The sequence below is a fragment of the Paenibacillus sp. NPDC058174 genome (assembly GCF_042883865.1).
Classification (GTDB): Bacteria; Bacillota; Bacilli; order Paenibacillales; family Paenibacillaceae; genus Pristimantibacillus.
This window is the reverse complement of the sequence record NZ_JBHVUY010000001.1, coordinates 341,744-398,154: the sequence shown is the minus strand read 5'-3', so window position 1 is coordinate 398,154 and position 56,411 is coordinate 341,744. Positions and strand designations below refer to the sequence as shown.

Sequence of the window (56,411 nt, the reverse complement as noted above, 5' to 3'; positions counted from 1 at the left end):
AGTTGTTGTGAAGCACATGCTGTGGGGACCGAACACTGTCGACGATAGCCAAAGCTACTTGAATATGGTGATCGGCATGCAGGAACAGACACCTCGCCAAGGCTTTGAATTAGCTGTTATTCTAAAAGAAAGCGAACAATTGATCGGCGGCAGCGGCATTCATATCTGCAGCCCGGCAATCGGTGAACTAGGTTACTGCTTCCATGAGCTTCACTGGGGACACGGCTATGCCTCTGAAGCCGCCCGCGCCCTGCTCTCTTTCGGCTTCGGTGAGCTTAATCTTCACCGGATCTTCGCAACCTGCCGTCCGGACAATATCGGATCCGCCAAAGTGATGCAAAAAATAGGCATGCGCTATGAAGGCCATCTTAGGGAGCATATGTGGCACAATAAAGACAATAGATGGGTGGATTCGCATCAGTATTCAATTTTGGAACAAGACTATAAACAGCCTTTTTGAGGCGTTGATTCATTCATAACCTCGCCTTGCTGCGCTTTCATATTAAGCAATACGCATAACAATACCACATTTAGTACAGTTGTCCCTCAAGCTGTCGAGAAAATCTCGGCAGCTTTATTGCGCTGTAATCCCCCTCTGGCTGCACCCAAAACGAATCAAAATGTAAAAGTGCATGTTGTAAGCCATGAAATCGGCGATTTTTCGCCTCAAAATGCAAATGTGCAGTTTGATTAGCCTAAATCAGAGCTATGGAGCGAAAACGGGCGATTTCAAATGTACTTTTACATTTTGAGCAGGATTTTGGGGCATTTGACGCCCATCAGCCTGCACTTTTGCATTTTGTTTTATAAATGAAGCACTACGGGAATAACCCAAAGAGCCGCTACAACATCTCAATCGCAATGCGCAATCGCAGCTGCCCCATTTGAAGTATACAGAAACACGCACATGAAGTCCGGCAGCTTCTCGCCCCTCAAGACACTCCAAGGATGGTACCCCATTTAATCACTGTCATCATTTTTATGAAATCCTCAATTCCTCTGTCACAAAAACATCCGCTGAATTGTCTTAGATAACGTTAAGACATTACAACACTTGGAGGAATCGATATGAACTTACGAATGCATGCACACAAAGCGAATCCGGCTGCCTATCAGACGATGATGAAGCTAGAAGAGACGATCAAGCAAATGAACGGCGATCCGATTCTGTTTGAGCTAGTGAAAATTAGAGCCTCCCAAATAAACGGCTGTGCGTTCTGCGTAGATATGCACACGAAGGACTTGCGCAAACTAGGAGAAAGCGAAGAGCGGATGAACCTGATTGTCGTATGGCGCGAAACACCATTGTTTACAGAGAAAGAACGCGCAGCATTGGCCTTGACCGAAGCCGTTACGCAAATTTCCAAAGACGGCGTGCCGCAGGAGCTTTATGACGAAGTGCGCAAGCACTTCAACGAAACTGAATTTATTTCGCTTATTATGGCGATTAATGTTATCAACAGCTGGAATCGCATCGCAATCTCTACGGGTATGTTCCCCGGCTGCTACGACAAATAATACGTTTGCGGCCAAATAAAGCCACTCCTGCGGTCCATGTCAATAAGTGTACTTTCACTTAAAGACATGGGCCTACGGGTGGCTTTCTTGTCTATATATTGATAGGATGAATGTATCTTACAACGGAGGTTGATATGCCCGTGACGTCGAATGAAATGACGCTGGAAGTTGAACAGCTGTACCGGGATTACAAACCGCTGCTTACTTCCATTGCTTACAAAATGCTCGGTTCGATGGCGGAAGCTGAGGATGCGGTTCAAGACGTGTTCGTTACGATCAGCAAGCATGGCGCCGATACGATCTCGCATCCGAAAGCCTATCTCGTGAAGCTGGTTACGAATCGCGTCCTCAACGTCATGAAGGCTGCTCCGCGCAAAAGGGAAAGCTACCCCGGAGAGTGGCTTCCAGAGCCCGTTATTGAGCTTGGCTGGGAGGATGCCCCGCTTGAGCGGGTCATCCAGCATGAGCAGCTAGGCTATGCCCTGCTCGTCCTGCTGCAAACCTGTACGCCACCGGAGCGCGCCGTATTCGTTCTGCGCGAATCATTCGGCTATGATTATTCCGATATTGCCGCCATGCTGGATAAGTCCGAAGCCGCCTGCCGGAAAATATTTAGCCGGGCATCTGCGAAAATCGGCCAGTCTCAGTATAGAGACAAGCTCGCATTGAACGATTCCATGGAAAAATTCGTTCAATCCTTTTCCCAAGCGATCGATAGCGGACGATTCGAGCCGTTTATCCATTTGCTCACCGACGATGCTGTCCTGCTGAGCGATGGCGGAGGTGTCGTTCGTGCGGCAATCAATCCGATCGAAGGACGCCAGCGGATTGCTGCCTTCCTTACTGGTATCGCGGGAAAAGGCTCGCTCTCCGGAGAGTGGCTTCCTGCTTCGGTTAGCGGCCAACGCGGGCTCCTTCTTAGCCGGGAAGGATTGCCGCCGCTCGTTCTCGTACTGGAGCCGGATGCTGAGCTCACTTCCATTCGCAGCATCTATTTGATCTCCAATCCGAATAAGCTTACCCGTATTACTCCATGAATGAACGCAAAAAAGGAGCAGTCTGCACATGCAGCTGCTCCTTTCGTCTATCCATTATAAAGCTGTATTAGGCTTGATCCATCCATTGAAAATGGAAGCTGCCTTCACGATCGAGACGCTGGAACGTATGGGCCCCGAAGTAATCGCGCTGTGCTTGCAGCAGGTTAGCAGGCAATCTCTCCGTGCGATAGCTGTCGTAGTACGCCAGCGCGGAAGCAAATGCAGGGACTGGAATGCCGCGGGTAACGGCAACGGAAATGACGTTTCTCCATGCATCCTGATATTGCTGCACAATACCGCCGAAGTAATCGTCCAGGAACAGGTTTTTCAGTTGTGGATCGCGATCATAGGCGTCTTTAATATTTTGCAGGAAACCGGCACGGATAATACATCCGCCGCGGAAAATCATCGCGATGCTGCCGTAGTTCAAATTCCAGTTGTACGCGTCCGAAGCAGCACGCATTTGTGCAAAGCCTTGCGCGTAGGAAGCGATTTTGCTGGCGAAGAGTGCTTTGCGAACCGACTCGATGAAGGCTTGCTTGTCACCATCATAGCCGGCTGCTGCAGGTCCGCTCAGCTTCTTGCTGGCTGCTGCCCGCTCTTCTTTCATTGCCGAGATAAACCGCGCGAATACGGACTCCGTAATAATCGACAGCGGCACGCCCAGATCGAGGGCGCTTTGGCTCGTCCATTTGCCCGTTCCTTTTTGTCCAGCGGAATCAAGAATGACATCAACCATTGGTTTGCCGGTCTCCGGATCGGTTTTCGAGAAAATATCGGCTGTAATCTCGATCAGATAGCTGTCCAGCTCGCCGTTATTCCATTCAGTGAAAATCGAATGCAGCTCTTCCGTGCTTACATTCAGCACATCCTTCAGCAAATGATAAGCCTCGCCAATCAGCTGCATATCACCGTACTCGATGCCGTTGTGCACCATTTTCACATAGTGTCCGGCTCCGCCTTCACCGATATAAGTGGAACAAGCATCGCCGTTCACTTTTGCCGAAATCGCAGTTAGAATCGGCTCGACCAGTTCATAAGCACTTCTTTGACCGCCTGGCATAATCGCCGGCCCCTTCAAAGCGCCCTCTTCGCCGCCCGATACGCCTGCGCCGATGAAGCGGAAGCCTTTGGCCGACAGCTCTTCATTTCTGCGCTGCGTATCCGGGAAGTAAGCATTGCCGCCGTCGATCAGAATATCGCCTTCGCTGAGGTGAGGAACAAGCTGGTTGATCGTGTCATCCGTCGCTTGACCGGCTTTAACCATAATGAGAATTTTACGCGGCGTTTCGAGGGATTGAACGAACTCTTCCACGCTGTATGCGCCGATAAAGTTTTTACCCTTCGCTTCCTCCAGCAGCTCATTCGTTTTCTCAGGTGAACGATTGTAAAGCGCGACAGAGAAGCCTTTGCTCTCGATATTCAATGCGAGGTTTTTGCCCATGACGGCCAAGCCTACCACACCAATTTGTTGTTTTGCCATTGTGAAATCCTCCCTTTCTATTGGACCTTTATGATTAGTTCTGAGCTGTTTTTTTCCAATCGGCAGCGAATTTCTCCAGACCTTGATCAGTCAGCGGATGCTTGGAGATTTGCTCAATGACAGCGAAAGGAATCGTCGCAATATGAGCGCCTGCCAGCGCCACGCGGGTTACGTGATCCGGGTGACGGACAGAAGCGGCAATAATCTGTGCATCCAGCTTATGAGTACGGAACAATTCCGCAACCTTCACGATCAATTGAACGCCATCCTCCGAAATGTCGTCCAGACGGCCAAGAAACGGTGAAACGTAAGTGGCGCCAGCGCGGGCAGCCAACAATGCCTGATTGACTGTGAAAATTAGCGTAACGTTCGTCTTCACGCCTTTTTTCGTCAAGTAACGGCAAGCTTCAAGACCAGCGAGCGTCATTGGCAGTTTGATCGTAATATTTTTATCGTAATTATTAATCTTAATGAGTTCATTCGCTTGAGCGATCATCTCTTCAGCCGTAATCGCATCAGGCGTTACTTCAGCGGAAACCGACTCGACTTCAGGTACTTCTTTCAAAATCTCCTCAATGCGGTCCTCGAACTTCACGCCTTCCTTGGCTACCAGAGAAGGGTTGGTCGTCACGCCGGACAATACGCCAATTTTATAAGCCTTTTTAATATCTTCCACATTTGCGGTATCGATAAAAAATTTCATGATTCATTACCTCCGTTTATTGGTTGATATAAATAATTGCTTTGTTTAATTACACCAGTTCTTTAGCCAGACGCACTACATTTTCAGTGGAGAATCCGAAGTAATCCAACACTTGGTTGCCCGGACCGGAAGCGCCAAACGTATCGATTGACAGCACTTTGCCGGATGGCCCCGTATAACGGTCCCAGCCAAGCGAGATGCCGGCTTCAATCGCAATCCGCTTCGTTACGGAATTAGGAAGTACACTTTGCTTGTAGGCATCGTCTTGACGATCAAACCGTTCACGGCTTGGCATCGCCACGACACGCACCGAGAGATTTTCTTGCTCCAGTACGGCTTTGGCACTCACCGCAAGCGATACTTCCGAGCCCGTGCCAATCAGAATGAGATCAGGCTTATCATTCGTTTCGGTCAAAATATAAGCGCCTTTGGCAACCGCATCGACATTGCCTTTCGTTTCTTCATAGATAGGCAGGTTCTGTCTGCTGAGCACCAGTGCGACCGGACCTTCCTTCTGCTGCAGTGCATACGCCCATGCGCTTGCTGTTTCATTGGCATCGGTTGGACGAATAACTGTCAGTCCCGGAATCGTGCGAAGCGCAGCCAGATGCTCGACCGGCTCATGCGTAGGCCCATCTTCACCTACCGCGATGGAATCATGCGTAAAGACGTAAGTGACAGGCAGTTTTTGCAGCGCAGCCAGACGGATCGACGGGCGTAAATAGTCGCTGAATACGAAAAATGTACTAACGAATGGTTTGACGCCGCCATGCAGCGCCATGCCGTTGCCGGCTGCACCCATCGCATGCTCGCGAACGCCGAAGTAAACATTTCGTCCAGAATAGGATTCCACTGCAAAGGTTGACTCGCCTTTAATATCCGTCATTGTGGAATGAGACAGATCGGCGCTGCCTCCAAAAATCGAAGGAACGGTTTTCACATAATGGTTAATCGCATCACCGCTGGCAACACGAGTAGAAATGGATTTGGAGCTATCGAAGGTAAGAATGTCCGCAGCATCGATCGATACAGTACCGTCAATGACCTGCTTGAACTCCTCGCCCTGCGCCGGATATTGCGCCGCATAAGCAGCCAGCAAACCATTCCACTCTTCCTCTTTCGCTGCGCCATTTTGCTTTAGCTGCTCGAAATGCGCTTTTACCTCATCCGGTACGTAAAACTCTTCTTCATAGTTCCAGCCGTATACTTCCTTCGTTGCTTTCGCTTCTTCCTTGCCCAGCGGATTGCCATGCACCTTGTTCGTGCCTGCCGCTTTGCTTCCGTAACCAATTATCGTACGAACCTCGATGAGTGTCGGCTGCGAATCATGCTGCTTGGCTGCTGCAATGGCTTTGGCGATTTGCGCCACATCATTGCCGTCTTCAACCCGCAAGTAGTGCCAATTCGCTGATTCCGCCCGCTTCTGAATATTTTCGCCAAAGGAAAGGTTCAGATCGCCATCCAGCGAAATATCGTTGGAATCATAAAGCACGACCAGTTTGCCCAGCTTCATATGTCCCGCCATCGACATCGCCTCGTACGAAATACCTTCCATCAAGCAGCCGTCTCCGACTAAAGCGTACGTATAGTGATCGACAACCGGGAATCCATCCTGATTGTATTTAGAAGCCAAATGAGCTTCCGCCATTGCCATACCGACTGCCATTGCAAGTCCTTGGCCCAGCGGCCCTGTGGTTGCATCCACGCCATCGGTATGACCGTATTCAGGATGTCCAGGCGTCTTGCTGTTCAGCTTGCGGAATTGCTTCAGATCATCAAGCGATACCTGATAGCCTGACAAGTGCAGCAGGCTGTACAACAGCGCTGATCCGTGTCCTGCGGATAAAACGAAACGATCGCGGTTAAACCAAGTGGAGTGGCCCGGATTATGGTTCAAAATTTGGGACCAAAGCGCATACGCCATCGGCGCAGCTCCCATCGGCAAGCCCGGATGACCGGAGTTGGCCGCGTTGATGGAGTCGATTGACAACGTACGAATCGTATCGATCGCTAATTGATCAATGGTTTGTGTTGTAGGCATATTGTTCTCCTTCTTTCTGTTGAATTTGAGCTTCAGATTTATCATCGAACCACCAATGGTAGCCGTCCGCTGCAAGCAGCGCATCGGCTTCGGCAGGTCCGTAAGAACCAGCTTCGTAAGGACGAAGAGGAACTAAGTTCTCCTCGAAGGCTTCCAGAACCGGCTGTACCCATTGCCAAGCGAGCTCAACCTCATCCCAATGCGCGAAGAACGTTGGATCCCCGTGCAACGCATCGAAAATAAGATTTTCATATGCTTCCGGAGCATCCTCCTGCCCTGCAAGCAGATTGATTTGAACCGGCTTGAACTGTCCTTTATGCTTCGCGTCCTTCGTATTGATTTGCAGCGTAATGCCCTCGTTAGGACCAATTTCGAAGATGAGAAGGTTCGGAACTGTTCCTTTTTTGTTCTCGGAAGAAGGATGCTGCAGCGGCTCTTTGAATTCAATGACGATTCGTGTCGTCTTATCCTTCATTCGTTTGCCGGTCCGGATATAGAAAGGAACGCCGCGCCAGAAGAAATCATCAATTTGCAGTCTCGCTGCAATAAACGTATCATTCATCGAGCCCGCTTCAATTCCAGGTTCCGATGTATAGCCGGCAACCGGTTTGCCATTAATGCTGCCTGCCGTATACTGGCCGCGAACGACACTGGCTGCGACATCTTGCTTTTGCAGCGTCTCCACTGCTTCCATCACCATTTTCTTCTTAAAGCGAACTTTCTCGGAGGTGCTGATATGCGGCAGTTGAACGGCAAGCACCATCAGCAATTGCAGCATATGATTCTGGAACATATCCCGGACAGCTCCGGATTGATCGTAATAACCCGCACGTTCCTCGACACCAACCGTCTCACTCGCCGTAATCTGTACATTAGCAATGTAACGGTTGCTCCATAGCGCTTGAATAACCGGATTTTCCTGCTGCAAAGCCTCAAGGCGCTGCACCATTGGCTTGCCGAGATAATGGTCGATACGGAACACTTCTTCTTCGGCAAAGGATTTGCTTAGCTTCTCATTCAACTCGCGGGCAGATTGCAGATCATGACCGAATGGCTTCTCGATCACGAGACGCTTCCAGCCGTCTGCGGAACCAAGACCGCTTTGCTGAATCCGTTCGGCGATCGTCTCGAAAAACTCGGGGCCAACTGACAAATAGAACAAGCGGTTTGGCGCTGCCTGAAGCTCTGCTTCCCTTTGCTCGATTCGGTGAAGCAGCTTCTGATAATCGTCCACATGCCCGATATCCAGCACGTTGTAGCGGAATGCGCTCAAGAACCGTTTTACTAACAGCTCATCGCCCGGTTCGCGTCTGGAGAAGTCTCGAAGCGATTGCTCGATGTTCGCTTGAAACGACTCATCAGTCAGCGCTCTCCTGCCTAGACCAAACAAGGTAAAGGATTGCGGGAGTTTTCCATCGAGAAATAAGTTATATAGAGCAGGGTAAATTTTTCGTTTCGCTAAATCCCCTGTTGCACCAAACAGTACAAAAGTAGTTGCTTCCATGTTCAATCTCCTTCCAGCAGAGCGGTTCTAAATTTATTACAGGACTGCGACGGTTGATCATGCGACCATCTGCCTGTCATTCTGCAAGCTCTGGTTTCTTTTTCGTAATTCCACTATAATACGTTTATAAGCTATACAAGTAATTAATATATTTCACAGGAGCTATAGACCACGTCTATGAACAACAATTACGAGCTATACAAAGTTTTTTATTGGGCAGCGAAAACGGGCAGCTTAACACAAGCGGCCAAAGCGCTGTATCTCACTCAGCCAAGCGTCAGCCATGCGATCAAGCAGCTTGAAGAAAGCTTCGGCATCACGTTGTTCTACCGCAATTCCAAAGGTGTTGCGCTCACGCAGGAAGGTGTCGTCCTCTACTCTTATATTGAGAAATCGCAAATTCTTATCTCACTGGCTGAAGAGAAAATGGCCGCGCTAAAAAATCTGGACAGCGGCGAGCTGCGCATCGGCGGCAGTGATTCCTTGTTCAAGCATTATTTGCTGCCATATTTAGAAGAATTCCATCAAAAGTATCCCGGCATCAAGCTGCATCTCAACCACGGAACAACGCCGGAAATTATCGCTTTTCTAAAAGAAGGCCGAATCGACTTGGGTGTCGTCCGGATGCCAATCGTCGACTCCCAGCTTGAAGTGCGCGAAAGCATTCAACTGCAGGACTGCTTTGTAGCAGGCGCCCGTTATGCCGAGCTTAAAGATACAGTGTTGTCGTTGGATTCGCTGCTGGAGCATCCGGTTATTCTGTTCTCCCGGAACAGCCGGGCTAGAATGGCGATTACAGAGCTGTTTCAAAGCTATGGCTACACATTGAAGCCTGAGATTGAGGTAGGAAGCGTGGATCTGCTTATTGAATTTGCCCGCAGAGGACTTGGCATTTCCTATGTAACGAGGGAATTTGTCTCGAAGGAGCTGGAGGAAGGCTCGCTCTTTGAGATCCATCTAGACGTGCCTTTGCCTCCCTCCCATGTCGGGATCATGATTATGCGCAATATGCCGCTTACGAATGCAGCAAGCAAGTTCATTGAGCTAGTTCGCTAATTGCCGATGATCGGAACAGCAGAGCGGTATGGTCGGCTGACTTGCAATCAAAGGAGCACCTCACACGGTAAGGTGCTCCTTTGATTGCAAGTCAGCCAAATTTCCTGTTTGATTTACGTTTATTATATAATTAAATACTAATATAATTATTTACTTATATACAGAGCGGGTGTATGATAGTCTCATAAATCAAAATTATTTGATGGAGGTGATAGATTGAACCCATCTGTTGAGCTATTGGCCGAGACGATGAAGCTGCTTGCCGACCAGACTAGACTGACGATCATTGCGCTGCTGAAAGAAAAGGAAATGTGTGTACGCGATATCGTAGATCTATTGGAAACGACGCAGCCGAACGTAAGCCAGCATTTAAGAAAGCTGAAAACAGGCGGCCTAGTGAAGGAAACGAGAAAAAGCCAGTGGATTTATTATGCTTTGAATGTTGCAGATAAGCCTTACTTAAACAGCCTATTGGAAGAGCTTCCTTCCATGAAAGATAAGCTTGGCAAGCTTAACCCGGATTGCTGCAAATAAACAACAGGAGGAAATCATGCTCGCCGCTTCGCTTATCTTTATTCCTACACTTATTCTTGTCATCTGGCAGCCCAAACGGTTAAACATCGGCTACTCAGCGATGGGCGGTGCGATTATTGCCCTGCTGCTTGGCGTCGTCAGCCTCCAGGACGTCTTGGATGTTACCGGTATCGTCTGGAATGCGACGCTAGCTTTTGTCGCAATCATCCTTATCTCTTTAATATTGGATGAAATCGGATTTTTCGAGTGGGCCGCCCTGCATACTGCCCGTTTCGCAAAGGGCAACGGTTATCGGATGTTTGGCTGCGTTGTACTGCTGGGTGCTGTAGTATCCGCCTTTTTCGCCAATGATGGCGCCGCTTTAATCCTAACGCCAATCGTTCTTGCGATGGTCCGGGCATTGAAATTTGATGCACGAATGATTTTACCGTTTATTATGGCAAGCGGATTTATATCCGATACGGCTTCCCTGCCGTTTGTCATCAGCAATCTGGTCAACATCGTCTCCGCCGACTTCTTCGGAATTGGATTTGCCGAATATGCAGGCAGGATGATCATCCCCAACTTATTTTCCGTCGGAGCCAGCTTGCTTGTGCTGTTTGTTGTTTTTCGCAAAAAAATTCCTAGACATTATGATGTCCACTCGCTTAAGCAGCCAATCGAAGCCATTAAGGACGTTCGTTTGTTCAAGCTGTCATGGATCATTCTAGGAGCCTTGCTTGTTGCTTATCTCTGCAGCGAGTTCCTCCGTGTACCCGTATCGATCGTTGCAGGAATCGCTGCCCTCATTTTCATCCTTGCCGCCAGGAAAAGCTCTGTTATTCATACGCGGACAATTATTAAAGACGCGCCTTGGTCTGTCGTTATTTTTTCCATCGGCATGTATGTTGTCGTCTACGGATTAAGAAATGCCGGACTTACCGACCAGTTAAGCGGGGTATTTCAGTGGACTGCAGATCAAGGCTTGTTCGTAGCAGCTATGGGTACCGGCTTCATTGCCGCTATTCTCTCCTCTGTCATGAATAACTTGCCTACTGTCATGATTGACGCATTAGCGATTCACAGCACTAATACGAGCGGTGTCATTAGAGAGGCTCTCATTTATGCCAACGTTATCGGTTCTGATCTAGGCCCAAAAATTACGCCAATCGGATCACTCGCTACACTGCTATGGCTGCATGTTTTAGCTAAAAAGGATGTAAAGATCGGCTGGGGCTATTATTTCAAAGTGGGAGTCGTTCTAACGGTTCCCGTACTGTTCATCACGTTATTCGGACTCTATATATGGTTATCCATCATTCATTGAGATCGTTAAAGGAGACAAGCTGAAATGGAAAAGAAACTCATATATTTCTTATGTACAGGCAACTCATGCCGCAGTCAAATGGCAGATGGTTTCTTGAAGAAGCTTGGCGGGGAGCGCTTTGCGGTGGAAAGCGCAGGTCTGGAAGCGCATGGCTTAAACCCGAGAGCAGTACAAGTCATGCAAGAAGCAGGTGTCGATATTAGCAGTCATGCTTCCAATGTAATTGACCCTGCTATTTTGAACCGTGCGGATTATGTCATTACATTATGCGGGCATGCTGATGAGCATTGTCCTGTCATCCAGAGCCCCAACGTGATCAAGCAGCATTGGGGCTTCGAGGATCCGGCTCAAGCTACCGGTACAGAAGAAGAAATTATGGCAAAGTTCCGCAACGTTCGGGATGCGATTAAAGCCCGTATTCAGCAATTTATTAAGCTGGAGCATGAAACTCAAGAATGATCGTACCAGGCTCTCGTCTCCGCTTTATATAACCGCCACAATACAAGAATCGGCAAAATAACGCCCAGCAGAAACCCGATATTATGCCAGACGAAATATTCGATCAAGCGCAACACGACCATAATCCAGGCAAGTGCAACGGCATAATTTCGCCGGCTTGCCTCGGGCTGGCTTAACCGGTAAGCTACCCAAGCGGCTGCGATGCCAAAAATTATCATAACCGCTGCCAGCACTGCTTTCATCGTTTCAACATTGCCTATAGCGTATATTCCATTGACTATATTTACAATGGCGCCAAGGTACAGCAGTAGTTGCGTGATCAAGACTGCCGCCGGTTTCTGGGCCTGTGCTAGGTCATTTGACATGATTGGCGCTCCTCTTTCTTTTCCCCTGATTAATTGTTGTTTAGATTCCCCCATCCTGATCGAAATTAAAATAACATTTGACTTAAAGTTCACTTTAAGTCGTATCATCTCCTTGAGCAATGCTCCATCCACTATCGGGAGGTAATATACATGAAAAAAACAGTTCTAATTACAGGGACATCCACTGGCTTTGGTAAAGAATTAGCGTTACAGTTCGCCGAGCGCGGCTGGAATGTAATTGCTACTATGCGTAATATTTCGAAGGTCATCCCCGAATTCGACAAATACAACAATATTAAAGTGATGGCTCTAGACGTTACAAATGAGGCGATGATTGCACAGGTTGTTGAAGACGTCACTCAGCAATACGGCCGTATCGATGTCCTTCTTAACAATGCAGGATACTGTCAGATGGGAACTGTTGAGGAGGTGTCGATCTCTCAGGTAAAAGACCAATTCGACACGAATGTTTTTGGAGTAATCCGTACGATGCAAGCTGTTCTTCCGCAAATGAGACAGCATCGCTCTGGACACATCATCAACATCTCATCCATGGGAGGCGTTCAAAGCTTGCCAACCATCCCCGTCTATTGCAGCTCCAAAGCTGCGCTGGAGAACTTGAGTGACGGCCTTGCCGGCGAGGTCAAGCAGCTGGGCATAGACGTTACACTTGTCGAGCCTGCAGGCTTCCATACTGGCTTCCAAGGAAATACGCAAGAAATTACAAGTACGATTCCAGACTATCAAGCCAGCTATGATTGGATGAATGAGCTTGCACAGACGGCTCCATTCGGCAATGTCCAGAAAGCCATGTCAGCCGTTGCCGATATTGCCGGCACAGACAATCCGCCAAGACGGCTGGCACTCGGCAGTATGGGACTGGTTATGGCTCGTACGCAGCTGAGCTCCATGCTTGAAGAATACGACAAGTGGGAGCATGTTACAGCAAGCGCTGACTAACTTATATTTGACCATAGAGAAAACCGCCTTTGTGAAAAGGCGGTTTTCCCTGTAACAAATGACGAATTTGTTTAATTATCCGGAAATGCATTAATCTTAAAGTGATGCTTGCCACTGCTTTACTTTTTGTTGAAGTTTATCATGTAAATTAGCGGAATTTTTTATGTCTTTCCAAATTTGATTTTGGTACTTTTTTGAGAACATTGATTTTATTGATTTGCTATTCTCTTCGCCATCTTTTGGTTCTTTATAACTGGTAACGGTGTAAGTGCCTTCAACCTGTTTCAACACGACAACGGCAGGAAGGGAATGTCCGTTTACAATATTTTCACTATTTTTATTGAAGCCCCCGTAAAGAGAGTACATATATACACTTATTTCGTCTCCTGTTTTTGTAGAACCGTACACCTTATGGACTTCAAATGACTTATCAGCACTTGAATATACACCTTTGTAATGATTAATAATATAATTAGAGATGGCTTCATTAGCCGATTCATCTAACTCTACATTTTCAGCTATAGAAGAACAGCTTGTCAGAAGTAAAATAGAGAATATAAGAATTAGAATCTGTTTCATCTTTAAAAGAAACATCCTTTCACATGAAATGTGAGTAGTGTTGTGTCCAACCTTCCCAAAGTTTTAACAAGAATAAGCTGAAAGCAGCATCCTGAATTCATGTCGTATTCCTTACTGTCTATATAACGAATCCAAGAAAAACAATGTTGCAAATATTTGGCGTTAATACCAGTAAACAAATATTCAATATATAACCTTATAAAAAGAGAGGAATGGCACCTTCAGCCATTCCTCCCTTTTTAATAGAAGATAAATTTAGTTTTTCACGCAATCCGGTTCCATATAAATGCCCTTTTCCGTCGTTGTCCGTTCTCTTTCAATGTCATCATACATGTTTATTTTATAGTTAATCGCCGCAAACGCTTGATCCAGCTCGATTTGCTTTTTCTGCAGCTCCTTTTGATGCTCCCTCAGAATCGCTTTCCGTTGGGGAATCGTCTCATCCCCTTCTAACGCTAAATCTACAATCTTTTTCAAGTCGACAACCTTCATTCCAGTTGCCCGGAAACAAGTCAACAGCCTGATCCAGTCCAAGTCGGATTGTACAAAAAAGCGATTACCCTGCTCATCTCTTTGAATAAACGGCAGCAAGCCCTCCTTCTCATAGTAACGAATCGTATGAGCGGGACAGCCTAGACGCTCAGCGGCTTCACCTATCGATATTTTCATGTCATCATCTCCAATGCCAGATCTGATTCTTGTTATAAATATGACCCTCAGAGGGACTCATACCCGATAATCCCCCAGTTTTTCGCACGTTTAAAAAGTACACCTTCTATTATATCACCATACTGTGCAATAAGCCCGTGAGGCACTAAACAACCAATAAGAATCTCTGCATATAAAAAAGAAAAAGCCTGATTTCTCAAGCTTTTTCTATCTTCTTACGTATGCAGCTACAGCTTAGGGGCAGCAGCCATTCCAATATATTGTGTACGGTATAAGTGCATTATAGTTTTGATATAGTAAAAACTCAATTGTTAACGGTTCTATTCTCTTTAGCATAACGATTCTCCGGAACCTTCAACCCAAGATTCCCTCGAAGCGTAGAGCTTTCATATTCCGTTCGGAATAGACCTCGTTCCTGCAGAACCGGAACCACTTCATTCAAGAAATCGTCTAGTCCAAACGGTCCGAATTGCACCAGCATAAAGCCGTCCGCAGCTCCCGCTTCAAACCACTCCTGCATCTTATCGGCCACTTGCTCCGCTGTCCCCATAAACGGACTTCGCGGCGTTGCCGCTTCCAGAGCAAGCTGGCGAAGCGTCTTCCCGCTTAACAGATCAGCTGTAAAGTTTTTGAATGTCCCTTGCTGGTCTGGTATGAAATCTATCAGATTCAGCGCAGGTTCATCCAGCGGATACTGCGTTAGATCATGATGGTTAAAGAAGCGGCTTGTATAGTTGAGAGCATGTTCGATCGTTACCAGACTCGCAATAGACTGATACTTCTGCTCCGCCTCTTCAGCGGTTTTCCCTACTACAGGTGAGATGTTAGGGAATACAAGAATATCATCTGCTGACCGGCTAAAAGTAACAGCTCTTCTCCGCAAATCTTCCCTAAATGCAACACCTTCTTCCAGCGTCTGTGGAATGGCATAGATTGCATCCGCTACTTGCGCTGCAAAATTTCGGCCAGTCTCTGACAGTCCAGCTTGGAAAATAACAGGCTGTCCTTGAGGTGAACGATCAATGTTAAGCGGACCTTTGACGGAGAAATATTTCCCTTTATGATTAAGCGCATGCATCTTCGCTGGATCAAAGAAAACACCAGATTGCTTGTCCCTCACAAAAGCATCATCTTCCCATGAATCCCACAGTCCCTTGGTTACTTCCAAATACTCGGTTGCCAGCTCATATTTCGCATCATGTTCGACGCTTTTCCCATTATAATTATTCGCTGCTTCATCAAGCAGTCCGGATGTAACGACGTTCCATCCGGCTCTGCCGCCGCTAATTTTATCAAGCGTTGCGAACTGGCGTGCAACTGTAAAGGGTTCGCTGTATGTCGAGGATAATGTCCCCACTAGGCCAATATTAGAAGTTACTGCCGCTAGAGCACTCAATAGTGAGACAGGTTCAAACCGGTTTAAAAAATGCGGCATCGACTGCTCTGTAATATACAAACCGTCCGCGATAAAAATAACGTCGAGCAGAGCAGCCTCAGCCTTCTGTGCCCACTGCTTATACAGCTCAAAATTGACGCTAGCATCGGCCTGAGAATCGGGATGCCTCCATTCCGACATGCTTCCTCCAGCTCCGCGCAAATTGACGGCAAGCTTGATTTTTCTACGACTCATCTGATCGTCCTCCTTCAATTGATACTGACAAATCAAGCCGATATCCTTCGATCGAATAAGCACCCTGCCGGATGTCATGATCACTTGAACGTATGAATCCAAGCCGTTCATAAAGCTTTACCGCTGATGGATTGCTTTCCGCAGAAGTGTGAAGATACAGGCTGCTTGCTCCAGCGAGTAATGCTCTATTGGCACTTTCTTGAATAAGCCGTGTCGCAATTCCTTTCCTTTGCCACCCCGGCAATACCGCTAATCTTCGCAAGATTGGCGCCGCAATAGCCTCGTTATAGCCATCGTATGCCCCGGCAGAGCTGTGAAACACCTCTGCTGTCCCAACAATCTGACCGTCCAGTTCTGCAACAATACGCTCCTGTGGACCAGGTTCAGCATATAAAAGCAAGGATTGCTTGAGCAGTTCACTCGTATCCGGGTGCAGTGAATCATACTCAGCCCAAGCACTCAGCAATACTTGAATGACGGATTCATAGTCATCCGCAGCCGCATCCCGAATTCGGATAGCATGTTCCGAACCCGAATCATTAGATAAACTCATCAATTGCCCACCTCATTCGTTCATATAATTTACTTTTCGCATAGAAATACAAGGTTTTATTCCACTAATTGACCGATCGTTCAATCTGTAATTAATTATATGAAGTCTCCCTCGCCGCTGTCAAATTTATTTTTTAACAAGGCACGGATAAGCACATTGCAAAAAGCCCCGTAAGCCTTGTACAATCGAGGTTCCCGCGGGGCTTCATATTTTGCTGGCTTATTGACGAAGAAACAGCTTCAGCGCATTCTCAACAGCAGCCTCGTCGAAAAGCCCTTCATTTCTTACATTTTCCATAAACATGCCATTAACGATAGAGGAATAATGAATCGCAAGCTGGTAGGCCGGCCCTGCAATGAGTTGTCCGCTCGTTTGTCCCTGCTCAATTAATTGAGCTATCGTACGTCTGTTGAAGTCATACGCTTTATTCACATTGCTCTTATACGGCTCAGGCAGCTGGTCAAAGCTTAAAAATTGCATAGAAAAAGCCAAATTAAACTGCATCCCAATCCCTTCATCCCCAGCCAGCTTAGAGACACGCCGAATGACTACATCTTTGGCCACTTTACATAGTCTGTCCCACGGACTTCCTTCCATCACATGCAAGAGATCATGCGCGTCCTTTTCCGAGATGCCTAATATATCAACCGCCAAAATGCTGTATAACTCTTCTTTAGATTCAAAATAGTTATAAATGAGACCTTTGCTCATCCCTGCCGCTTTAGCGATTTCGCTTATTGTCGTAGCTTGATGTCCATTGGCCACAAAAAGCGGCAGCGCGGATTTCAAAATATGTTTTTTCTTATCCTCGCGAAACTGAATATCTTTTTCATGATTTCTTGGCATCACAAATCTCCCTTACTTGCATTCCATTCCTTTCATTATACATTGTTATCTCGTTAATTTTTACTACGAATCAGAAATCGCAATGCTGTCAGGGGAAGATAGACTTCTCGCTCATGGCCTATTATAATTAGTAACTACATGTGCAACTTTACTGATCGAGAAATGGGGAATTGAAATGATACAAAAAGCAACATTTGCTGGCGGATGCTTCTGGTGCATGGTAACTCCTTTCGAAGAACAACCCGGCATTCACGGCATTATTTCCGGTTATATGGGCGGAGAGCTCGAAAATCCGACTTACGAGCAAGTACTGACGGGAGAAACCGGACATTTGGAAGTCGTACAAATTACGTTTGACTCCTCGATCTTCCCTTACGAGAAGCTGCTCGAGCTCTACTGGCCGCAAATCGACCCAACCGATGCCGAAGGTCAAGGCAATGATCGTAAAAGCCAATACCGCACCGCCATCTTTTACCATAATGAGGAACAGCTCCAGCTTGCTATCCAGTCCAAAGAAGCTTTGGGACAAAGCGGCCGTTTCGATAAACCTATCGCAACTTTAATTCGTGAAGCCGAAGTTTTCTACCCTGCGGAAGAGTATCATCAGAACTATCACCGCAAAAATCCGGAGTTCTATAAGGAATCCCGAATTTATTCCGGCCGTGACGTTATTATTGAGAAATACTGGAGCAAATAATCCAATCAGGCTCTACAAATAGACGAATGCCTCCGAGATAAATACCCAGTCATAGACGAATATCGTGACATAACTTAAAGAGTACTCAAAACTCAGGAGGTGCTTTAATCAATGTCCGGATTTGGTGGTACTCATAATGTTGGAATCATTTTGGTTCTGTTTATTTTATTAGTGATTATCGCTTGCAGCTGCGGATTCTTCGGCGGCTACGGCAACAATGTTGGCGGCATCGGTACCGGCGGTTACGGTAACAATGTCGGCGGCATCGGTACCGGCGGTTATGGCAACAATGTCGGCGGTGTAGGCACTGGCGGTTACGGCAACAATGTTGGCGGCGTCGGTACCGGCGGCTACGGTAAAAGCTACTAAGAGATAACCTCCACACCATTTGCCTGTAAAAGATATATCCAAATACGCAAAAGGCCCATCGAGATGGGCCTTTTGTTTGTTATTGCCTGTTATTTTCTATTTGAACAGCAGGATGTTAAGTTAAATCGTCGGAATCGTTCCCCCATCGATGACAAATTCACTTCCGGTAATTGCAGATGCCCGATCGGACACGAGAAAAGCGGCTAATTCAGCAACCTCTTCCGGTAATCCCGGACGGCCAAGCGGTATGCCGCCAAGTGAATTCATCAATTGCTGCAGTGCACTCTCTCTGCTGCCGGTTGAAGTTGCAATACGATCAATCATAGCATCTGCTGCCTCTGTCTGAATAAAGCCTGGAGAAAGCGAGTTTACACGAATGCCTTGAGGTGAAAATTCATTGGACAAGCCTTTGCTGTAATTAGCAAGGGCAGCTTTTGCAGCCGCATAAGCAAGCGTCGTCTCGTATAACGGGAGCTTGCGTTGAATGGAAGTAAAGTGAAGAATAGCCCCTGCTCCTCCCTTTAGCATAAGAGGAATTAGTCCATGATCCAGCCGGACGGCAGACAGCAAATTCCAATTCAGCGCTTGCAGCCAATCCTCATCCGACAAAGCGAGCGCGCCTCCTGGAGGTGTGGATGAACCCCCAACGCAATGAATGACAATATCGATGCTTCCCCACTCATCCTTAACAGCTTGAATGATTGTATCGGCACCCTCTCTTGTTGCCAGATCAGACTGAATGAACAATACCGATTCCAGTATATCCGAAGACAAGGACCTTGCCGCAGTCATGACGGTGGCACCGCCTTTCACAAGCTTGTTGACAACTGCTTGTCCCATACCTTTGGTGCCGCCGGTTACGAGCACCTTTTTACCTTCAAATTCGGAAGTATTTATATATGAATGATGGATTTGATTCATGTGAGCTTGTCTCCTTACGTTTCTGAAATGTTTAATTGTTTGATTAGATTGTTCTCCAATCTAAAGGAAAAATTAAAAAAATAAGGACAATTCGGGTAATCTCCGTTAATTTCAACCCCTAGACTTGGCTCTTCACCTTCAAGAATAGAGTCTAGAATCGTCAAGCTTACCCGTGAACCGATAAACTCGCCATCGCTCCATTTTCTAATCGCCGCTTTCCCTTCAAAAACCCGATTATCGTCGATCAGAACTGCATCATCGGCAAAAGCGGCGAGCATCGCATCCGTTTGATGCGAATTGCTGGCTAGCACAAAACTGGAAATAGCCTGAGGCCATTTATTTGACAACATGACTTGATCTCTCCTTTCTTACGTTGAATTTTACACGCACAGTTCTGATATGTATAATTGATTAAAATTATAAAAACAATGAATAATATTCATATAAAGAAGGTGCACATAATGGAACTCACACAATTGGAATATTTTCTTGCGGTTGCAAGGCTGCAGCATATGACCCGCGCCTCTGAATCCCTTCGCATCACCCAGCCTGCATTAAGCCATGCTATCTCTAAGCTCGAGACCGAAATCGGCGTTCCCTTATTCGACCGTAATGGCCGCAATATCAAACTGAATCGGTATGGCACGATGTTCTCCAAATGGATCGTGCAGGCTTTGCAAAATATTGAGAATGGCTTGCAGGAAATTGAAGAATGGTCCAATCCCGAGACTGGCGTCATTTCGCTAGCCTATCTCAATATTCTCGGCGTCGATTTGATCCCAAATCTCGTAAAATCTTATCAGTCGAGTAATCCCAAAGCACGATTTGAACTAATGCAAGGAAATATCGGCGATATTAATGAACAGCTGGAGCAAGGCTTCGCGGATATTATGATCACCTCGAAGGAATCGGTAAACGACGATCAGACGTGGATTTGCATAAAACGAATGCCGCTGTACATTGTCGTATCTGCTGACCATCCCTACTCTAGCCGCAGTTCTCTTAGGATGATGGAGCTTTCAGGAGAGCCCTTTATCGGATTGAAAAATAACTGCGGATTGAAAGCAACCATCCTATCCCGCTTTCAAGAAACCGGATTTCATTTGGCTTCGACTTATGATGCAGAAGACTTGATCACAGTCGCTGGATTTATTAAAGCCGGACTAGGCGTATCTGTTCTGCCACGAACGTTAGGGTTAATGCTCGATGATCTCGTATGGGTTCCAATCTCCGATGAAGGCTGGAATTGGGAAATCGGGATAAAATGGCGCAGGGACGGATTTGTCTCCCCGGCAGCCAAACGGTTTATGGCGTTTGTATCCTCATGTACACTTTAGTCGGCCGCTGCCACTCTTGATAGATTGCAGACTATATCGGCTGCCTTTATTTATTTCTGCTTCACTAGCAGCACGCCAATGACGATTATAACGATGCCCAGCCACGTTTTCCAATTCGGGAGCTCCTTCATGAAGAGATAGCCCATTGCCAATGAAATCAGAATTTCGAGGCACTTCGCCGCTACCAGTATATAGCTCAACTGACCCGATGCTTTGTAGCCGAATCGAATTCCGTAACCGATGCAAATGTTCGCGATCAGGAAAAGCGGCAGCATCAGCAGTTGGAACTTAACGGTGGTCCAAAAATGCGGGTCGATATGCTTGCTTTGATACGACAGGATAATATTAATGATGGACAATCCGCCGAGCAGCAGCCCCGCACTCGTTACGTATGACATAGCATCCTCCATTTAAGCTGATTAGGCTTAATGTTTACCGCCGCCAACTTTTTTATCCTCGGGCATATTTCAGCAGTGGAAACGCTTGACAGATAAGCTGGGACTGTATACGATCTATATGTAATCATTACGATTAATATAGATTTCGATAGCTCACGGAGGAATTGCCTTTGCGCACCCTTATTTACCGTTACGGCATCCATGCCGTCTTTATTGCCATTATCGGGCTCTTCCTTGTCCTATCCTTTGATCCCGGTCTATTCGCCCGCTTGTCACTGCCGGATTGGCCTTCCATGCAGTCTTTCTCAACATTTAAGACCATCCTTCTCGGCATCTTACTCGAAACGCTGCCTTTCCTTCTTTTAGGCGTATTCGTTTCTTCGTTCATGCAGCTGTTTATTTCAGAGTCCCTCATTCGGAAAATAATCCCCCGCAATCCGCTGCTGGGCATCCTGGTCGCCTGCTTGCTGGGCTTTCTGTTCCCGGTGTGCGAATGCGGACTAATTCCGATCGTTAGACGTTTAATCGCCAAAGGCATGCCGCTATACATTGGCGTCGTATTTATTTTGGCCGGTCCCATAGTCAATCCTGTCGTCATCGCCGCCACCTATACCGCTTTCCGCACCCGGCCCGAACTGGTCTACTCCCGGTTAGGACTTGCTCTGCTTGCTGGAATCACGATTGGCATGATCATTTATAAGTTTGTCCGCTACAATCCATTAAAGAATGATAGCGCGACTCCGATAGATCAAGATGGACATGGACATGGCAGTCATCACCACAATCATCACCACCATGGACACCAGCATCAGCATGGAGGCGGCAAATTTTTAGCGATGATGGATCATGCTGGCAGTGAATTTTTTGATATGGGCAAATATGTCATGGTCGGCTCCATCCTAACCGCAGCGATTCAAACCTTTCTGCCTAGAGCCAGTCTGGCAAGCATTGGACAAGGGGAATGGAGCTCACATCTGTTCATGATGGGCTTTGCTTATTTACTATCGCTCTGTTCAACATCGGATGCGTTCGTCGCTTCTTCCTTCGTCACTACCTTTTCGTCGGCATCACTGCTTACCTTCCTTGTGTTTGGACCGATGCTGGACTTCAAGAGCACGTTAATGCTGCTGTCTGTCTTTAAAAGCCGATTTGTTCTGCTGCTCACCATCCTCATTGCGATCAGTGTGCTTGCCGGCTCTGTCATCATCGGACATTTCTATCTATCGCCTTTATAAAGAAAGGAGGAAAACCAGTGCGGCAACGATCAATGCTGTTCCATTATTTACTGCGTTCCGCTATACTCGGCAGCTTCTCCTGCCTCATCGTTCGCCTTGTGCAGGAGGGCAGGCTTCATTACTACATAGCGCCAAGAACAGAGCTGTACGTGAAGCTCGCGGCTTTAGGCCTCTTTCTGGTTGCGGTTTGCCAAGCTTTTATTGCGCTTCAATCCTATGATGCCAAGAGAAGGGAGACTTGCGGCTGCCACCACCCGATCGCCTCTTCCATATGGAAAAACACTGCCGTGTACAGCTTGTTTTTATTGCCGCTTGGACTTGGACTGTTCACGCCGGATACTTTGCTCGGAAGTGGAATGGCTTCCTTGAAGGGCGTGAATCTAACCAGCAGCGCGCTGGTCCGTGGGGCTGATTCGGCGGCTGCTAGCACGTCTGTCGTCCCGGAAACCAGCATTCAACCAGATGTGACTAAAGAAACGGAGACAGCGGAGGCGGCTGAACTGCCGGATGCAACAGCCCCGCCTACGCCAGCTATCGATCCTCTGCAAGCCTTGTTTCCTTATGACACTTATACGGAACTTCATGCGAAGCTCGGCATGAAGCTGTATCAGAGCGATGACGCTGTCACTATCAATGAATTTGGTTTTATTGAGACGTTAACCACATTCGATTTGTACAGAGATAATTTTATTGGAAAAAGAGTAGCAATTAGCGGTTTTGTCTATCGCGAGGATACGATGAAGGACGGACAATTTGTTATTTCCCGCCTGGCGATGTTATGCTGCTCCGCGGACACCGAGCCGTATGGCATTCTTGCGGTTATACCTGATGGCCAGAAGCTAGCCGATGACACATGGGTCCAGGCAACCGGGACGATCGGTTTGACCCATTACCTCGGCAATGAAATCATGGAGCTGCAAATCGATGAGATCAAAACGATCAAGCAACCGAAATCGCCCTACGTCTATCCCGACGACGCTTATTTTGACGCGATGCTTGGGAAATCGGGGACGGTGCAGGATTAGCTTAGCTGCAATGTTGCAAACTTTTGAGTCGCCCCTCCTGCATCGGCGCAAAAAAACGGTTCCCTCACCGGGAACCGTTAATCGACAAAGCAAGACAACGACATATTTTACCGCCATTATATAACAAGCTACTCATTCGTATATTCAAACCACAATTTCTCGAACTCATCTTTTGTCAAATGACGAGCCTGTACATCTTCTTCTGCATTTATTTCATCAACGTTAGGAATCACTTGATCTGCGAGAAGAGTTATTCCTGTCTCTCTGTCATCAGGAGCGTAACTAACTGTTCCATCAAAATATTTTTCAATTTTCCTCACCTCATAACCAAGATCGTCAATCTCAGAAAAAATGGTCTGAGGAATTCGTTCTTCATAATTTTTATATTCTACATAAATATACCTCAATCTTTTCCCTCATTTCACCACTCAGTGTCTGCAAGACAATCTTCGATTTCATGATGTCAGAAAAACTCAAAATGTAAATCTGCAGTTTGTTAGACCTGTTTTCGCAGATTTACAGCGTCAAAATGCAAATGTGCAGTTTGATTGGCCAAAAACAGCCCTGTAGAGGAAAATTTGGCGATTTCAACTGCACTTTTGCATTTTGAAGGCGATTTTGGAGCTTTTGATGCTCATCAGCATGCACTTTTGCATTTTGTTTCCCCTTCAGCACAGCGACTCGATTTTACTGAATCGTTTCCCCCGCACTAGAGGAGCAAGCAATCACCTATTCAAAAATTCACCGCTTATTCCAGCTGTCCTTTAACGGAACAATCCGATTGAATACGAGCTGGCGATCACGAGTCAGGCGGGGATCGACACTGAAATATCCATGCCGGAAAAATTGAAATTTTTGCTCCGGAGCAGCACTCTCGATATATGGCTCAATGAGAGCCCTCGAGACGACACGGGAATCAGCATTCAACACTTCCGCCCAATTGTCCCCTTCCGGGAGCTTATCCTCGAGCAGCAACCTCTCATATAGATGAATATCAGCCTCTACAGCATGATTGGCGGACACCCAATGAATCGTCCCTTTTACCTTGCGGCCTTCAAAGCCGCTGCCGCTTTTCGTAAGCGGATCATACGTACAGCGCAGCTCGGTCACTTCCCCCGTAACCTCGTCCTTGATGACCTCTTCACAACGGATAAAATAAGCTCCCTTCAGCCTGACTTCGCCTTGAGGTGTCAAACGATGAAAGCCTTTGACCGGATGCTCCATAAAGTCCTCCCGCTCGATATATATCGTTCTGGAGAAAGGCACTTCCCGTTTGCCAAGCTCGTTGTTCTCGCTGTTATTCTCCAAGGAAAGCAATTCGCTCTCTCCTTCCGGATAATTCGTAATTACGACCTTCAGCGGCTGCAAAACAGCCATCACGCTAACCGTCTTTGCCTTCAAATCCTGCCTCAGCAGTTGATCCAACAGCGAAATATCAACGGTACTGCTGGCCCGGATATTGCCGATCTCTTCAATAAAGCTCTGAATGCTCTCCGGCGTATACCCTCTTCTTCGCAACCCGCGCAGCGTCGGAAGCCTCGGATCATCCCAGCCGTCTACATAACCGCCTTCGACCAGCTGCCGCAAAAATCGCTTGCTTGTCACCACGCCTGTCAGACTTAGCCGTCCAAACTCTCTTTGACGGGGAGGCTCCGGTATATCCAGCTCGTTCAGCACCCATTCGTACAGCGGTCTATGTTCCTTGAATTCAATCGAGCATAGCGAATACGTAATGCCTTCAATAGCGTCTTGAATCGGGTGAGCGAAATCATACATTGGAAAAATGCACCATTTCGTTCCTGTTCTGTAATGCTCAGCATGCAAAATGCGATAAAGAGCAGGGTCCCGCAGCGTTATATTCGGTGATTTCATATCGATTTTGGCCCGGAGAATCTTCGAGGAAGCAGGAAATTCACCTTCCTTCATTTGCTGGAACAATGCCAGATTCTCCTCTACCGTCCGGTTGCGGAACGGACTATCCGTACCCGGCTCCGTCAACGTTCCCCGGTGCAGCTTCATTTCCTCTGGTGTTAAGTCGCAGACGTAAGCTTTCCCCTTACGAATCAATTGAACGGCCGCATCGTATATCGTCTGGGAGTAGTCTGAGCCATAATAGATATGCGGACCGGGATCATAGCCCAGCCACTTCATATCTTCAATAATTGCCTCCACATATCGGATATCCTCCTTAAGAGGATTCGTATCGTCGAAACGCAAATGGAACGTTCCATTGAACCGTCTTGCCATCATGTAATTCGTATGAATCGCATAAGCACTGCCAATATGAAGATAGCCGTTAGGCTCTGGCGGGAAACGTGTGCACATCTCCCGTTCGAATGGCAGTGTCTTAAGCTCCGCACTTATTTCTTTAAATAAAAAATGGTCTGATTGCGGATCTTGTTCGGTATGCATAGCTGGCTCCTCCTAATGAACGTTTATTTTGGCACAAAAAAAAATCCCACCTCCAAGACTTCAAGTCTTGGGGACGAAATTTCGTGGTGCCACCCCAGGTTCATTAATATGTCGCCATATTAACCTCTTCAAGTACGGCAAGGCACAGCCATGCTTATACTCTAGCTCTGTAACGGGAGCTCCCGTCGCGCCATCCCTTCACGTTCCGGCGTACTGCTCAGAGGCTTGGTTCAGGCGGGCCTTCCTGGCTCCTTTTCAGCATCCGGAGCTCTCTGTACAGGACATATCCGCCTTACTCTTCTCGTCATCGCGTTTATAATATTTCAACTATATTAACAAATCCTCCCCTCATTTGTAAACCGTAATACGCCTATGGATCGCCATTAGAGAAAAACGAGCTTGTCCCGGACAGGAACAAGCTCATTCTTCATATTGTTATGTCTTATCATTCAATTTGCCGATTAAGGAGTCAGTGTCAACGAAATATCGTCGAAATACAAGGTTGTCAAGCCTTCATAGCCGGAGTCACTGCCGATAATAATAAACAGCTGTCCATTGTTGTCGGTTTTCACTTTGACATTGTACGTGAATGTCTTGCGCTGATAGCCTTCTTTGCCCGAATCCGGCTTAACGGCATTGCCGACGAGCTTCATATCTTTGCCATCTGTCGCTTGATTGCCTTTGTCCAGATTCATCCGGTAATACGATTCGCCTCTATCATTAGTTTGCACCGTTTTCGGCTCAGTTGCCACTACGCCAGCCTTTATATAGAGAGATTCGCCGGGAGCTCCGCCGACGCCGATCATCTCGCCTGCTTCTTTCGTATACATCGCAAACTCCAGCTTGGCGTTGTAAGTCGTATTTTTCGCAAGACCATCTACCTTCTTCGTTAAAAACATAAACAGATCATCGCTGCGATTCATGCCCTTCAGCTTCAAGCCGTAATTCGCTGCGCTGCTTCCGGTGTCAGGGATCGCTTCTCTGGCAAAGGCCAATTCATAGATCGACTGATCATAGTTAACCGGCAAATCGGCAAAATGGCCCGACCAGCCTTCCAGGTCTTTATCGAATGAATAACGGTAGGTTTTAGAGCCGGTTTCAGGCAGCGTGCTGGAAATTGCGATCGTCTTAGCCGTTCCGTTCCACGTTACCTTCGCTCCCATCGCTTGCGCTATATTCCGTACCGGAACGAAAATCGTCCCTTTCGTTTGGACAACCTTCTCTGGAAGCTTCTGTTTATTGCCCTGTTTATCAATAAGCCAGCTGTCATTCACTTTAATAGTCAGCTTGCCGTACGAACCGCCGGACAGCGTTGCGGTCTGGCTCTTCTCATTCCATTGAATCGTTCCGCCTAATGACTCGGTCAATGCCCGTAAAGGCACCATCGTCGTATTATGCAAAATGAAAGGTGCAGCAGCAAGCGCATGAACGCCGGTATTATTCGTATACGATTTCTCGTTCAACTGGAACTTGACCTCTGTCTTTTGTACTGCGGCTTGAACCGGTATAGCATGAAGCAACGGCACCAAACCGAGGGCAGCGGCAAATCCGGCCAACGCTATTTTTTTCTTTTTGTTTATCATAGTTGCATCATCCTTTTCTTCGGGGATGTCTACTAAAACGACAGCACTTCTCTGAATGTTGCAACTGGTGAACATAAATGTTTTATTAAGGGACTCGGCCGGATACGATAGCAAATAAGGATCGCCCGGCTATTGCAGCTGAGCGATCCTTATTTTTCCCCGTCCATGCTAAAGCTGGGAGCGGTATTCCGAAGGGCTATAGCCGACTTCTTTGCGGAATATTTTCGAGAAATAGTTCGCATCATCAAATCCCGTCGACAAAGCAATTTCCTTAATGCTTGAGGAAGTTGTCTGAAGCATCAATTTGGCCTTGTCCATCCGCTTCAAATTCATATACCGGAGAGGCGGAATGCCGAAATGCCGCTTGAAATATTTAATGAAATAGTTGGGATGCAAATGCAGCACAGCAGCCATCCGCTCCACCGTCACCTCTTCATGCAGATGATTCTCGATATACTGCTGAATAATAGACAGCCTCTCCATTTCATCCGTCTTGTTCTGCAGGATGTGAATAGGCTCGTGCTCAATAATATGCGATAAAATGTTGAGCAGCACCGATTTTTCCTTCAACCGCGCTGTAACAGAGCTTTGCATATTCGCCTCCGACAGCTGCTCGAACAGATCCTTCATAATTGCCGGGTCAAGCGAGTCGTAGCAATAAGGGACATCCAGCCACTGGAATACGTCCGAATTGCCCACCGTCGCAGAGAAATGGCACCAATGCTTGAGAAAAGGCTTGTCGCTAATTGTTGAGTATGATTGCTTGACATGGGACGGCATTAGAATAAGCTGTCCTGGGGTCGGGTACAGCTCATGATCGCCGATTTTCAGCCAGCCCTCTCCCTCCAAAATATAATAGAGTTTGTTATAGGAAGGGGTATAGTCGATGTCTCTCCATTCGGGCCAGCACTGCTGCTTTCTGGCTTCCCATATGTGAACCTGCATGCTTGCGACCATTTGCTGAATGGCCATATTCCGGTTATCGGTCATAGCGGCTGAACCTCGATTATAGTTAGTTTTATACCCGTACAGGTTAGGCATCTATCTGTCTATTCTATCATAACCTTGCTAAAATCAAAGTCATTCCAGCTAACGGAGGTTGATACAATGAGCGCACAACAAACCAATCAGATTCAAGAAAGAACGGAAAGAACCAAGTGGTTTTTGAACGAACGCTTTGGCATGTTTATTCACTGGGGGCTATACGCAATTCCGGCACGGGGAGAATGGATCCGCTCCAACGAAAATATAAGCGTCGAGGATTATCAGCAATATTTCGATGAGTTCGATCCGGTTGACTATAACCCGAGAGAATGGGCAAAAGCCGCTAAGCAGGCCGGCATGAAATATGCCGTTCTGACAGCGAAGCATCATGAGGGCTTCTGTCTCTTCGACAGCAAGCTGACTGAATATAAATCGACGAACACGAAAGCAGGCCGGGACCTTGTAAGCGAGTTTCTGGAGGCTTTCCGCGCAGAGGGTCTGAAGGTCGGTCTGTACTACTCTATCATTGACTGGTATCACGAGGATTACCCGGCTTACGGCGACAAGTTCCATCCGATGAAGCATGATGAAAGCTACAAACGCGATCCGCAAAACTTCAGCCGCTACGTCGACTACATGCACGGTCAAGTGCGCGAGCTGCTGACCAACTACGGCAAGCTGGACATTATGTGGTTCGACTTCTCCTACGATACGATGCGCGGCGAGAAGTGGCGGGCTACGGAGCTGATGGAGATGATGCGCGAGCTGCAGCCTCACATTGTCATTGACAACCGATTAGAAGGCAGCAGCGAGGGCGGCGGCACGATGTATACGAATGATCCGACGATTTACGCCGGCGACTTCGCCTCCCCTGAGCAAATTATTCCGCCGGGCGGCATCGTTGCCCATGACGGAACTCCGCTTCCATGGGAAGCCTGCGTTACGCTTAACAACAACTGGGGATACGCAGCAGCCGATCATTATTATAAAAAACCAACGACGATCATCCGCAAATTGGTCGAATGCGTCAGCAAAAACGGCAATATGCTGCTCAACGTTGGCCCTGATGCCAAAGGTAAAATTCCGAAGGAATCGCTCGACATTTTATCCGAAGTAGGCGATTGGATCAGCCGTAATGGCAGCAGCATCTATGGCTGCGGAGCCTCCGAATTGCCGAAGCCGGAGTGGGGACGCTATACGCAGCGCGGGAACAAGCTGTATGCTCATGTGTTTGAAGAGAGCATTGGGCCGATCAATCTTGCCGGACTTGCCGGCAAAGTGCGCAAAGCGCGTCTGCTCGCTGACGGCTCGGAGCTCATTCTAAGCCGGCCTTGGAACACGGCGGAATTTGTGAACGACGCTTACGTTAATTTCTCCAAGCAAGATTCTCTTTCGTTCCCGCTTCCGGATCCGCGGAATACGGTTATTGAACTGGAACTCCTCTAGACAGGTCTCAACCTGTGAAGAACCCCGCAAAATTCAAATTCGCGGGGTTCTTTATATTCTGCTTTTCTTTTATCTGCCGGTTAGTCTTGGATCAAATAGCCCGAAATCGATTTTGGCTCCAAATGCTCTTCCAATCCGTATACGCCAAACTCCCTGCCGATGCCGGATTGCTTGAAGCCGCCAAACGGGGCATTCATATCGACCATTACACCATTAATCATAACCACACCTGCCTCGATTTGAGCGGCGATCCGATTGGCTTTCTCCATATCAGGAGTGCTGATATAGGCAGCCAAGCCATACACCGTATCATTGGCAATTGCAATGGCCTCCTCTTCGGATTGATAGGTCAAGATCGATAATACCGGTCCAAAAATCTCCTCTTGTGCAATCGTCATTGCCGGCTTCACATTGGCAAAGACTGTCGGTTTCACAAAATAACCATGTTCAAGTCCTTCCGGATGCCCCATACCGCCTGCAACTAATTCCGCACCTTCGTCAATGCCGGCTTGAATATAACGCTGTACCCGTTCATATTGTGTTTGGCTAACCATAGGTCCAATTTGCGTGTCCATTTCCCGAGGGTCGCCCACCTTGATATGCGACATAAACGCAGATGCTATAGCCTTGACTTCCCCAAGACGATGCTCCGGTACGATTAACCGGGATGCAGCCATACAGGTTTGACCGTTATTTCCATAACATAACATGAGTGCAAGCGGAATAGCTTGGTTCAAATCTGCATCGTCCAAAATAATGTTCGGCGACTTGCCGCCGAGCTCCAGCGTCACTCGTTTCATCGTGTCCGCGGCGCCTCTTTGAATGATTTTGCCCACTTCGGTCGATCCCGTAAAAGATATTTTCGCAATATCAGCATTGCGGATTAATTCAGTACCTGCCTCTTGTCCGGTCCCGGTTACAATATTAATGACGCCAGCCGGAATTTCCGCTGCATGTAAGCATTCCGTAATCAATTGCGTTTGGATCGCGCTGAGCTCGCTTGGTTTTATGACTGTCGTGCAACCGGCAGCGATAGCGGTCGCAAGCTTGGAAGCAATATACGTGTAATTGGCATTCCACGGTGTAATTATGCCGATAACCCCGAGCGGCTCTAACCTGACGTTTGCCGTTCCAATTTTTTTGGTGAATGCAAAGCTCTCAAGTGTTTCCTTCGCCAACATAAAGCTTTTGACAGCGATGTCGGTAAAGTTAGGTGCAGCGGCTGCAGCGCTTCCGTATTCTTCAATAAACGCTTCACTTAGTTCATCCTTTCGAGCAAGTACCGCGTCATGAAGTCTTTGCAGCATATTGGCCCGCTGCTCCACCGTCGTATGTTTAAAAGTTTTAAAAGCTTGTTTGGCGGCAGCGACAGCATCCTGTGTATCTTTAGCATTTGCTAACGTAACCTGTCCGATCACTTGTTTCGTAGATGGATTAATGAGGGTTTGTACCTCTGTCCCTTGAGGAGTGACAAATTGACCGTTTATATAAATTTTATCGATAATTTGCATTTATAATAGCCTCCAATATATTTCAATTTTGTATCCGGTTGAATGTGAATGAATATGCACGTCAGCTTCTGTCCTGTATTTTTAAAAGAAAGCAGCATCACTCCTTTTAAATAAATGAACATTCGATTAAATGAGTAGAAAAAAATATATTCATTCACTTAGGTTTCATTAAGCCTTGTCATCACGCCATAGGCTTATGAATGTTATATTAAATGATCGTTCATTTAAAGTCAAGCGAAGCAAAACAGAAAAATAGCTCCCCGTTCTATCCAGACAGCTGGAGGAAGCGAAGAACCATTTTTCACTTTTTACGATAAACGGCAATACGTTTACCAAGGCAATGGATTTTCCAGATGGAAGAAACCTCCGGTAGGTCCGTCCGCTGGCAATGTGGCCATGATGATACTTGTACGGCTTCCTTCAACAATGTCGACATTTGCTCGCGCGCCGCCCATTTCCGTTTGAACCCATCCTGGATGAACGGAGTTCACTTTAATGGGAGTATCCTTCAGTTCGGCAGCCAGATGAATCGTAAAAGCGTTAAGTGCTGCTTTGGAAGCGTTATAAGCAAATGTTTTCATGGAATAGAACGGCGATGCCGGATCGGCCTGAAGATGAAGTGATCCCAAGACGCTGGACAAATTGACGATTCTTCCTGAATCCGATTTGCGGATAAGCGGCAGCAGCGTTTGAGTCAGTGCAATGGGGGCAAAAAAGTTCACATCAAATGTTTCACGAAGCTCGCCCTCCGAAATCGTGCTAGTCCGGTTGATGATTTGATGCGATGCACTCTCCGCATCCAGCAAAATACCTGCATTGTTGATTAAAATATCGAGTTTGCCATATTTCCGCTCCAGGTAAGCATAAGCTTCCTTGTGATCCGCATGCTCATTGACATCAAGCTTCAGGCCTTCCGCTTTCAACCCTTCTTGAGCCAGCAGCTTTACAACATCATCCGCTTTTTGCTGATCGCGGCCGCCAATAATAACGTTAGCGCCCAGCTTGCTTAAACCGCGTGCTGTCTCCAAGCCAATTCCTCGTGTAGCACCGGTAATTAACGCAACTTTCCCTGTCAAATCCTGAGTTAATGCTGTCATGGTTATCGACTCCTCTTCGTTTTTAGAATGATGGGAAGCGGTGTAAGCATCATTTTTAAGAATGATCGTTCTGTAACGGTCAAAAAAAAGAGGCTGCCGCTCTCATTTATTCAATATCATTAGCGACAGCCGGGCGATGCGATGCAGCTTCTCTTTGTCCACATTAGCCCGCCCCTGTACCCGTAACCCAAGCAGCACATTATGCAAATGCTCGGCAAGCTCGCTGGCCCCCAGCTCCGTTGTAAATTCTCCGGATTGCTGTCCTTTGCCGATAATATCGGTTAACAGCTGCTCCATATCCGTAAAGCCTTTAACGGCTTTATTACCGATTTCCGAATCGCGGGGACCCAGTTCTACAGCAGTATTGACGAACAGACAGCCAGAAGGCTTGTCCTCATAGCCCTCGATCATAAAATCGAATAAAAAATGAACCGCCTGCATCGCATTGTCGCTGCGGGCAACGCCACTGCTAAGTCTGGCCTCTATAATATCCGAGTATCGCTCCATCGCCTTCATGAACAATGTGCGCTTATCGCCAAATGTATCGTACAAGCTCCGGCGGTGAATCCCCATATGCTCGACGAGATCATTCATCGATGTTTTCTCATAGCCTTGTTCCCAGAACAGCTGCATCGCCTTATGCAGCACTTCATTCTCATCAAACAGTTTGCTTCGCGCCATAAGCCTTCCCTCCCGCAAAAACATCATACCATTATGAGAACGAACGGTAAATAATTAATTTTTAGCAGCTTTCTGTTCCATATAGTATAATCCCCAATCCTGAATATGAAGCAGAACCTGATGCAGGCTTTGCCCAAGCTCCGATACCGAATATTCAACCTTAGGCGGCACCTCATGATACACCTTCCGGTTAATTAAACCGTCATCCTCCAATTCGCGCAGCTGCAGAGTCAGCATCCGCTGTGTTACCTCAGGAAAAATTCTTCTTAGCTCATTGAAACGCTTCGGCCCGCTCGTGACCAGTTGATATAAGATGACGATTTTCCACTTGCCGCCAATCAGCTTGACTGCCGCTTCAACCGGACATCCCCCGTCTGCCTTCTCCATCCTGTACTTCCCCCTTGGTATAAAAAAAGATACTACCTATAAAAAATGTGCGTACTTACGTATTCGTCCGCTATCCACTACTATGGTTATAGCATACAGAAACGCGCTTTCACAATGTTAACACGATATAAAAATCAGGAGGAACAATTATGATGTCAACAGCAAAAAAGGTTCTGGTCTACGGAGCAGCGGGCGTGCAGGGCGGTGCAGTCGCAGACAAATTGCTGCAAGCGGGCTTTGAGGTGTACGCATTCGCCAGAACGGAAGAAAAAACAGAACAGCTGCGATCAAGAGGAATTCATGCGCAGTTAGGAGACCTTAATGATTACGAGAGCTTAGTGAAGGCTCATCAACATGCCGACATCGTTTACTTGCAGCTTCCCGTTGACTATCGGGCAGAGCTTGCCAAACGTTACTTGAAAAATGCAATCGATGCCGCGAAATCCGCGCAAATTGAGCTGCTCGTTCTCAACACGAATGTCTTTGTTCCGGATCAGGCTACGGAAGCCGTTGCGATTGAATTCAAACGGCAACTAATCAACGAAGCTAAGGAAAGCGGCTTGCCGGTTGTGTTTCTGCAGCCAACGCTTTATTTGGAAAACTTGTTCGTTCCCGGTGTATTTAACGATCAGCTTCTTGCTTATCCTGTTCCAGCGGATGAGCCGCTGGCTTGGGTCAGCATCGATGATGCTGCGCAATATGCCGTCTATGCGATTCAGCATCCAGAGCTTGCTGGGCAATCGGTGCCTGTAATTGGTCCAGATTACTTAACCGGCCGCCAATTGGCGGCTCAGCTTGGCGAAACGCTCGGCCGTCCAGTCGCCTTCCATCCCCTTGCCACTACAGATTTCGAAGCTGCGCTTCGTCCGCTGCTTGGCGAGGAGACAAGTGCAGGCTTAGCTGGGCTATACGAATGGATTGGATCCAACAGCGCTCTTCTGCCTAAGCCTGGTCAATCTGGCCCGGCAGCTGAATTGAAGCTTACCTCCGCCTCCTCTTGGTTTGCGAATGCGGTGAAACAAGGGACACTCAAATAACTGCAACAAAAAAAAAAGAGAGGGCTTGCCGACAGGCGGGCCTTCTCTTTCCTGTTTACATTTCTTTTACAACGGCATGGTCAGAGCAATAAATGCGACCTTTCCATCCTGGAAATAAAGATGAAACCGGGTGCTGTCTCCGATTTTATAGCTCCATTTCGCAGCCGATTTGAGGTTTGGCTCGCCAAGCGATTGGACAACCTCCGCTTCCGTTGATCCGACCCGAATGTTGTCCTTCGTCTGAAAGGACGCATCTTCGAATACGATGGATAAACTCAAGGTCAAGATGCCTGGCTCATATTGCCTTACACTATCCATCTTTTCTGTAGCGAGATTATAAAATTTCTGCTCGCTGTTTGGCGTAAGCTTCTGAAGCTCCTTCTCCCATACCGCATAATCTTTGCCGTTCACTTCAAGCCGGTCCGATGCGTAGACAGCATCGCTGCGTGACACTTGATCATTTTCCAGCTCCAGCTGCGCCTGCTCAAACAGCTGATTAATGACGCCCAGCTTGGACTGCGGCTGCAGCAGGCCGTGCATGAGCAGCAGTATGCCATCATCCATATAGAACGACTGCCCTTTCCATTCCACCGTATTGGATTCTAGACGGTACGGAAGCTCATAGGTTTGATTATCTGCTGTGAAACGGAGGAACGTGCTTGCTTCCGAATCGGCTTTGGGAGCTTGTGCAGCCGTTAAATCTGTCCCGTTTATGCTTTGCAGAATCACATAATTTCGGCCGGCCAGTATCGCATAGTCGCTTCCGCTTTGCTTGTCATGAATGGCAATGGTCATCTCGCTTTCCGTACTGAACGGCAAATGCTCCCTCAATTTGCCGGTTAGCGGAGCCGTTTCCGGTGGAGGTTCCGTTGTCCCAGGCGGCTCAGTCTCCGGCTGTCCCGTTTCAATTGGAGGATCTGAAGGATTAGGCGCTGCTTGTTTGCCTATCGTCCACCCGGTTCCGAATGCGTTAAGAAGCCATCCCGTATACGGACCCGAGGGTAAAATGCCAACTAGGAGCAAGGCGGCGAGCACAATTGCTATCGTAAAGGCAAATACACGCGGCTTTTGCTTGTTTCTTGGCGATTTTCTGCTTGAATGAACGGTTTTCATCACAATGGCCTCCATTTTCTCAGGAGTGAAGGTTTTTTCCCGCAATGGATCGGTTGCCTTCAGCTTTCGCATCCATTCGGTTTTAGGATCGCTCATAAGTTCCCACCCCTTCATTCCAGTTGTTCATTTTGTTGCGCGCCCGGGATATTCTGGACTTCACAGTCCCTTCCGAAATACCAAGCGTTTTTGCAATTTCTTTAATGGATAAGTCATATTTGCCAGATAAAATAAGCACCTCTCTATATTTAAGAGGAAGCTCCATGACCGCCCGCCATATATCGTCGGAGAAGGATTGCTCCAACACTTCTTTCTCGGCAGAAGGACTGTTTCCGAGGTCGCTTATCCATTCCATCAGCGTCACTTTGCGTATAAAAGCCGTTCGCAAATAATTAATCGATGTATTTCGCGTAATGGATAGCAGCCACGTCTGGATGGAAGACTCTCCTCTAAAGAGCCGAATATTGCGATAGGCATTAAAAAACACATCCTGTGTAATATCGTCAGCCAGATCATGCCGTTTCGTTAAAATATAAGCTAAATTCCACACTTCCTGCCCGTACTGCTCCATAAGCTCCCGCAGCAGATTGGCATCCATGCCGTTCAGGTACTTCCAGTATTGCTCCTCCACAATTTCACCTCCAAGGATTAGACAAAGCATTTCCAAATTTTGTTCCAGCTTTTATGAAAAAAGTATGTAAGCACGAAGAGCAGCGCAAATATAAAAATGGCGATGCCTACTCGGCATCGCCATTCCTTATTAATTCTTATATACAGTAGACGTTACATCCTCGATAAACTTCTCCAGCTTATCGGTATCCGTAACATTTCCGTTGCAGGTTTCGCTATTCAAGCACATATACTGGCCGATCGCTTTGTAATAGTCCGGGGAAGCATTTGCCGGTTTGGCTTTGGTTATTGCCGTGAACAATGCAACCTCTTCCAAGCGATTGCAGACGAAGCAAATCGTTTTTTTGTTCGCCGGCGTTATTCTTCCTTCCACTCCAACTAGCTTGCCGTTTAAGTGATAAGCAAGAAAACGTCTGCTGCTCGCGATATCGCTCCAGCCCAGATAAGTGGTATAGCGGTAATCCACTTCATTTAAATCTGGAAGCTTAAGCTTCTTTATTTTGGGAAACAGCTTCTTCAATTGCTGATCCGTTACTGGAGTAAATTCCTCAAGATAAGGTACTAGCGAGTCGATATACTGCTGAAATTCGACGGCCGTTTTGGCTGTCGCGCATTGCTCCAGCAGCTGCTTTTGCCCTTCGGTTGCCTGTGGAAACAGCTCCGTAATGGCGGTTAAGACACCGGTACGCACAGACTCGACGATTTTCATATCCGATACGGTAGTGCAAGCGTTTTGAAGCATTTTAATCTGTTTCTTAATAAAATTAAATTGATGGTTTCTAATGAATGGTGTATTCATGCTTTTCAGCTCCTTATTTTTAGGTTGTTGCCAAATAAGGTGCAAAGCCCATTATTAGAAACGAAACGATCGAGGGCGACCAAATTAAATATTAAATTGTGGTCCCCATGCAAAGTATCGCCCTAATATCCGGCTTTGCATGAGTTTCGACTAGCAAATAGATTTTCCATCCCGATCGACCTCCCTTTCTCCCTTATTATAATTTACATCCCTCCCCCTCGCAAGGATACTGCAACGCATTTGACGAATTGGAACAACCGTAATACGATGGAATAATGAGAATAAAAGGGAGTTTAGAACATGTCTGACATAAATTCGAACCCGTTATCACTAACGGATCAGCGTCGCGCTGAGCTGCTTGGCGACTGCGAGAACTGCTTCGGCTTATGCTGTGTCGCCTTGCCTTTCGGAGCGTCAAGCGACTTCGCTGTTGATAAAAATGCGGGACAAGCCTGCAATCATCTGCAGCAAAATTTCCGCTGCGGCATTCATGACCGCCTTCGCCCCCAGGGCTTCCGCGGCTGTACCGTATATGATTGCTTTGGCGCCGGGCAAAAAATTAGCAACACCACCTTCAAAGGAAAAAGCTGGCGGGAAGCGCCGGAGACAGCAAAGCTGATGTTCGATGTGCTGCCAGTCATGCGTCAGCTGCAGGAGCTGCTCTGGTATATCAACGAAGCGTTAACCTACCCGGCAGCCCGCTCGCTGCATGAGAAACTGGGCGACATGTATGATCAGATCGAGCGACTAACTCTGTTACGTCCGGAAGAGGTTATGAAGCTCGACATCATTACCCATCGAATGGAAGTCAATGAGCTGCTGCTTCAGATTAGCGAAGACGTTCGCCGTACCGCAGCTTCCAAGGCCGCGCCGCAATCGAAGGGCGGGAAACGCACTAAAAAGATCGGCCGCGGGGCCGATCTCATCGGAGCAAATATGAAAGGCGCCGACTTGCGGGGCGCTAACTTGCGCGGTGCTTTGCTGATCGCCGCTAATTTCGCCAATGCCGATCTGCGCGGCGCCGATCTGATCGGAGCCGATTTCCGGGATACGGATCTCGGCGGTGCCGACCTGACCGAAAGTATTTTTCTAACGCAATCCCAGCTTAACGCTGCCAAAGGAAATGATGCTACGAAACTGCCGCCTTCGTTATCCCGCCCTGCCCATTGGACTACTGTCGCCAGATGACAGTAGTCTTTTCTATATTTATTCTCCCTGATAGATGCCTAACTTCTTGGCATACCTTCCCCAATGCGGCGAGCGTCCGTCCACATCGGTATAGCCATAGGTTTCCGACAGATCCCAGCTTGCCAATGTTTTGCCTGCATTATCGGAGACGTTAGGGTCAGCTGCCAGCTTAGCGACACCTCGCGCCAAAAGATAGGGCGTTTCCGATTCTCCAAAGTGCTCGGCATCGGGAATTCCGCTATTCACCGCATCCTGCCAGTTCGCCTCGGTCACTTTGAAATGCTCCAGCATCTCCTCCGACCGCAGAAAGCCCGGCGTAACGCAAAGCGCCGTCACACCTGTAGCTTGCAGATCGGCAGCCATCGCCGCTGCCAAATGAATGGCCGATACTTTCGCCAAGCTATAGTACAGATTTCCCCGATAGTTATAACCGGTCCCGTCCGTCACTTCGATAATGAGACCGCTCCCTCTCTCCACCATTAACGGAGCCGCATAATAGCTGTTATACATATGCGAGCGGACCGCACGGTCTTGTACAAGCAAGCCTTTATCCAGCGAATGCTCCCAGAACGGCTTTTTCCAGTCAATAAGCTGATCTCCTCCCCATATGTCGTTGACGAGAATATCAAGCCTGCCCTGCTGCTCTCCTCCAATTCGCTTGAACAGCTCCTGTACCTGGGATTCCGCCGTATGATCGACTTGAACTGCGATGCCAATTCCGCCTGCGGCCGTCACCATTTCCGCCGTTTCATCAATGGTCTCCGGCCGATTCAGGTCCGAACGCTTCCCCTTTACACTGCGTCCTGTGCAATATACCGTTGCTCCAGCTTCGCCCAGCGCAACAGCTATTGCTCTGCCCGCTCCCCTGGTTGCTCCCGCTACAACTGCGATTTTACCTGCTAATGTTTTCATAAAAGCCCTCTTTTCCATCTTCTGTTTTGTCTGCGTTCTAATCATACCGCCCTGTATATGACAACCTCTGTCATCATTATCTGCTACAATGAAATAAATATGATCTTCCTTAGAAAGGGCTTGAACACGCGATGAAAAGTGACCGGTTGTTATCCATCCTGCTGCAGCTGCAAAATTACGGAAAGCTTACGACCGGCCAGCTGGCCGAGAAGCTGGAGGTTACGAAACGCACCATTATTAGAGATATGGATGCGCTCAGTGCGGCTGGCGTTCCCGTATATGCAGAGCGCGGTCCGCAGGGCGGCTGGACGCTTTCGCCGCAATATCGGACGCAATTAACCGGCATGAAGGCGGAGGAGCTGGCTGCGCTGTTCTTCAGCTCACAGGGCAGCCTGCTTCAAGATTTGGGGATGCATAAGCATTATGAGCTGGCATTCGAGAAGCTGCTTGCCGCCTCTCCCGATTCCGTCCGCCTAAACGCCCAGACGGTCCGGCAAAAAATTCATATCGACGGCGCGGGCTGGCATCAGTCGATCGAATCGTTTCCGCTGCTGCCAACCATTCAAGAGGCGGTCTGGGAGGAAAGAAAGCTGCTCATTACGTATCAAAAGGATACAGAAACGGTTACCCGTGTAATCGATCCTCTTGGACTGGTCGCCAAACAAAGCATCTGGTATGTCGTTGCAGCTGCTGAGGAAATGATCAAGAGCTACCGCATTTCCCGGCTGCTGACTGCAGATAAGCAGGAGGAGCATTTTTTCGTACCAGACAGCTTTGAATTGGATCGCTTCTGGGAGCAATCCACCATGCGGTTCATTCGAGAGCTGCCTCGCTATGATGCAACTGTTGAGATTGCCGAAACGAAGTTTGATGCGTTCAAGCAGCGGCGCTATTTGCAAGTCAAGGACCATTCTGCCCCTCGCGAAGGGATGATCTCAGCGGAAGTGCAGTTCAATACGCTGGAATCGGCTTGTCAGATTATCCTTAGCTTTGGAGCGGGTGTAAGAGCTATTGCTCCCCCGGAGCTGCGAACGAAGCTGGTCGAAACGATTGAAGCAATGCGGAATGCTTACAGGACATAGAGCTGCAAAAAAAGAAAGGACAACCTCGCTGTTCGCATAGGTTATCCTCTTCTTATTGCGTAATGCGCGCTATGGCTTGAACGACATTCCCTTCGCCGACAATGCGGCGTTTAGCTCCGGCAGCGCTTTTGGCCCCAGACCATGCAAGCCGAGAAGCTCCCTCTTGCTCCACTCCGCCAACTGCTCCAGCGTTGTAATTCCGGCTCCACGCAGCGCGCGCCTGGCCGGTTGACTAATTTTGACGAGCTTGTCCAGCTCCGTCTGATCGATTTCTGTCATTATTGCACCTCCTGCTGAATATTGCTTCTGTAGCTTTAAACTCTTGTTTTTAAAGATCAGAAAGCTTTGTTCAAATTGTAAATTACAAACTTTATGTAAGTTTCTTGACTTTATTAATCAAAACCCTTATTATTGACTCATATTCCCAATGCTTCATCTCATCACAGCGAATAAGAAAGCATGATGACCGGGAAAATAAGGGAAGACAAATAAGGAGGAAATACGAATGTCGAAATTAAATATCGGGATTATTCTGGGCAGCACACGTCAAGGACGCGTTAGCCCGCAAGTTGGCGAATGGGTAAAAAGCGTTGCGGACAAGCGCGGCGACGCTAACTATGAAATCGTAGATATCGCCGAATACAAACTGCCGTTTTTCGGTGAAGAAGATGCATCGGCACAAGCTGCCGCTTGGAATGAAAAGCTGAACAGCCTCGACGGCTTCGTATTTATCGTTCAAGAATATAACCACAGCATTACTGGCGTATTGAAAAATGCGCTCGACTTCGCTCGCGAAGCATGGAACAACAAAGCAGCAGGCATCGTTAGCTACGGCTCCGTTGGCGGTGCTCGTGCTGCCGAGCATCTGCGCGGCATTCTCGGCGAGCTTTCCGTAGCTGACGTTCGCGTCCACCCTGCACTGTCGCTGTTCACCGATTTCGAGAACGGCTCGGTATTCAAACCGGCTGACTTGCACTTAACGAACGTTAACGGCATGCTTGACCAAGTGCTTGCATGGAGCGGCGCTCTCAAAGTATTGCGTTAATCGAAGCGGAGCCAATGATTGATAAGAAACCCTGCGTTTATAATAAACGCAGGGTTTTTCTCTGCGTTCTTAACCAATCAACGCTACGCCCTTTTCCGGATTAGTCTAAATGACACCACTGCCGTAATCATAACAGCAGCTGCCAAAGCGATCAAATAAATAGACCGATGCCCTTCAAGCAGATCGTAGGAATAGGATTTGAACAATACATTCCCTGTCAGCAATGGCGTAATGAGCAAATAATCGAATTGCCGAAGGCCAATGATCCCTAATAGAATAGGCAGCACTAACACTCCTGTTGAAGCGAGCATAACGGCGATCAAGCTTTTCAACCGGACAGCAATCAGTCCTATTATGAATATAACCATAATGACGCCAATGAACCGGATTACGCATATTAGCATTATATACTGCAAAATAGATATATCCAGCGTCATTTGCGAAATATGCTGCATACTGAAGGCAGGCGCTTGCAATGCCCTGCTTCCGTAACCGCCAAGCACGCTGGCAAGCCTCGTTCCGTAGATCACCCCATATACGAAAGCTCCAAGGAGCGATGCCAACGTCATTTTAATATAAAATAATTTCCCTCTCCCGTGCGGCGTGAGCGAAACGATGCGATTCATGTTCGTTTGCAGATCGTACGTAAATACCGGTGAGATTGAAGCAATCAGTACAATGACAAGCAGCAGCGCTAAATACAAGTCATTGCTCACCACTCGCTGTGTACCGTCCGTCAGCAGCAAGTACACCGCGTCATGCAGAAACCACCCTTTTATCCCATATAGATCTTCCATACTCCGCAAATAATCGGCCTGCGCCAACACTTTGTCGAACGCATTTTTTTTATCCAGCCGTTTCATCGCATTCATCGTGCTTCCAGGTTCGCCGGAGGATTGGGAGAGCTCCGCTATCGCTGCATCGAACCTTTGCTGCTCCTCTTGAAGAAAAGCTTCCTTATCCGGTGTCAGCTCGCCTTCCAGCTTAAGCATGTATTGCTTGTAGTACATGTCATCTTTGCTTTGAATCCGTTCAACTACCGGCTCATAGCTGTAGAGTTGGAACCCGATGAACACGGCCATGATAACCAACACTTTATTGGCAATCGCTATTTTATAAAATTCATGCCGGAAGAGGCTTACATGCGCGCTATGCCCAAAGACTCTGCCCCATTTCTTCTGCACGGACATACTCCAATCCGATCCGGACCGATGCGACTTTTGTCTGCAAAACGTACGCACAGTTCCTGCACACAGAGCCAAAATAGCCGCTGCCAGCACAATTGGAAAGCCATCACGGTAATTGATCACTTGACCAAACAGATTCAAGTTCACATAGGAACTGAATAACGTATACGTATTTAAAAAGCTGACGAGATTGATATGCTTCAAGAAAGCCATTAAAGAGCTTGGCGGTACAAGGTAATAAAAAAATGCGCTAAGTCCAAATACGGCTGCAATCGTCATATAGACCGTTATTGATTTATGGCAAATGACAGCAACGAGCATCATGACAAATGCTGCGAAAATATAGACGAAAAGCTTAGCCAGCAGGTATAGCAGCAAATACTGGCCTACTGATATTTTCCAAGCTGACTCATAGAAGCCTTGTACCGATTGGATCGATCGGCTCAAATCTCCGAATCCGTAGGTTTGATAGGCCATGGCAAAATTAGTGGCGTACAGCAAAAGCTCGATAACAACGCATATAGCTACGAGCACAAGCAGCTTGGATACTATTAAAGGTGCCCTGCCCTTATAAGTCGTTTTCACCAAGTTAAGGAGCTGCTGCTCCTTTTCTCTTGTTACCATAACCACTACTGCGATCAGAATAAAAAATACAGCAATGAGATCAGTAGGCAGAAACTGCGTTGCCATGGTCACGCCTTTGGAACGCTCAAACGAAAGCTCAACACCCTTTAAACCGGCATAGTCATTTGCTGCTTTTAGTAAGTTTTTGGAAGAGTAGGAGCCTTCCTTGGCGAAAATAGAAATCGAGGATAATACCTTCGCATCCTCTTCTTTTTGCTGCAAAAAGGAATCGTAACGATTGATTTTTTTTGATTGTTCCAGCGCTTCCTTTGTGAGCAGGAGTTCATCGTAGGAATGACTGGTATACTTCAAATAGCTGCCGCTTGTATAAGAGGAGATTAACGCTTTAATATCGATAAAGGGGTAACGCTCGGCCAGCTGCTCTTGAATCATACTCTCGCTCGTATACGCCACACCCGTATTGCTCAGCATCGACTCCAGATCTATAATTGCAAGCAATTCCGTGTATGAACGCTCCAGCATAGCTTCGATCTGCTTGCCGGGCAATCCCTCATAACTTTCATAGAGCTGAATATAAGCAGCAGGCGTATAGGGAACAGCTTGGCGATTATTATATTCATCCAGATAGATCAAGACGCCATTTAGAACAACTAATCCCGCAATGAGAAGCAGCAGCGCCCGAGAGCAGAAGATTTTCATCCCTTCATATTTGAAAAGGTTCACTCCCTATCCTCCGAATCAAATCTATATAAATATAGATCCTCCAGCGTCGGCTTCACTTCGGTATACTCATAATGCTCCGGCTTCTCGTCCGATACGATTCTAACCGTAATATGATCGATATCTTTGGCGATATTGCCTATTTTATAATGCTGAGCCACGTCAGCTAATCGCTCAGTAGTCGTTTGAATCTCAAATACGACGCCTTGCAATTCATTGGACAGCTTATAAGGCGAGCCGCTGCCGATTAACTCCCCTTTTTGGAGCAGCAGCACTTCTTTGGCGATATACTCGATATCGGTTACAACATGCGTCGCAACGAGGACAATCTTATTGAAGCTGATTTCTGAGATCAAATTCCGGATGCGTATCCGTTCCTTGGGGTCAAGGCCAGCGGTCGGCTCATCCAAAATTAAAACTTTCGGATCGCCAATAAGCGCCTGGGCAATTAGAATTCTTTGCTTCATGCCGCCAGAGAAATTACCGAGCTTTTTGTACCGCTCCTGCTGCAAATTGACCAAAGAAAGCAAACGTGGAACCTGGGCGTCCGCTTCCCGCTTCTTTAATCCTTTGAGCGCTGCGATATAATAGAGGAACCGTTCCGCTGTGAAGGTGTCATACATCCCTTGCTGCTGAGGCATATAGCCGAGCACCTTCAAATACTTTTTGCCTAGCTTGCTTACAGGCTGTCCGTTGTAACGAACCACGCCGCTGCTTGGCAGCAGATTGTCCGTCAGTAAGTTCATGAACGTCGACTTCCCTGCCCCGTTTGGCCCTAATAATCCATAGACGCCCTCTGTAAACGTATATGAAAAGCCGTTCAAGGCGAGATTCGGGCCGTATGATTTCGTTAGCTGCTCGACTTGCAGTTGCAAAGCTCAACACCCCCTCCGGCCACGCTATTTTAGGACTTTTTCATCGTAATATATTGATTCTTCCCCGCTATATAATCCTCAAGCTTCATATACACTTGCTGATACTGGCCGTCTATCATCTTGCCTGCAGCCAGCCAATTATTGAAGGCTAGAATCGGGTAAGAAGTGTCCGGCAGCTCAATTTCAATGACTTTGTTTTTGTTAAAGTCATAGTAATATTTGGATTCATCCTTTATGCCTTTTGAGAAAAACAAGCCTGCTCCCGGTAAAAGCCCGTTATTCAGCGCATAAATGGTTTCGCCTTCAAATAAATCGGTCTGCCCAAAGTCGTCAAAGCTAATCCGGAAAACCTTCGTTTGCTGTTCATTGATAAAGTAGGCATAGGATGCATCGCCCTCCATGGAAATTCCGGGATAATCCTTGCCATCCAAAATCATCTTGCTTTCGCCTGTCTGCAGCCCAATCTCGTAAAACTGTGCTTTTAGCAAATGTACACTTTCTTCGAATGACAATTGGCCGCTGATGAGCGCCTCTCTCTGTTCCTCCGTCATCTCTGCATACACATACCGGTAGCGCAGTTTATCTCCTGCAAGCGATATGGAATCAATTGACGAACCGCCTTCATAATGATGCCTCTCACCTAACTCGGTGAGCTTGCCCGTATCTAAATCTACTCGAATCATAGTCAAAATTTGATTATCGCTTCCGGCCGCACCATTCTCATCAACGATGTACTGAGCTCCAGAAAAGTAGGCTTGTCCATCTTCAAAGAGAACATTGCCCGAAGAAATTTGCCAAGGGATAGAAGCCACCTTCTCCCTGCCATCTACTTCCGGTTTCATTCGATAGAGAATCGTTTCGTTCACACTGGTCAAAACAAAAGTATACAGATCATCTTTATAAATAGTCGCTGCCACAATTTGATAGCCATCTGTATCATATTTATAGTAGGGATTGTCCTTGCATGCCGCTTTATTCTGACATAACAATACTGCCGATTTCCCGCTCTTAAGATCATGAAACCATAGGGTCTCGTCAATCACTTGGACGAAGCCTTGCTCGCTCATTCCGCCAGCATTCATGGACATAACGGCAGCTGCAGATGTGTTTCGTTCACTGGAGCAAGAAGCGAGAACTGCTGCCATCAGTGCAGCTATCATCACACAGCATAAAACTCTCGTTCGGAAATCCCGCACCAACTTCCCCCTCCAATTCATTCGAACAAGATTTATTTTATATATTTACTACTATATGGTTATTATTGAGAGATGTATAGATTTGATCCCTATAGAATCATGTGTGGTCAACCGGATATTAGGTGTATTTCTACTGTTTTTATAGAATGGAATGAGAGCTTTCAGTCCTATATTTTGATTGATGGCTTGTGCGTTTCCTCTATTGTTTCGACTATCTTTGAATGGTTTAAATGGTTGTTCATTCCATCCCGTTCAAGTTATACTAATGTAAATGAATGTCATAAGGAGTTTTGAACGTTGAAGCAGCCAAACCTAAAGCAGCAACCTGTGAAGCGGCCTGCAATCGGATCGTCTCGGCCTAGAACGGGCGCAGGTTCCCAGACCTCGCCTTCCCTGCTCTCCCTGCAGCAGCAAGTCGGGAATCAGTTTGTGCTGCAGCTTATGGGATCAAAGCAGCCAGCCGTCAAAAGGGGCCGTGAGGAATACGAACAGCTAGATGATGAAAGTGAGGAGCTAGAAGAACAGCAAGACAGTATGGCAGTGGACGACGAGGAAAGCCTGCTGGAGGAAGCGCAAGCTAAGGATGCCGATAAGAAGATCGAGCAGCCCGTCAAAAAGTTAAAAACCGAAGCCAGCGCGTCCACAGGCTCTGAATTGGTTAAACTCGGATCAGATGAACAAATCGAGGATAAAGACGCGAAGTCTGACGATGAATCGACGGCGGTATGGGAGGGTTCGAGGCCTAGCTTTACAACAGCCTCCAAGCGAGCCGCTTTCATCTCGACAAGCCGTGATCCGAGTTATGGCGTCACAATCGCGGATTACAAGAAGCCAAAACTGACTGAAATTAACGGTGCCATGCCGCATCGCATGTCCTACAATGATATCCGCAACAATGCTCTGAAGCTGATGGAGGGCAAGGAAACGGCCTCAGACTTTAATCGATGGACGGACCGCTTCATCACCGCAGGCCAAGCAAAAATCGATTTGCGGAAAAAAGAGCAGCTTGGCAAGGGTTCAGACGCCCAGCTAAAACAGCTAATCACCGATATGGAAAAATCCCAGCAGCAGTTTATTAAAGCAAGGAACAACCTTGCTTCTAGTCCAACGAATACATCCGTGTTTGAAGCTTTCATTAAGCAGGCCAACAGCTTCCATGCCAATGTACCCGATGTGGGGCCTCACTTCGGCGTCAACAACCCTGTGCAGGAAAATGCGCATATGCATGTTGAGACCGTAAGCGAACCTCAGCCGGACACCACAGCTTCGGGCGATGGCGGAGCTGACAAATCACCGGCTCCGCCTAAACTTACCCGCCGTCTATCGATTATGAGCAGCCAAGTCCGCCGCATGTCGATCGGCCGCATCAGCGCCTTTCCCTATAGCTCGGACGGCAAGCTGATTACAACTGACGGTTCAACTGTCAGCCTGGACGATTTGCCGAAAGAAGACCGCGAAGCGATTGAGAAGCATAAGAAGAAGACGGTGAAAGGCTACGATCCTGATTTCAAGTTTGGCAAGGATGCAGATTAGAGCCAAGATGCGTAACTGCCGCTCTAAACGGCATTAAAAAGAGGAGTCGTCCCAGGAACGACTCCTCTTTTTAATGTATGCATTTGCTAGCGGCAGGCGGAACAATCCTTCGCTTCTCCTTAATTGCGCTCGCTTGCATCAGCTCTCAAACCTTCAATAAAGCGAGTAACTTGCTTATCATCCTCTTCCGGATAGTCAAAGCCGAAATACTCTGCTACAACGGCGGACGTTTTGCGGAACAATGCAAATGAAAGAAATAATGCGTCCCACATTTCTTCATACTTCCCAGTCGCGAATGTCGCCATCAGCTCATTCCAGCTCTCCTCGGAAATATAACGGTCCAAATATTTGCCGTTTTTCCCTGCGCTTAAGGTAAAGCCGGTAGCGATCCCCGCCTCCCATTCCAGCATTCGAATGAGCATTGGCCGCATAATTTGGTTCAAATGATCCTGCGCAAACAGCATTTCCTTCCGCCAGAGCCCTTTCGCTACATAAGTGGACACCCACCAGAACTCGTTACAGCAGTCGGCGAAAAATGCGGCGGACGGCCGTTTTACCCAATAGTCTTCATCCGATGGGGGCGGCAGTTCAGGCAGCCTGTTGTCCTTATCCATCAATATTACGGTCAGCTTGTCGTCATCTCTATACTTCTCAAGCTCTTCTAAGGGAATAAGAATCAGATCAATTCGGTTTCCGTCCGTAAACAGCATCATATAAGAAAACCAGTTGCCCAAATCAGGCGGAAACATGCTCATTGCCTCGGGAGTTTGCATAATGATGCGATCGCCAAACACATCAATCCAATCCGGCTGCTGTAAAAAAGAATCCATCTCGGACACTACATAGACCATATCATAGTCCTGCAGCCAATCCTTCGGTACATTCGGATTTGTACGGGAACCGTTCATGCCAACGACACGAATACGTTCATCTTTGCGTGCGACATCCAGTACAAGGTCCAGCATTTCTTGGTTCGATCTCATGCAGCAGGTGGTCCTCCTGTCCACTGGAGAAATCACATGTCCAGCTTTTTATAATAATAGATAGTGGCATCCAGCCCTCCGTCCGCTGAACGTGCGTAGTCTGGTATCCGGCCAGCCTGAACATAGCCAAGCGAAGAATAGAGCAGATTGGACGGATCGCCTTCTCTAGTGTCTAATACGAGAAGCGTCCGGTTCTCTTGAACAGCCCGCTTCTCCGCGGCCTGCATCAGCGCACGGCCGACACCTTGGCGCCGGTAATCAGGATGCGTCATCAGCTTGGCAATTTCTGCCCGGTGCGCTCCATTTGGCTTCATACTGAGCTGAAGCTGAATGCTGCCGACGATACGGCCTTGCAGCTTCGCCGCAAATAGAATGACATCATCACCGCCTGGTACCTCTCTCCAATACTCTAAGGCAGTACGGTTATCAAGCGGCGGCAAAAAACCGATCGATGCGCCATCCTCGACAACTGTAATCAGTAATGACGCTAGTTCTTCCTCCACATTGCCCTCTACCGTCTTCAATTCTTCTACTGCTAACGATGTCATTGCTTCGCCTCCTGACCCTTGTTCTAGCATCCTAGCACACTATAGCCGCTTCAATAGCTCAGCCCGGTCAAACTGGATACTGGAACTTCGTAGTCTGTTCGCTCCATTCCCAGAAGCGTTTTGCTTCGCCAGGATCAGCAGCAAGCTTGGATACGGGAGCCGGCGCTTTCCGGTAATAGTACTGTCCGCTGGCCGTTTTAACATCTGCACTATCGGAAGCTGCCAAGTAAACGGCTGTTGCGGAGCCTTCCGTCACTGTCAGGAAAAATGGCTTCAGCAGCTTATGCAGCATCGTGCCAAAGCCCGTATTCCGGTTCACGCCGATTTGCGTCGCTACCGCTCCGGGATGCAGGGAGTTGACGGTAACTGCCGAACCTGCTTTTTTGAGCCGTTCCGCCAATTCCTTGGCAAACCAGATATTCGCCACTTTGGAGCGCCCATAAGCAGCCCAGATGGAGAAACTCTTCTCCATGTTAGGATCATCGTAGCGCATACGGCCGATTTTATGAGCACCGGAGGATACGACAACGATTCTTCCTTCTCCGCTTCGTTCCAATAGAGGCAGCAGCAGCCCCGTCAGCAGAAAATGACCCAGATGGTTGACGCCAAGCTGGCGCTCGAAGCCGTCTTCCGTCACTTCGCGTTTCGTCGTGACAACGCCCGCGTTGTTGACGAGAACATCGATTTTATCGCAGCGTTCCGACAGGCTGGCGGCTGCTTCGCGAATGCTTGCCATGGAAGCCAAGTCACACAATACCAATTCGGCATCCGTCCGCCCGCTTTTCTCGTTGACTTCCCGAACTGCGGCAAGCCCTCTTTCCTCGCTTCTCGCGAGCAGGTACACCTTCATTCCATGCTCGGCGGCAAGCAATATTGCCGTTTCCTTCCCCATCCCTGCACTCGCGCCTGTAACGACGGCTATACGCTTTGACTGGTTCATCTGGTCATTGGTCATTTTCGCTGCACCTCTTTCTTTTTCTATTTTCTACTATTATACAGGAGGAGTGAGCGATATGAAAATATTAGGAGCCTTTGTGCGACGGAGTCTATCAGGACTTTAGTCTCTCTCTTTGCTTGCCGCAATAAAAGCAAATGTCGGCAGCGGCTTAATGCCATGCGTCCTCTTCGCTTCATGGAGCAGCGAAATTTGGGAAGCAATAAGTGCCGTTAGCTTATTCGGGATACCGACTGCCGCTCCCATCTCTTCCTCATAGCACTGAAGGGTATAATCGACCTCCCAGCCGCCATCCTGCAGCTCAGGCGAGTAGATCGACGTCTCACTGTGCAATGACCAGCCCGCAGCTTCGGCAATTTCCAATAAATCGTCAGGCGCAAATAGCGTCCGGATATTGGACTGGCTGTCCGGTTTATACGCCTCATATTGCGCCTGTATCAGAGCTGCTAATAGATGCGGATATTGCCCGGTTTCCGTCATGCGCGCATCCCATTCCGCGAAGCATAAACGTTTGCCCCATTTGCTGACTTTCGCGAGCACCTGCTGCAATTGCTCCCGGGAGGCAAAATACCACGAGCAATGAGACATGACAATCGTATCGAACGCTTCATAAGGAAATTCCAGCTCCAGGACATCGGTTTCAAAGTCCAGTTGAATCCGGCCGCCAATAGCCGAAGCCTTCAGTTCGGCTGCCGCTTCTCCGAGCGTCATAGGCGCGCCGTAATCCGGCGATGCAATGTCGATGCCATGTACGAAGCCACCTTCCCCCACAAATTGGGCAAGCACCACAGTCGTATCGCCTTGGCCGCATCCGATTTCCAGCACCCGTTCGCCTTTCTGGATCTGCCAGAACTGCGCGAGCTTGCATCGATGCTCAGTCTGCACACGCTGAATGCCGTCGCCGCTGTCACCATATATAGCCATACAGGCTTCCACTAAACGTTGTTGATCTTGATCCCTATTCAAAAATAATTCCTCCTCATCATCTAGCTTAGCTCCATTCTTCCAGCCGCCATACGGCTGTTGCCCAGCTCTCATAAAATTCAGGCTCGTGCGACACGATCAGTACCGTGCCTTCATAGGCTGCAAGAGCATCTGCCAACGCTTGCTTGGCGATGACGTCCAAATGGTTAGTCGGTTCGTCTAGCACAAGAAAATTGCTGCGGCCCAGCATCAAATGGCATAGCCGGACTTTCGCTTGCTCACCGCCGCTTAAAGAACGAAGCGGACGCCGGATATGCGCCTCCTTCAATCCGGTCATTGCCAGACTGGAGCGAATGTCCTTCTGGGTCAGGTCTGGCCTTGCCGCATATAATTGATCTAGCGGCGTCTCCTCTGAAGGCTGATCCTCCTGCGCATAGTATCCGGGCAGCACCTGCTCCCCAATACTCAGCATTCCTTGCAAAGGCGGGAGCTGGCCCATCATCGTCCGCAGCAGCGTAGATTTGCCAATGCCGTTGCTTCCTATGATGGCGATCTTATCGCCTCGGTGAATCACGAAATCCGCTGGCGAGAACAGCGGCTGCGAATAGCCGAACTGAACATCTGCCGCTTCAACAATACGCGGTACTGGCTCCGAATGAAGCCGGAATTTGAATCTCGGCTTAGGACCGGAAGACGGCCTGTCGATCATCTCCATCCGTCCCAGCATTTTCTCCCGGCTTTTCGCTTGCTTCGCTTTGCGAATCCGATTTTTCTGAATAAAGGCTTCCAGCCGATTAACCTCTTTGCTTTGCCGCTCATAGGCAGCCAGCTGCTGCTGCTTATTCTGGTCGGATACTCGCAGGAAGGAACGGTAATCGCCTGCATACCGTTTTAATTGCCCGTGCTCCAGATGGAAGATCGTGCCCGTTACCTCCTGCAGAAAACGTTCATCATGGGATACGACGATATAGGCATTCTCGTATCGCTTCAAATAGCCGATTAGCCAATCAATATGAATTTCGTCCAAAAAGTTCGTTGGCTCGTCAAGCAGAAGTACGTCGGGCTCCTCCAGCAGCAGTCTGCCTAGCAGCAGCTTCGTCCGCTGCCCCCCGCTTAAGCGGTCAACCTGCCGCTGCAGTCCGATCTCCCGCAGGCCTAAGCCTGCCGCAACCTCCTCCACTCTGGAATCCAGCTCGTAAAAGCCGGACAGCTCCAGCCGCTGCTGAAGCTCGCCGTATTTTACAAGCAAGCTTTCGGAACTGCCCGATCCTGCCGCCAGCTGTTCAGCAATATGCTGCATACTCCGTTCCACTGCGTACAGCTCGGAGAATGCGCCCTGCAACAGCTGCAGCATCGTTACTCCTGGCTCTAGCGCCGCATGCTGCTGCAAATAGCCGACAGCAATAGCAGGAAGCCAATTCACGCTGCCCTTATCGGGGATCAACTGACCGGCCAGCAGCCGCAATAATGTCGATTTTCCGCTGCCGTTGCTGCCAACCAGTCCGGCATGCTCGCCGCGGTTCAACCGGAAGCTGACGCTGTTAAAAATCATTTTATCCGTGTACATATTGGAAATTTGATCAACAATTAATAAACTCATCTTAAATCTCTCCTTTGACTTCGAATGAAGCCAACCGAGAGCACAGTGACTGATGTCTTAACGGTATTCTATTCTTTTATGCGCAAAAAAAGGGTAAAGCGAACACACTCGCTTTACCCTCTTGGAAAAGGTAAGAAAGGAATGATGTTCTTTATCACTGTCTTTCGGTTGGCATAACCTTGTAAATGGGCAGACTTATCCCGTTTACGCCAATTCCCGAATTAGAACAGTTGATAAAAAGAACATACACCTAGCCACCTTTATCGTCATTTTTGTTATACTCTTCCTAGTATACACACCGCCGGACCGATGTCAATTTCAATCCTGCAAAATGGTCGAATCACCACTTTCAAACCCGCTTCATGCTATAGGCATTCGGATAAGTCAGCACAAAGCCATAGGCTTTGTACAGCGGAATTAAGCCTAGCTCCGTAATGACAACAACTGAAGCACCATTACTGGCATTGTCATTCAAATATTGAATCATTTCCTCCATCACCAGCTTGTCTATTCCCTGACTCGCATAGTCCGGGTCCACCAGCAGATCAGCAATTTGAAAGCAGCAAGCGCCATCTCCTACAACTCGGCCTATGCCGGCCAGCTGATTAGATTTCTCATCCCATATCCCCACCGTGAATGTCGAATGTTCAAGGGCTTTCCGGGCAACAGCTGCATCAACAGCCGCTTGACCTGCCTTTTTCCTCAGCTCGATATAGCTTTGTTCATTCGGTGCACAATAGTCGATCCTCATCATAATCCCCGCCTCCTGCAGCTTTTCCCTCTACTTTACTACATAGATGCAAGTGCTAAAGTTTGCCGGCAGCGGGCTTTGATTGAAAGGATTATTAGATGATCAACATCATCATGCAGCTTTAAGGTTTTACGATAGCATTTGCCACGTATGTTCCGATCTGTTATAGTAGCGTTCGAATCCAGTCAAGGAGAGATGCCAATGGCTTATTTCAAGCCTAGCGAGATTGCCCAAGAGCTCGGCATTAGTACAAGCGCTTTGCGTCATTATGAATCCTGGGGTGTCGTGCCGTCACCGGAACGGGGAGCTAACGGCTACCGTTTATATACGGAAGTGCATTTCGCCTATTTCCGCTGTCTGCGGGCGATGTTTCCCGGCTATGGAGTGGCATTGACCTGCGAGGTGCTTCGCAAAATCCAAAACAGAGAGCCGGAAGCCGCCTTTTGGCTCGTGAACCGTGAGCAAGCCGTTCTTCAGCAGGAGAAAATCGCCGCAGACCAGACGCTGGAGCTGCTGCAAAACCTCGAAATTCCGGCGCTGTCCAACAAAAAGCTAAAATCGCATATGTCCATTGGCGAAGCCGCCGAGTTTACAGGTGTGACGGCATCCGCAATACGCCACTGGGAGAAAGAAGGGCTGCTCATTCCCGACCGCGACCGGGACAATGGCTACCGGCAGTTCACACCCCTCCATATCCGGAAAATACTTCTCATCAGCACGCTGCGGAAAACCGTCTACTTTCTGCAAACGATGAAGGACATCGTTGATGCCCTGGATAATCAAAGCCTGGATCAAGCCCGCAAAGTGACGGAGAACGCCATTCAAAGCATCCATGAGCGAATTCGCCATCAATTCCGCGGTGTCCACCGCCTTGTTGAGCTATGCCAGCTGCTGAAGCTGCTCTAATTGCTGCTTACATGACGTTATAGTTAAACTTTTCGATAAAAACACGCTTGAGCGGCTCCGTAAAGTCGCCTTTGCCGATCACGCCAATGGCATTGTAATTGGTGTCTCTAAGCTTTTGAAGCGCATGCCCCGCATCGGACATATAAATGTCTCTTTCTGCACAATTGCCTTCGGCACCGAGCATTACTTTTTCAATACTGCAATAAATCTTCTTCGATACGAACTTATATGCAATAAAAGTCATCGGCACAACGGCCCCGCCGCATGCAGACGGTGCGGCTTCCATGTCCTTAATGTTCTGAAATAATAATTCCAGCTCAATCTCATAGGCGCTGCCGCCATTAGCGGAAGCGAGCAGTCTTTTCATCAGCGAACAATAGCGATGCTCCTCTGCAGCGGAGGCAACCGAATCCATCAGCCATTTGGCCTGCTGAATCCGATATTCGGCATTGAACACATTAAAATCGACGATGCTTTTCTCCGCATAGGTCTGATCACTCTCGATACGATGAAGCATCGATTCCATTCGAGATGCTGCCATATGCCTCCCCCTCTCGTTGCCATGCTTCACAATCTTGCTTATACTATAAGTATAAGTACAACAACGGCAACAAACTATCATTAAAGCACCCTTTTTCATAACAATATTGCGCAAGCTGGTGAATACATGATGCGAAAATCCATCGCGACTAATAATCAGGGCTTTGAAGAGAGGCATCATGGCGATTACCGCTTCCCGTTCGAGGTGTCCCGAGACTCGCTTTCCGAATATGAGCAGGGCTTTTTTGAATGCCACTGGCATCCCGAGGTAGAGTTTACAGTTGTATTAGAGGGGTCGATGCTCTATCAGGTTAACGATACCGTATATGAATTAAGCGAGGGCAGCGGCCTCTTCGCCAACGCGAACAGCCTGCATTCGGCCAGAGCCCATGAGGACAGCCGGGACTGCACCTATATTGCGGTCATTTTCAATCCGGTGCTCGTATTTGGCCATGAACGCAGCGCTATTGAGGAGAAGTATGTCCGAACCGTTACCGAGCCGCCTCATCTCGCGTCGATGCATCTGTCTCCGGAAATCGGATGGCAGCGGCAGATGATTCAGCTGTTAATGGAAATTCATCAGCAAGACGAACAGCGCGGGATATGTTATGAGCTGATTATCAAAAGCAAGCTATGCGAGCTGTGGGCATTGCTTTTCCAAGGCTTCCAAGGCTCTTCCCTGCGCAGTCAGTCGAGTGCAACCCGTTCGGTTCTGCGTGTGAAGCAAGCGCTCCAGTTCATCCAAAACCATTACCAGAATAAGCTGACCTTAGAGGAGATTGCAGCGGCTTGCAATTTGAGCAAAAGCGAGTGCAGCCGTTTTTTCAAAAAGATGGTCCGGCAGTCCCCTTTTGAATATTTGCTGCATTATCGCATCCAAAAAAGCCTCCCGCTGCTGCTCGACCCGGACTCGAACATTACGGAAGTTTCCGAACAAGTCGGCTTCTCCAGCGTCAGCTACTACGCCGAAATTTTCAGAAGATATATGAAATGCTCACCGACCGAATACCGCAAACAGCATAAAAAATAGCCATCAGGCGGATGGCTATTTTTTATGCTGTTTTTTATGCTGTTTATGCTGCTGTGAGGATTGCCTGTATTGTTCGATGAGCCGACCTATAGCAGGCCAATTTAGGATGAGATTGCGCTAGCCGATAAGACAAGCTCTAAATGGACTGACTGTGATCGCGCTGCACCGGTCGACCTGTCCAGATACAAAATCGCATTGAACACTTGCCAGCCTTATTCAGCTTCCTTTATGCAAACCATTGCGTCTTTTCATCATATTAGCCTCTCGCGCCATTCCTTATGCCAGTCTCTCACGCCATTCAGCAACAAAATGTAAAAGTGCAGTTTGATTCGCTCCAAATGGCCTCAAAACGCTGTCAAAATGTAAAAGTGCAGTTGAAATCGCTCCTTTTCGTCCAAAAGGGCTTTTTGGCCCAATCAAAATGCACTTTTGCATTTTAAAGCCATAAAATATCGAAAAAGCGGCAAACAAACTGCACTTTTACATTTTGATTCACTGCAGCCAGCAGCAGACGTAACTCCCATAAACGTGGTTGGAGTGTTAATTTTGCAAGCAGCTGCGCCACCAGGATGAGCGGAGCGTGTTGAGTTCAGGATGATTTTTCGCAGATTCTATCCATTTTCATCGTGTAAGCGATGGAGCATGGAATCAAGAATAGCAGCATGAACCAATACGCGCAGCGAGTCCGGCAACTAGCAGCAGATTACGCCACCAGGATGAGCGGAGCGTGTTGAGTTCAGGATGATTTTTCGCAGGTTCTATCCATTTTCCATCGTGTTAGCGATGGAAAATGGAATCAAGAACAGCAGCATGAACCAATACGCGCAGCGAGTCCGGCATACGCCAGCAGATTGCGCCACCAGGATGAGCGGAGCGTGTTGAGTTCAGGATGATTTTTCGCAGATTCTATCCATTTTCATCGTGTAAGCGATGGAGCATGGAATCAAGA

General features: G+C 47.9%; 58 protein-coding genes and 1 other annotated feature (1 of these 59 cut by a window edge). Of the genes, 22 read left to right on the top strand and 36 right to left on the bottom strand.

The window, feature by feature from the left end; genetic code table 11:
• The 3 genes from ACFVVF_RS01825 to ACFVVF_RS01815 form a co-directional block, all read left to right on the top strand.
• Positions 1-460: the 3' portion of a GNAT family N-acetyltransferase gene (locus tag ACFVVF_RS01825; RefSeq protein WP_387804858.1), read on the top strand. It extends 83 nt beyond the left edge of the window; only the last 460 of its 543 coding nucleotides appear in the window; its start codon lies beyond the left edge, outside the window; the stop codon is at positions 458-460.
• Between the two features lie 608 nt (positions 461-1,068).
• A complete protein-coding gene (locus ACFVVF_RS01820) occupies positions 1,069-1,518 on the top strand; it encodes a carboxymuconolactone decarboxylase family protein (protein WP_387804856.1) in 450 nt (149 codons plus the stop codon).
• 140 nt (positions 1,519-1,658) lie between these two features.
• Positions 1,659-2,555 carry a sigma-70 family RNA polymerase sigma factor gene (locus ACFVVF_RS01815; RefSeq protein WP_387804854.1) on the top strand — a complete coding sequence of 299 codons (897 nt, stop codon included), beginning with the start codon at positions 1,659-1,661 and terminating at the stop codon, positions 2,553-2,555.
• Positions 2,556-2,622: 67 nt separating this feature from the next.
• Here ACFVVF_RS01815 and gndA read toward each other — a convergent pair whose 3' ends face one another.
• Genes gndA through zwf form a run of 4 tightly spaced genes read right to left on the bottom strand, consistent with a single transcriptional unit; the run spans position 2,623 to position 8,286 of the window.
• Complete coding sequence (gene gndA, locus ACFVVF_RS01810) at positions 2,623-4,038, bottom strand: NADP-dependent phosphogluconate dehydrogenase (protein WP_387804853.1); 1,416 nt, start codon at positions 4,036-4,038, stop codon at positions 2,623-2,625.
• 34 nt (positions 4,039-4,072) lie between these two features.
• Positions 4,073-4,741, bottom strand: coding sequence for a fructose-6-phosphate aldolase (gene fsa, locus ACFVVF_RS01805; RefSeq protein WP_387804851.1), 669 nt, complete (start codon positions 4,739-4,741; stop codon positions 4,073-4,075).
• Between the two features lie 49 nt (positions 4,742-4,790).
• Entirely contained in the window at positions 4,791-6,782 is a 1,992-nt protein-coding gene (tkt, locus tag ACFVVF_RS01800) for a transketolase (RefSeq protein ID WP_387804849.1), read from the bottom strand.
• A complete protein-coding gene (gene zwf / locus ACFVVF_RS01795) occupies positions 6,760-8,286 on the bottom strand; it encodes a glucose-6-phosphate dehydrogenase (protein WP_387804847.1) in 1,527 nt (508 codons plus the stop codon). The genes tkt and zwf overlap by 23 nt, the downstream gene beginning before the upstream one ends.
• A 177-nt stretch (positions 8,287-8,463) precedes the next feature.
• On the opposite strand from zwf, the gene ACFVVF_RS01790 reads away from it, so the two are divergent.
• The 4 genes from ACFVVF_RS01790 (at position 8,464) to arsC (ending at position 11,641) form a co-directional block, all read left to right on the top strand.
• Positions 8,464-9,342, top strand: a complete 879-nt coding sequence (locus tag ACFVVF_RS01790) for a LysR family transcriptional regulator (protein WP_387804845.1) — start codon at positions 8,464-8,466, stop codon at positions 9,340-9,342.
• 249 nt (positions 9,343-9,591) lie between these two features.
• Positions 9,592-9,876 (top strand): ArsR/SmtB family transcription factor, encoded by a 285-nt coding sequence (locus tag ACFVVF_RS01785; protein ID WP_387808729.1) that lies wholly within the window; start codon positions 9,592-9,594, stop codon positions 9,874-9,876.
• Between the two features lie 16 nt (positions 9,877-9,892).
• Positions 9,893-11,182, top strand: coding sequence for an arsenic transporter (locus tag ACFVVF_RS01780; protein WP_387808727.1), 1,290 nt, complete (start codon positions 9,893-9,895; stop codon positions 11,180-11,182).
• Between the two features lie 24 nt (positions 11,183-11,206).
• Positions 11,207-11,641, top strand: a complete 435-nt coding sequence (gene arsC / locus ACFVVF_RS01775) for an arsenate reductase (thioredoxin) (RefSeq protein ID WP_387804843.1) — start codon at positions 11,207-11,209, stop codon at positions 11,639-11,641.
• On the opposite strand, the gene ACFVVF_RS01770 is transcribed toward arsC, so the two are convergent.
• Positions 11,632-12,006, bottom strand: a complete 375-nt coding sequence (locus tag ACFVVF_RS01770; RefSeq protein WP_387804842.1) for a hypothetical protein — start codon at positions 12,004-12,006, stop codon at positions 11,632-11,634. The genes arsC and ACFVVF_RS01770 overlap by 10 nt on opposite strands.
• Before the next feature lie 150 nt (positions 12,007-12,156).
• On the opposite strand from ACFVVF_RS01770, the gene ACFVVF_RS01765 reads away from it, so the two are divergent.
• Positions 12,157-12,966 carry an SDR family NAD(P)-dependent oxidoreductase gene (locus ACFVVF_RS01765; RefSeq protein ID WP_387804840.1) on the top strand — a complete coding sequence of 270 codons (810 nt, stop codon included), beginning with the start codon at positions 12,157-12,159 and terminating at the stop codon, positions 12,964-12,966.
• A gap of 96 nt (positions 12,967-13,062) precedes the next feature.
• Here the strand turns inward: ACFVVF_RS01765 and ACFVVF_RS01760 are convergent, their stop codons facing one another.
• From ACFVVF_RS01760 to ACFVVF_RS01740, 5 genes are all read right to left on the bottom strand, one after another.
• A complete protein-coding gene (locus ACFVVF_RS01760; protein ID WP_387804838.1) occupies positions 13,063-13,545 on the bottom strand; it encodes a hypothetical protein in 483 nt (160 codons plus the stop codon).
• 255 nt (positions 13,546-13,800) lie between these two features.
• A complete protein-coding gene (locus ACFVVF_RS01755; protein ID WP_387804837.1) occupies positions 13,801-14,214 on the bottom strand; it encodes a MerR family transcriptional regulator in 414 nt (137 codons plus the stop codon).
• Between the two features lie 304 nt (positions 14,215-14,518).
• Positions 14,519-15,844 carry an LLM class flavin-dependent oxidoreductase gene (locus tag ACFVVF_RS01750; protein ID WP_387804835.1) on the bottom strand — a complete coding sequence of 442 codons (1,326 nt, stop codon included), beginning with the start codon at positions 15,842-15,844 and terminating at the stop codon, positions 14,519-14,521.
• The gene (locus ACFVVF_RS01745) at positions 15,834-16,397 is read right to left on the bottom strand and encodes a GNAT family N-acetyltransferase (RefSeq protein ID WP_387804833.1); all 564 of its coding nucleotides are present in this window, start codon (positions 16,395-16,397) and stop codon (positions 15,834-15,836) included. Before ACFVVF_RS01745 ends, ACFVVF_RS01750 begins: the two co-directional genes overlap by 11 nt.
• Positions 16,398-16,616: 219 nt before the next feature.
• Positions 16,617-17,243, bottom strand: a complete 627-nt coding sequence (locus ACFVVF_RS01740) for a TetR/AcrR family transcriptional regulator (RefSeq protein ID WP_387804831.1) — start codon at positions 17,241-17,243, stop codon at positions 16,617-16,619.
• A gap of 178 nt (positions 17,244-17,421) precedes the next feature.
• On the opposite strand from ACFVVF_RS01740, the gene msrA reads away from it, so the two are divergent.
• Positions 17,422-17,940: a peptide-methionine (S)-S-oxide reductase MsrA gene (gene msrA / locus ACFVVF_RS01735; protein ID WP_387808724.1), complete on the top strand. Its 519-nt coding sequence runs from the start codon at positions 17,422-17,424 to the stop codon at positions 17,938-17,940.
• A 111-nt stretch (positions 17,941-18,051) separates the two neighbouring features.
• Entirely contained in the window at positions 18,052-18,309 is a 258-nt protein-coding gene (locus tag ACFVVF_RS01730) for a hypothetical protein (RefSeq protein WP_387804829.1), read from the top strand.
• A 120-nt stretch (positions 18,310-18,429) separates the two neighbouring features.
• Here ACFVVF_RS01730 and ACFVVF_RS01725 read toward each other — a convergent pair whose 3' ends face one another.
• Positions 18,430-19,230, bottom strand: coding sequence for an SDR family oxidoreductase (locus ACFVVF_RS01725; protein WP_387804827.1), 801 nt, complete (start codon positions 19,228-19,230; stop codon positions 18,430-18,432).
• 14 nt (positions 19,231-19,244) lie between these two features.
• A complete protein-coding gene (locus ACFVVF_RS01720) occupies positions 19,245-19,580 on the bottom strand; it encodes a YybH family protein (RefSeq protein WP_387804825.1) in 336 nt (111 codons plus the stop codon).
• A gap of 111 nt (positions 19,581-19,691) precedes the next feature.
• On the opposite strand from ACFVVF_RS01720, the gene ACFVVF_RS01715 reads away from it, so the two are divergent.
• A complete protein-coding gene (locus ACFVVF_RS01715) occupies positions 19,692-20,567 on the top strand; it encodes a LysR family transcriptional regulator (protein WP_387804824.1) in 876 nt (291 codons plus the stop codon).
• A gap of 50 nt (positions 20,568-20,617) precedes the next feature.
• On the opposite strand, the gene ACFVVF_RS01710 is transcribed toward ACFVVF_RS01715, so the two are convergent.
• Positions 20,618-20,965, bottom strand: coding sequence for a hypothetical protein (locus tag ACFVVF_RS01710; protein WP_387804822.1), 348 nt, complete (start codon positions 20,963-20,965; stop codon positions 20,618-20,620).
• Positions 20,966-21,135: 170 nt separating this feature from the next.
• Between ACFVVF_RS01710 and ACFVVF_RS01705 the strand changes: the two genes are divergently transcribed.
• Positions 21,136-22,200 carry a permease gene (locus ACFVVF_RS01705; RefSeq protein WP_387804821.1) on the top strand — a complete coding sequence of 355 codons (1,065 nt, stop codon included), beginning with the start codon at positions 21,136-21,138 and terminating at the stop codon, positions 22,198-22,200.
• A gap of 17 nt (positions 22,201-22,217) precedes the next feature.
• Entirely contained in the window at positions 22,218-23,225 is a 1,008-nt protein-coding gene (locus ACFVVF_RS01700) for a TIGR03943 family putative permease subunit (RefSeq protein WP_387804819.1), read from the top strand.
• A 128-nt stretch (positions 23,226-23,353) separates the two neighbouring features.
• On the opposite strand, the gene ACFVVF_RS01695 is transcribed toward ACFVVF_RS01700, so the two are convergent.
• The gene (locus ACFVVF_RS01695; RefSeq protein ID WP_387804817.1) at positions 23,354-23,632 is read right to left on the bottom strand and encodes a DUF6881 domain-containing protein; all 279 of its coding nucleotides are present in this window, start codon (positions 23,630-23,632) and stop codon (positions 23,354-23,356) included.
• 141 nt (positions 23,633-23,773) lie between these two features.
• Between ACFVVF_RS01695 and ACFVVF_RS01690 the strand changes: the two genes are divergently transcribed.
• Positions 23,774-23,938, top strand: a complete 165-nt coding sequence (locus ACFVVF_RS01690) for a hypothetical protein (RefSeq protein WP_387804816.1) — start codon at positions 23,774-23,776, stop codon at positions 23,936-23,938.
• A 28-nt stretch (positions 23,939-23,966) separates the two neighbouring features.
• Here the strand turns inward: ACFVVF_RS01690 and ACFVVF_RS01685 are convergent, their stop codons facing one another.
• The 3 genes from ACFVVF_RS01685 to ACFVVF_RS01675 form a co-directional block, all read right to left on the bottom strand.
• On the bottom strand, positions 23,967-25,637 hold the full coding sequence (locus tag ACFVVF_RS01685; protein WP_387804814.1) for a glutamine--tRNA ligase/YqeY domain fusion protein: 1,671 nt from the start codon (positions 25,635-25,637) through the stop codon (positions 23,967-23,969).
• Positions 25,638-25,703: 66 nt separating this feature from the next.
• Positions 25,704-25,954, bottom strand: a binding site (T-box leader).
• 144 nt (positions 25,955-26,098) lie between these two features.
• On the bottom strand, positions 26,099-27,220 hold the full coding sequence (locus ACFVVF_RS01680) for a stalk domain-containing protein (RefSeq protein WP_387804812.1): 1,122 nt from the start codon (positions 27,218-27,220) through the stop codon (positions 26,099-26,101).
• 168 nt (positions 27,221-27,388) lie between these two features.
• Positions 27,389-28,210 (bottom strand): AraC family transcriptional regulator, encoded by an 822-nt coding sequence (locus ACFVVF_RS01675; protein ID WP_387804810.1) that lies wholly within the window; start codon positions 28,208-28,210, stop codon positions 27,389-27,391.
• Positions 28,211-28,327: 117 nt separating this feature from the next.
• Here ACFVVF_RS01675 and ACFVVF_RS01670 point away from each other — a divergent pair, with 117 nt between their 5' ends.
• Positions 28,328-29,650 (top strand): alpha-L-fucosidase, encoded by a 1,323-nt coding sequence (locus tag ACFVVF_RS01670; RefSeq protein WP_387804808.1) that lies wholly within the window; start codon positions 28,328-28,330, stop codon positions 29,648-29,650.
• Between the two features lie 80 nt (positions 29,651-29,730).
• On the opposite strand, the gene ACFVVF_RS01665 is transcribed toward ACFVVF_RS01670, so the two are convergent.
• From ACFVVF_RS01665 to ACFVVF_RS01650, 4 genes are all read right to left on the bottom strand, one after another.
• Positions 29,731-31,161: an aldehyde dehydrogenase family protein gene (locus ACFVVF_RS01665; RefSeq protein WP_387804807.1), complete on the bottom strand. Its 1,431-nt coding sequence runs from the start codon at positions 31,159-31,161 to the stop codon at positions 29,731-29,733.
• Between the two features lie 329 nt (positions 31,162-31,490).
• Entirely contained in the window at positions 31,491-32,258 is a 768-nt protein-coding gene (locus ACFVVF_RS01660) for an SDR family oxidoreductase (RefSeq protein WP_387804806.1), read from the bottom strand.
• Positions 32,259-32,360: 102 nt separating this feature from the next.
• Positions 32,361-32,939: a TetR/AcrR family transcriptional regulator gene (locus ACFVVF_RS01655; protein ID WP_387804804.1), complete on the bottom strand. Its 579-nt coding sequence runs from the start codon at positions 32,937-32,939 to the stop codon at positions 32,361-32,363.
• A 54-nt stretch (positions 32,940-32,993) separates the two neighbouring features.
• A complete protein-coding gene (locus tag ACFVVF_RS01650; protein ID WP_387804802.1) occupies positions 32,994-33,326 on the bottom strand; it encodes a winged helix-turn-helix transcriptional regulator in 333 nt (110 codons plus the stop codon).
• A 149-nt stretch (positions 33,327-33,475) separates the two neighbouring features.
• On the opposite strand from ACFVVF_RS01650, the gene ACFVVF_RS01645 reads away from it, so the two are divergent.
• Positions 33,476-34,363, top strand: a complete 888-nt coding sequence (locus tag ACFVVF_RS01645; RefSeq protein ID WP_387804800.1) for an SDR family oxidoreductase — start codon at positions 33,476-33,478, stop codon at positions 34,361-34,363.
• Between the two features lie 66 nt (positions 34,364-34,429).
• On the opposite strand, the gene ACFVVF_RS01640 is transcribed toward ACFVVF_RS01645, so the two are convergent.
• The 3 genes from ACFVVF_RS01640 to ACFVVF_RS01630 all read right to left on the bottom strand — a co-directional run bounded on the left by ACFVVF_RS01640 (position 34,430) and on the right by ACFVVF_RS01630 (position 36,902).
• Entirely contained in the window at positions 34,430-35,572 is a 1,143-nt protein-coding gene (locus ACFVVF_RS01640) for a hypothetical protein (protein ID WP_387804798.1), read from the bottom strand.
• Positions 35,559-36,104, bottom strand: coding sequence for an RNA polymerase sigma factor (locus ACFVVF_RS01635; RefSeq protein WP_387804796.1), 546 nt, complete (start codon positions 36,102-36,104; stop codon positions 35,559-35,561). Before ACFVVF_RS01635 ends, ACFVVF_RS01640 begins: the two co-directional genes overlap by 14 nt.
• Before the next feature lie 129 nt (positions 36,105-36,233).
• On the bottom strand, positions 36,234-36,902 hold the full coding sequence (locus ACFVVF_RS01630; protein ID WP_387804795.1) for a FusB/FusC family EF-G-binding protein: 669 nt from the start codon (positions 36,900-36,902) through the stop codon (positions 36,234-36,236).
• Between the two features lie 300 nt (positions 36,903-37,202).
• On the opposite strand from ACFVVF_RS01630, the gene ACFVVF_RS01625 reads away from it, so the two are divergent.
• A complete protein-coding gene (locus tag ACFVVF_RS01625; protein WP_387804793.1) occupies positions 37,203-38,090 on the top strand; it encodes a pentapeptide repeat-containing protein in 888 nt (295 codons plus the stop codon).
• 18 nt (positions 38,091-38,108) lie between these two features.
• Here ACFVVF_RS01625 and ACFVVF_RS01620 read toward each other — a convergent pair whose 3' ends face one another.
• Positions 38,109-39,002, bottom strand: a complete 894-nt coding sequence (locus ACFVVF_RS01620) for an SDR family oxidoreductase (RefSeq protein ID WP_387804791.1) — start codon at positions 39,000-39,002, stop codon at positions 38,109-38,111.
• Between the two features lie 131 nt (positions 39,003-39,133).
• Here ACFVVF_RS01620 and ACFVVF_RS01615 point away from each other — a divergent pair, with 131 nt between their 5' ends.
• Positions 39,134-40,084: a helix-turn-helix transcriptional regulator gene (locus ACFVVF_RS01615; protein WP_387804789.1), complete on the top strand. Its 951-nt coding sequence runs from the start codon at positions 39,134-39,136 to the stop codon at positions 40,082-40,084.
• A 69-nt stretch (positions 40,085-40,153) separates the two neighbouring features.
• Here the strand turns inward: ACFVVF_RS01615 and ACFVVF_RS01610 are convergent, their stop codons facing one another.
• Entirely contained in the window at positions 40,154-40,363 is a 210-nt protein-coding gene (locus ACFVVF_RS01610) for a DNA-directed RNA polymerase subunit alpha C-terminal domain-containing protein (RefSeq protein ID WP_387804788.1), read from the bottom strand.
• 226 nt (positions 40,364-40,589) lie between these two features.
• On the opposite strand from ACFVVF_RS01610, the gene ACFVVF_RS01605 reads away from it, so the two are divergent.
• A complete protein-coding gene (locus ACFVVF_RS01605; protein ID WP_387804786.1) occupies positions 40,590-41,129 on the top strand; it encodes an NADPH-dependent FMN reductase in 540 nt (179 codons plus the stop codon).
• Between the two features lie 83 nt (positions 41,130-41,212).
• Here the strand turns inward: ACFVVF_RS01605 and ACFVVF_RS01600 are convergent, their stop codons facing one another.
• Genes ACFVVF_RS01600 through ACFVVF_RS01590 form a run of 3 tightly spaced genes read right to left on the bottom strand, consistent with a single transcriptional unit; the run spans position 41,213 to position 45,659 of the window.
• Positions 41,213-43,624, bottom strand: a complete 2,412-nt coding sequence (locus ACFVVF_RS01600) for an ABC transporter permease (protein ID WP_387804785.1) — start codon at positions 43,622-43,624, stop codon at positions 41,213-41,215.
• Entirely contained in the window at positions 43,621-44,496 is an 876-nt protein-coding gene (locus tag ACFVVF_RS01595) for an ABC transporter ATP-binding protein (RefSeq protein WP_387804784.1), read from the bottom strand. Before ACFVVF_RS01595 ends, ACFVVF_RS01600 begins: the two co-directional genes overlap by 4 nt.
• Before the next feature lie 29 nt (positions 44,497-44,525).
• On the bottom strand, positions 44,526-45,659 hold the full coding sequence (locus tag ACFVVF_RS01590; protein ID WP_387804783.1) for a hypothetical protein: 1,134 nt from the start codon (positions 45,657-45,659) through the stop codon (positions 44,526-44,528).
• Positions 45,660-45,989: 330 nt separating this feature from the next.
• Between ACFVVF_RS01590 and ACFVVF_RS01585 the strand changes: the two genes are divergently transcribed.
• Complete coding sequence (locus tag ACFVVF_RS01585) at positions 45,990-47,225, top strand: hypothetical protein (RefSeq protein ID WP_387804781.1); 1,236 nt, start codon at positions 45,990-45,992, stop codon at positions 47,223-47,225.
• A 119-nt stretch (positions 47,226-47,344) separates the two neighbouring features.
• On the opposite strand, the gene ACFVVF_RS01580 is transcribed toward ACFVVF_RS01585, so the two are convergent.
• The 6 genes from ACFVVF_RS01580 to ACFVVF_RS01555 form a co-directional block, all read right to left on the bottom strand.
• On the bottom strand, positions 47,345-48,208 hold the full coding sequence (locus ACFVVF_RS01580; protein ID WP_387804779.1) for an aminoglycoside 6-adenylyltransferase: 864 nt from the start codon (positions 48,206-48,208) through the stop codon (positions 47,345-47,347).
• Positions 48,209-48,240: 32 nt separating this feature from the next.
• Positions 48,241-48,756: a GNAT family N-acetyltransferase gene (locus ACFVVF_RS01575; RefSeq protein ID WP_387804777.1), complete on the bottom strand. Its 516-nt coding sequence runs from the start codon at positions 48,754-48,756 to the stop codon at positions 48,241-48,243.
• 67 nt (positions 48,757-48,823) lie between these two features.
• Positions 48,824-49,711, bottom strand: coding sequence for an SDR family oxidoreductase (locus tag ACFVVF_RS01570; RefSeq protein WP_387804775.1), 888 nt, complete (start codon positions 49,709-49,711; stop codon positions 48,824-48,826).
• A 102-nt stretch (positions 49,712-49,813) separates the two neighbouring features.
• Positions 49,814-50,677, bottom strand: coding sequence for a class I SAM-dependent methyltransferase (locus ACFVVF_RS01565; protein WP_387804773.1), 864 nt, complete (start codon positions 50,675-50,677; stop codon positions 49,814-49,816).
• 25 nt (positions 50,678-50,702) lie between these two features.
• Entirely contained in the window at positions 50,703-52,235 is a 1,533-nt protein-coding gene (locus ACFVVF_RS01560; protein WP_387804771.1) for an ABC-F family ATP-binding cassette domain-containing protein, read from the bottom strand.
• A gap of 349 nt (positions 52,236-52,584) precedes the next feature.
• The gene (locus ACFVVF_RS01555; RefSeq protein WP_387804770.1) at positions 52,585-52,989 is read right to left on the bottom strand and encodes a GNAT family N-acetyltransferase; all 405 of its coding nucleotides are present in this window, start codon (positions 52,987-52,989) and stop codon (positions 52,585-52,587) included.
• Positions 52,990-53,187: 198 nt separating this feature from the next.
• On the opposite strand from ACFVVF_RS01555, the gene ACFVVF_RS01550 reads away from it, so the two are divergent.
• Positions 53,188-53,892, top strand: a complete 705-nt coding sequence (locus ACFVVF_RS01550) for a MerR family DNA-binding transcriptional regulator (protein WP_387804768.1) — start codon at positions 53,188-53,190, stop codon at positions 53,890-53,892.
• A gap of 7 nt (positions 53,893-53,899) precedes the next feature.
• Here the strand turns inward: ACFVVF_RS01550 and ACFVVF_RS01545 are convergent, their stop codons facing one another.
• Entirely contained in the window at positions 53,900-54,433 is a 534-nt protein-coding gene (locus ACFVVF_RS01545) for a hypothetical protein (protein WP_387804766.1), read from the bottom strand.
• Positions 54,434-54,559: 126 nt separating this feature from the next.
• Here ACFVVF_RS01545 and ACFVVF_RS01540 point away from each other — a divergent pair, with 126 nt between their 5' ends.
• Positions 54,560-55,462, top strand: coding sequence for an AraC family transcriptional regulator (locus ACFVVF_RS01540; protein ID WP_387804764.1), 903 nt, complete (start codon positions 54,560-54,562; stop codon positions 55,460-55,462).
• Positions 55,463-56,411 lie beyond the last annotated feature (949 nt).

Bases quoted from the DNA above. Each gene is read 5' to 3' on its own strand.
- ACFVVF_RS01715 (WP_387804824.1), top strand. From the start codon at position 19,692: ATGGAACTCACACAATTGGAATATTTTCTTGCGGTTGCAAGGCTGCAG.
- ACFVVF_RS01820 (WP_387804856.1), top strand. From the start codon at position 1,069: ATGAACTTACGAATGCATGCACACAAAGCGAATCCGGCTGCCTATCAG.
- ACFVVF_RS01650 (WP_387804802.1), bottom strand. From the start codon at position 33,326: ATGGAGAAGGCAGACGGGGGATGTCCGGTTGAAGCGGCAGTCAAGCTG.
- zwf (WP_387804847.1), bottom strand. From the start codon at position 8,286: ATGGAAGCAACTACTTTTGTACTGTTTGGTGCAACAGGGGATTTAGCG.
- ACFVVF_RS01755 (WP_387804837.1), bottom strand. From the start codon at position 14,214: ATGAAAATATCGATAGGTGAAGCCGCTGAGCGTCTAGGCTGTCCCGCT.
- ACFVVF_RS01750 (WP_387804835.1), bottom strand. From the start codon at position 15,844: ATGAGTCGTAGAAAAATCAAGCTTGCCGTCAATTTGCGCGGAGCTGGA.
- gndA (WP_387804853.1), bottom strand. From the start codon at position 4,038: ATGGCAAAACAACAAATTGGTGTGGTAGGCTTGGCCGTCATGGGCAAA.
- arsC (WP_387804843.1), top strand. From the start codon at position 11,207: ATGGAAAAGAAACTCATATATTTCTTATGTACAGGCAACTCATGCCGC.
- ACFVVF_RS01710 (WP_387804822.1), bottom strand. From the start codon at position 20,965: ATGTCATACGTAACGAGTGCGGGGCTGCTGCTCGGCGGATTGTCCATC.
- ACFVVF_RS01720 (WP_387804825.1), bottom strand. From the start codon at position 19,580: ATGTTGTCAAATAAATGGCCTCAGGCTATTTCCAGTTTTGTGCTAGCC.
- ACFVVF_RS01550 (WP_387804768.1), top strand. From the start codon at position 53,188: ATGGCTTATTTCAAGCCTAGCGAGATTGCCCAAGAGCTCGGCATTAGT.
- ACFVVF_RS01555 (WP_387804770.1), bottom strand. From the start codon at position 52,989: ATGATGAGGATCGACTATTGTGCACCGAATGAACAAAGCTATATCGAG.
- ACFVVF_RS01620 (WP_387804791.1), bottom strand. From the start codon at position 39,002: ATGAAAACATTAGCAGGTAAAATCGCAGTTGTAGCGGGAGCAACCAGG.
- ACFVVF_RS01785 (WP_387808729.1), top strand. From the start codon at position 9,592: ATGAAGCTGCTTGCCGACCAGACTAGACTGACGATCATTGCGCTGCTG.
- ACFVVF_RS01770 (WP_387804842.1), bottom strand. From the start codon at position 12,006: ATGTCAAATGACCTAGCACAGGCCCAGAAACCGGCGGCAGTCTTGATC.
- ACFVVF_RS01745 (WP_387804833.1), bottom strand. From the start codon at position 16,397: ATGAGTTTATCTAATGATTCGGGTTCGGAACATGCTATCCGAATTCGG.
- ACFVVF_RS01760 (WP_387804838.1), bottom strand. From the start codon at position 13,545: ATGAAACAGATTCTAATTCTTATATTCTCTATTTTACTTCTGACAAGC.
- ACFVVF_RS01740 (WP_387804831.1), bottom strand. From the start codon at position 17,243: ATGCCAAGAAATCATGAAAAAGATATTCAGTTTCGCGAGGATAAGAAA.
- ACFVVF_RS01790 (WP_387804845.1), top strand. From the start codon at position 8,464: ATGAACAACAATTACGAGCTATACAAAGTTTTTTATTGGGCAGCGAAA.
- fsa (WP_387804851.1), bottom strand. From the start codon at position 4,741: ATGAAATTTTTTATCGATACCGCAAATGTGGAAGATATTAAAAAGGCT.
- ACFVVF_RS01670 (WP_387804808.1), top strand. From the start codon at position 28,328: ATGAGCGCACAACAAACCAATCAGATTCAAGAAAGAACGGAAAGAACC.
- ACFVVF_RS01780 (WP_387808727.1), top strand. From the start codon at position 9,893: ATGCTCGCCGCTTCGCTTATCTTTATTCCTACACTTATTCTTGTCATC.
- ACFVVF_RS01545 (WP_387804766.1), bottom strand. From the start codon at position 54,433: ATGGCAGCATCTCGAATGGAATCGATGCTTCATCGTATCGAGAGTGAT.
- ACFVVF_RS01655 (WP_387804804.1), bottom strand. From the start codon at position 32,939: ATGGCGCGAAGCAAACTGTTTGATGAGAATGAAGTGCTGCATAAGGCG.
- ACFVVF_RS01645 (WP_387804800.1), top strand. From the start codon at position 33,476: ATGATGTCAACAGCAAAAAAGGTTCTGGTCTACGGAGCAGCGGGCGTG.
- ACFVVF_RS01680 (WP_387804812.1), bottom strand. From the start codon at position 27,220: ATGATAAACAAAAAGAAAAAAATAGCGTTGGCCGGATTTGCCGCTGCC.
- ACFVVF_RS01640 (WP_387804798.1), bottom strand. From the start codon at position 35,572: ATGAGCGATCCTAAAACCGAATGGATGCGAAAGCTGAAGGCAACCGAT.
- ACFVVF_RS01570 (WP_387804775.1), bottom strand. From the start codon at position 49,711: ATGACCAATGACCAGATGAACCAGTCAAAGCGTATAGCCGTCGTTACA.
- ACFVVF_RS01560 (WP_387804771.1), bottom strand. From the start codon at position 52,235: ATGAGTTTATTAATTGTTGATCAAATTTCCAATATGTACACGGATAAA.
- ACFVVF_RS01765 (WP_387804840.1), top strand. From the start codon at position 12,157: ATGAAAAAAACAGTTCTAATTACAGGGACATCCACTGGCTTTGGTAAA.
- ACFVVF_RS01660 (WP_387804806.1), bottom strand. From the start codon at position 32,258: ATGACAGCATTAACTCAGGATTTGACAGGGAAAGTTGCGTTAATTACC.
- tkt (WP_387804849.1), bottom strand. From the start codon at position 6,782: ATGCCTACAACACAAACCATTGATCAATTAGCGATCGATACGATTCGT.
- ACFVVF_RS01615 (WP_387804789.1), top strand. From the start codon at position 39,134: ATGAAAAGTGACCGGTTGTTATCCATCCTGCTGCAGCTGCAAAATTAC.
- ACFVVF_RS01675 (WP_387804810.1), bottom strand. From the start codon at position 28,210: ATGACCGATAACCGGAATATGGCCATTCAGCAAATGGTCGCAAGCATG.
- ACFVVF_RS01685 (WP_387804814.1), bottom strand. From the start codon at position 25,637: ATGCATACCGAACAAGATCCGCAATCAGACCATTTTTTATTTAAAGAA.
- ACFVVF_RS01665 (WP_387804807.1), bottom strand. From the start codon at position 31,161: ATGCAAATTATCGATAAAATTTATATAAACGGTCAATTTGTCACTCCT.
- ACFVVF_RS01580 (WP_387804779.1), bottom strand. From the start codon at position 48,208: ATGAGATCGAACCAAGAAATGCTGGACCTTGTACTGGATGTCGCACGC.
- ACFVVF_RS01730 (WP_387804829.1), top strand. From the start codon at position 18,052: ATGTCCGGATTTGGTGGTACTCATAATGTTGGAATCATTTTGGTTCTG.
- ACFVVF_RS01610 (WP_387804788.1), bottom strand. From the start codon at position 40,363: ATGACAGAAATCGATCAGACGGAGCTGGACAAGCTCGTCAAAATTAGT.
- ACFVVF_RS01575 (WP_387804777.1), bottom strand. From the start codon at position 48,756: ATGACATCGTTAGCAGTAGAAGAATTGAAGACGGTAGAGGGCAATGTG.
- ACFVVF_RS01625 (WP_387804793.1), top strand. From the start codon at position 37,203: ATGTCTGACATAAATTCGAACCCGTTATCACTAACGGATCAGCGTCGC.
- ACFVVF_RS01540 (WP_387804764.1), top strand. From the start codon at position 54,560: ATGATGCGAAAATCCATCGCGACTAATAATCAGGGCTTTGAAGAGAGG.
- ACFVVF_RS01605 (WP_387804786.1), top strand. From the start codon at position 40,590: ATGTCGAAATTAAATATCGGGATTATTCTGGGCAGCACACGTCAAGGA.
- ACFVVF_RS01630 (WP_387804795.1), bottom strand. From the start codon at position 36,902: ATGAATACACCATTCATTAGAAACCATCAATTTAATTTTATTAAGAAA.
- ACFVVF_RS01725 (WP_387804827.1), bottom strand. From the start codon at position 19,230: ATGAATCAAATCCATCATTCATATATAAATACTTCCGAATTTGAAGGT.